46 protein-coding genes and 2 tRNA genes (1 of these 48 running past the window's edge) are annotated in these 50158 nt (G+C 42.1%); 37 read left to right on the top strand and 11 right to left on the bottom strand.

Features of this window, described 5'->3' with window-relative positions; all coding sequences use genetic code 11:
* Positions 1-392 precede the first annotated feature (392 nt).
* The 6 genes from AACQ38_RS13495 (at position 393) to AACQ38_RS13470 (ending at position 7966) form a co-directional block, all read left to right on the top strand.
* Complete coding sequence (locus tag AACQ38_RS13495) at positions 393-1505, top strand: PLP-dependent cysteine synthase family protein (protein WP_242685590.1); 1113 nt, start codon at positions 393-395, stop codon at positions 1503-1505.
* Positions 1495-2685, top strand: coding sequence for an argininosuccinate synthase (gene argG, locus AACQ38_RS13490; RefSeq protein ID WP_165578337.1), 1191 nt, complete (start codon positions 1495-1497; stop codon positions 2683-2685). The genes AACQ38_RS13495 and argG overlap by 11 nt, the downstream gene beginning before the upstream one ends.
* Positions 2682-3485: a dimethylarginine dimethylaminohydrolase family protein gene (locus AACQ38_RS13485; RefSeq protein WP_165578336.1), complete on the top strand. Its 804-nt coding sequence runs from the start codon at positions 2682-2684 to the stop codon at positions 3483-3485. Before argG ends, AACQ38_RS13485 begins: the two co-directional genes overlap by 4 nt.
* A gap of 23 nt (positions 3486-3508) precedes the next feature.
* Positions 3509-5206: a carbamoyltransferase family protein gene (locus AACQ38_RS13480; protein ID WP_011148640.1), complete on the top strand. Its 1698-nt coding sequence runs from the start codon at positions 3509-3511 to the stop codon at positions 5204-5206.
* A gap of 173 nt (positions 5207-5379) precedes the next feature.
* Positions 5380-6645: an MFS transporter gene (locus tag AACQ38_RS13475; RefSeq protein ID WP_240002195.1), complete on the top strand. Its 1266-nt coding sequence runs from the start codon at positions 5380-5382 to the stop codon at positions 6643-6645.
* Between the two features lie 10 nt (positions 6646-6655).
* Positions 6656-7966 carry an ATP-grasp domain-containing protein gene (locus AACQ38_RS13470; RefSeq protein WP_011148638.1) on the top strand — a complete coding sequence of 437 codons (1311 nt, stop codon included), beginning with the start codon at positions 6656-6658 and terminating at the stop codon, positions 7964-7966.
* A gap of 36 nt (positions 7967-8002) precedes the next feature.
* On the opposite strand, the gene AACQ38_RS13465 is transcribed toward AACQ38_RS13470, so the two are convergent.
* On the bottom strand, positions 8003-8719 hold the full coding sequence (locus AACQ38_RS13465; RefSeq protein WP_165578335.1) for a helix-turn-helix domain-containing protein: 717 nt from the start codon (positions 8717-8719) through the stop codon (positions 8003-8005).
* Between the two features lie 270 nt (positions 8720-8989).
* On the opposite strand from AACQ38_RS13465, the gene AACQ38_RS13460 reads away from it, so the two are divergent.
* The 3 genes from AACQ38_RS13460 to cysQ all read left to right on the top strand — a co-directional run bounded on the left by AACQ38_RS13460 (position 8990) and on the right by cysQ (position 11576).
* The gene (locus AACQ38_RS13460) at positions 8990-9610 is read left to right on the top strand and encodes a peptidylprolyl isomerase (RefSeq protein WP_011148636.1); all 621 of its coding nucleotides are present in this window, start codon (positions 8990-8992) and stop codon (positions 9608-9610) included.
* 871 nt (positions 9611-10481) lie between these two features.
* On the top strand, positions 10482-10580 hold the full coding sequence (locus tag AACQ38_RS24110) for a tryptophan 7-halogenase (RefSeq protein WP_369931556.1): 99 nt from the start codon (positions 10482-10484) through the stop codon (positions 10578-10580).
* 252 nt (positions 10581-10832) lie between these two features.
* Entirely contained in the window at positions 10833-11576 is a 744-nt protein-coding gene (cysQ, locus tag AACQ38_RS13455; protein WP_011148635.1) for a 3'(2'),5'-bisphosphate nucleotidase CysQ, read from the top strand.
* Between the two features lie 80 nt (positions 11577-11656).
* Here the strand turns inward: cysQ and AACQ38_RS13450 are convergent, their stop codons facing one another.
* Positions 11657-12211 (bottom strand): YtfJ family protein, encoded by a 555-nt coding sequence (locus AACQ38_RS13450; RefSeq protein WP_011148634.1) that lies wholly within the window; start codon positions 12209-12211, stop codon positions 11657-11659.
* Positions 12212-12501: 290 nt separating this feature from the next.
* On the opposite strand from AACQ38_RS13450, the gene AACQ38_RS13445 reads away from it, so the two are divergent.
* A complete protein-coding gene (locus tag AACQ38_RS13445) occupies positions 12502-12708 on the top strand; it encodes a DUF1107 domain-containing protein (RefSeq protein WP_165578334.1) in 207 nt (68 codons plus the stop codon).
* Positions 12709-12819: 111 nt separating this feature from the next.
* On the opposite strand, the gene AACQ38_RS13440 is transcribed toward AACQ38_RS13445, so the two are convergent.
* Positions 12820-14151, bottom strand: coding sequence for a hemolysin family protein (locus tag AACQ38_RS13440; protein ID WP_011148632.1), 1332 nt, complete (start codon positions 14149-14151; stop codon positions 12820-12822).
* A gap of 154 nt (positions 14152-14305) precedes the next feature.
* A complete protein-coding gene (gene msrA / locus AACQ38_RS13435) occupies positions 14306-14953 on the bottom strand; it encodes a peptide-methionine (S)-S-oxide reductase MsrA (protein ID WP_011148631.1) in 648 nt (215 codons plus the stop codon).
* A 114-nt stretch (positions 14954-15067) separates the two neighbouring features.
* On the opposite strand from msrA, the gene tamA reads away from it, so the two are divergent.
* Genes tamA through AACQ38_RS13420 form a run of 3 tightly spaced genes read left to right on the top strand, consistent with a single transcriptional unit; the run spans position 15068 to position 20930 of the window.
* Positions 15068-16810, top strand: a complete 1743-nt coding sequence (tamA, locus tag AACQ38_RS13430) for an autotransporter assembly complex protein TamA (RefSeq protein ID WP_165578333.1) — start codon at positions 15068-15070, stop codon at positions 16808-16810.
* Positions 16807-20580, top strand: coding sequence for an autotransporter assembly complex protein TamB (gene tamB, locus AACQ38_RS13425; protein ID WP_165578332.1), 3774 nt, complete (start codon positions 16807-16809; stop codon positions 20578-20580). Before tamA ends, tamB begins: the two co-directional genes overlap by 4 nt.
* Positions 20581-20582: 2 nt before the next feature.
* A complete protein-coding gene (locus AACQ38_RS13420) occupies positions 20583-20930 on the top strand; it encodes a gamma-glutamylcyclotransferase family protein (protein ID WP_011148628.1) in 348 nt (115 codons plus the stop codon).
* Positions 20931-21029: 99 nt separating this feature from the next.
* Here the strand turns inward: AACQ38_RS13420 and ppa are convergent, their stop codons facing one another.
* Together ppa and fbp are read right to left on the bottom strand one after the other, a co-directional pair.
* Entirely contained in the window at positions 21030-21560 is a 531-nt protein-coding gene (gene ppa / locus AACQ38_RS13415; protein ID WP_011148627.1) for an inorganic diphosphatase, read from the bottom strand.
* Positions 21561-22177: 617 nt separating this feature from the next.
* Positions 22178-23182, bottom strand: a complete 1005-nt coding sequence (gene fbp / locus AACQ38_RS13410; protein ID WP_011148626.1) for a class 1 fructose-bisphosphatase — start codon at positions 23180-23182, stop codon at positions 22178-22180.
* 165 nt (positions 23183-23347) lie between these two features.
* Here fbp and mpl point away from each other — a divergent pair, with 165 nt between their 5' ends.
* Positions 23348-24718, top strand: a complete 1371-nt coding sequence (mpl, locus tag AACQ38_RS13405; protein WP_165578339.1) for a UDP-N-acetylmuramate:L-alanyl-gamma-D-glutamyl-meso-diaminopimelate ligase — start codon at positions 23348-23350, stop codon at positions 24716-24718.
* Positions 24719-24762: 44 nt separating this feature from the next.
* Here mpl and argR read toward each other — a convergent pair whose 3' ends face one another.
* On the bottom strand, positions 24763-25233 hold the full coding sequence (gene argR / locus AACQ38_RS13400) for a transcriptional regulator ArgR (RefSeq protein ID WP_011148624.1): 471 nt from the start codon (positions 25231-25233) through the stop codon (positions 24763-24765).
* Between the two features lie 454 nt (positions 25234-25687).
* Here argR and mdh point away from each other — a divergent pair, with 454 nt between their 5' ends.
* Positions 25688-26626 (top strand): malate dehydrogenase, encoded by a 939-nt coding sequence (mdh, locus tag AACQ38_RS13395; protein WP_011148623.1) that lies wholly within the window; start codon positions 25688-25690, stop codon positions 26624-26626.
* A gap of 227 nt (positions 26627-26853) precedes the next feature.
* Here mdh and AACQ38_RS13390 read toward each other — a convergent pair whose 3' ends face one another.
* Complete coding sequence (locus tag AACQ38_RS13390) at positions 26854-27120, bottom strand: helix-turn-helix domain-containing protein (RefSeq protein ID WP_011148622.1); 267 nt, start codon at positions 27118-27120, stop codon at positions 26854-26856.
* A 185-nt stretch (positions 27121-27305) separates the two neighbouring features.
* Between AACQ38_RS13390 and AACQ38_RS13385 the strand changes: the two genes are divergently transcribed.
* Together AACQ38_RS13385 and AACQ38_RS13380 are read left to right on the top strand one after the other, a co-directional pair.
* A complete protein-coding gene (locus AACQ38_RS13385) occupies positions 27306-27653 on the top strand; it encodes a DNA-binding protein (protein ID WP_041380419.1) in 348 nt (115 codons plus the stop codon).
* A 76-nt stretch (positions 27654-27729) separates the two neighbouring features.
* Complete coding sequence (locus AACQ38_RS13380) at positions 27730-28110, top strand: DNA-binding protein (protein ID WP_041380418.1); 381 nt, start codon at positions 27730-27732, stop codon at positions 28108-28110.
* Between the two features lie 21 nt (positions 28111-28131).
* On the opposite strand, the gene ispB is transcribed toward AACQ38_RS13380, so the two are convergent.
* Positions 28132-29103 carry an octaprenyl diphosphate synthase gene (ispB, locus tag AACQ38_RS13375; protein ID WP_011148619.1) on the bottom strand — a complete coding sequence of 324 codons (972 nt, stop codon included), beginning with the start codon at positions 29101-29103 and terminating at the stop codon, positions 28132-28134.
* 251 nt (positions 29104-29354) lie between these two features.
* Between ispB and rplU the strand changes: the two genes are divergently transcribed.
* From rplU to cgtA, 4 genes are all read left to right on the top strand, one after another.
* Positions 29355-29663 carry a 50S ribosomal protein L21 gene (rplU, locus tag AACQ38_RS13370; RefSeq protein WP_011148618.1) on the top strand — a complete coding sequence of 103 codons (309 nt, stop codon included), beginning with the start codon at positions 29355-29357 and terminating at the stop codon, positions 29661-29663.
* Between the two features lie 19 nt (positions 29664-29682).
* Positions 29683-29940 carry a 50S ribosomal protein L27 gene (rpmA, locus tag AACQ38_RS13365; protein ID WP_011148617.1) on the top strand — a complete coding sequence of 86 codons (258 nt, stop codon included), beginning with the start codon at positions 29683-29685 and terminating at the stop codon, positions 29938-29940.
* An 82-nt stretch (positions 29941-30022) separates the two neighbouring features.
* On the top strand, positions 30023-30148 hold the full coding sequence (locus AACQ38_RS13360; RefSeq protein WP_255562953.1) for a hypothetical protein: 126 nt from the start codon (positions 30023-30025) through the stop codon (positions 30146-30148).
* 44 nt (positions 30149-30192) lie between these two features.
* The gene (gene cgtA / locus AACQ38_RS13355) at positions 30193-31368 is read left to right on the top strand and encodes an Obg family GTPase CgtA (RefSeq protein ID WP_011148616.1); all 1176 of its coding nucleotides are present in this window, start codon (positions 30193-30195) and stop codon (positions 31366-31368) included.
* Positions 31369-31435: 67 nt separating this feature from the next.
* On the opposite strand, the gene dacB is transcribed toward cgtA, so the two are convergent.
* The gene (gene dacB / locus AACQ38_RS13350; RefSeq protein WP_011148615.1) at positions 31436-32884 is read right to left on the bottom strand and encodes a serine-type D-Ala-D-Ala carboxypeptidase; all 1449 of its coding nucleotides are present in this window, start codon (positions 32882-32884) and stop codon (positions 31436-31438) included.
* 260 nt (positions 32885-33144) lie between these two features.
* Here dacB and greA point away from each other — a divergent pair, with 260 nt between their 5' ends.
* Positions 33145-33621, top strand: coding sequence for a transcription elongation factor GreA (gene greA / locus AACQ38_RS13345; protein WP_011148614.1), 477 nt, complete (start codon positions 33145-33147; stop codon positions 33619-33621).
* A 132-nt stretch (positions 33622-33753) separates the two neighbouring features.
* Here greA and yhbY read toward each other — a convergent pair whose 3' ends face one another.
* On the bottom strand, positions 33754-34047 hold the full coding sequence (yhbY, locus tag AACQ38_RS13340; protein WP_165578331.1) for a ribosome assembly RNA-binding protein YhbY: 294 nt from the start codon (positions 34045-34047) through the stop codon (positions 33754-33756).
* A gap of 140 nt (positions 34048-34187) precedes the next feature.
* Between yhbY and rlmE the strand changes: the two genes are divergently transcribed.
* From rlmE to nlpI, 15 genes are all read left to right on the top strand, one after another.
* Positions 34188-34817, top strand: coding sequence for a 23S rRNA (uridine(2552)-2'-O)-methyltransferase RlmE (gene rlmE / locus AACQ38_RS13335; RefSeq protein WP_165578330.1), 630 nt, complete (start codon positions 34188-34190; stop codon positions 34815-34817).
* A 48-nt stretch (positions 34818-34865) separates the two neighbouring features.
* Positions 34866-36827: an ATP-dependent zinc metalloprotease FtsH gene (gene ftsH, locus AACQ38_RS13330; RefSeq protein ID WP_165578329.1), complete on the top strand. Its 1962-nt coding sequence runs from the start codon at positions 34866-34868 to the stop codon at positions 36825-36827.
* Positions 36828-36909: 82 nt separating this feature from the next.
* Positions 36910-37755, top strand: coding sequence for a dihydropteroate synthase (gene folP, locus AACQ38_RS13325; RefSeq protein WP_011148610.1), 846 nt, complete (start codon positions 36910-36912; stop codon positions 37753-37755).
* On the top strand, positions 37752-39089 hold the full coding sequence (glmM, locus tag AACQ38_RS13320; protein WP_011148609.1) for a phosphoglucosamine mutase: 1338 nt from the start codon (positions 37752-37754) through the stop codon (positions 39087-39089). Before folP ends, glmM begins: the two co-directional genes overlap by 4 nt.
* A gap of 176 nt (positions 39090-39265) precedes the next feature.
* Entirely contained in the window at positions 39266-39604 is a 339-nt protein-coding gene (gene secG, locus AACQ38_RS13315; protein ID WP_165578328.1) for a preprotein translocase subunit SecG, read from the top strand.
* A gap of 56 nt (positions 39605-39660) precedes the next feature.
* Positions 39661-39749: transfer RNA gene (locus tag AACQ38_RS13310), tRNA-Leu, on the top strand.
* A 58-nt stretch (positions 39750-39807) separates the two neighbouring features.
* A tRNA-Met gene (locus AACQ38_RS13305) sits at positions 39808-39884 on the top strand.
* A gap of 211 nt (positions 39885-40095) precedes the next feature.
* The gene (gene rimP, locus AACQ38_RS13300) at positions 40096-40548 is read left to right on the top strand and encodes a ribosome maturation factor RimP (RefSeq protein WP_011148607.1); all 453 of its coding nucleotides are present in this window, start codon (positions 40096-40098) and stop codon (positions 40546-40548) included.
* A 21-nt stretch (positions 40549-40569) separates the two neighbouring features.
* Entirely contained in the window at positions 40570-42078 is a 1509-nt protein-coding gene (nusA, locus tag AACQ38_RS13295) for a transcription termination factor NusA (protein ID WP_011148606.1), read from the top strand.
* A 24-nt stretch (positions 42079-42102) separates the two neighbouring features.
* Positions 42103-44832: a translation initiation factor IF-2 gene (gene infB, locus AACQ38_RS13290; RefSeq protein WP_011148605.1), complete on the top strand. Its 2730-nt coding sequence runs from the start codon at positions 42103-42105 to the stop codon at positions 44830-44832.
* Between the two features lie 65 nt (positions 44833-44897).
* The gene (gene rbfA / locus AACQ38_RS13285; RefSeq protein WP_011148604.1) at positions 44898-45308 is read left to right on the top strand and encodes a 30S ribosome-binding factor RbfA; all 411 of its coding nucleotides are present in this window, start codon (positions 44898-44900) and stop codon (positions 45306-45308) included.
* A complete protein-coding gene (gene truB / locus AACQ38_RS13280; protein WP_165578327.1) occupies positions 45308-46255 on the top strand; it encodes a tRNA pseudouridine(55) synthase TruB in 948 nt (315 codons plus the stop codon). Before rbfA ends, truB begins: the two co-directional genes overlap by 1 nt.
* 122 nt (positions 46256-46377) lie before the next feature.
* A complete protein-coding gene (rpsO, locus tag AACQ38_RS13275) occupies positions 46378-46647 on the top strand; it encodes a 30S ribosomal protein S15 (RefSeq protein ID WP_011148602.1) in 270 nt (89 codons plus the stop codon).
* Between the two features lie 245 nt (positions 46648-46892).
* A complete protein-coding gene (gene pnp, locus AACQ38_RS13270; RefSeq protein ID WP_011148601.1) occupies positions 46893-49022 on the top strand; it encodes a polyribonucleotide nucleotidyltransferase in 2130 nt (709 codons plus the stop codon).
* 256 nt (positions 49023-49278) lie between these two features.
* Positions 49279-50158: the 5' portion of a lipoprotein NlpI gene (gene nlpI / locus AACQ38_RS13265; RefSeq protein ID WP_011148600.1), read on the top strand. 5 nt of this gene lie beyond the right edge of the window; only the first 880 of its 885 coding nucleotides appear in the window; it begins with the start codon at positions 49279-49281; the stop codon falls past the right edge of the window.

The following is a 50158-nucleotide window of genomic DNA, read 5'->3' as shown; positions in this document are numbered from 1 at the left end:
AATCTGGTATCTTTCTGTTTCGGTCAGTTGTGTATAGGCCATAGTGCATTTTCCTTTGGCGAGAAAGATGCCTACTATAGCAACTGACCGCCCTTCTGAAAAATTGCACTTATTAGTCGAATCCGCCACATAAGAATATTTAATAATATCAATATATATCCTTATTATTAAATAATAATATCAAAAATTTATATGGGGTTTTATTGATATAACTGTCAGAGTTGACAGTAGACTTTTAAGTGTAATTTTATAATTATAATTTTTGTTAATTAACCCTTGTGTGAGAACACAAATGAATGCGCTTATTGTTAATAGGTATGAGTTTATTCTCCATAGTTATTGGTAAATTGAATGGTTTCATTAATAAATTAATAGGTATATTAGATGTTTAATTGATTTATTTATTTGTTAATAAAAATACCTTGTCATCATTATATGTTCTTCATATTAACCTAGACATAAGGGATAAAGCTGGTATGAATCTTAGTAAAAACATATTACAAACTATAGGTAATACTCCAGTAGTTATGTTGAATGGTAGATATACTAAAGGTATTAATGTCTTTCTCAAAATGGAGAATATTAACCCCGGTGGGAGTATTAAAGATCGTATTGCAGTTGCTATGTTGGAAAGGGCTGAGGCTCAGGGAGAATTAAGACCGGGAATGGTGGTGATTGAGCCATCATCGGGGAATACGGCAATTGGTCTGGCAATGGCGTGTGCTGTTAAAGGTTATCGATTTATTGCGGTTTTAGATCGCATGGTGCCGGCAGCAAAACGCGATAAAATAAAAGCATTTGGTGCGGAAATTATTTTCCTACCAGAATTTGAAGCGGGAAAAGATACTGTCAAATATCGCATTGATTTAACTAAAGAGATTATAAAAGTCTATCCGAATGCGTTTAGCCCTATGCAATTTGAAAATCAGGTTAATCCTGATGAGCATTATCGTTCCACGGGGCGTGAGTTGTATGAAATCTTTGGCAATAATTTGACAGCTTGTTTTGCGACAGCAGGAAGTTGTGGAACACTGACTGGAATTTCCCGTTATTTGAAAGAGAAAGATCCACAGGTGCGAATTTATGGTGTTGAACCCGTGGGGTCAATTATTTTCGGTGGTGAACCAGGAAAATATCTGGTACAAGGTGCAGGATTAGCGTTTATACCTTCTATTTTGGATCGTACCAATATCGATATTACCTTGAAAGTTGCAGATATTGATGCATTCCGAGTAGCAAGAAAGTTAGCCAGAAATGAAGGTATTTTAATTGGTGGAACGGGAGGTTGTGCGGTAAGCGCAGCATTAAATTGCCTGGATGATTTTAAACCTGGCGATAATATTGTTGTCATTATTCCTGATAGTGGAGAACGTTATATCGACACAATTTATAATGATGCTTGGTTATTTGAAAATAATTTCTCAGAATTAATTGAGGAAAGTAAAACAGAACCTCAATTAGAAGAAATTATTACAAACATGGGGTGCGTATTAAATGAGTTCTGATCGCGTTTTGGTGATTTACTATAATCGCCTCTATAATCCTCTTATCATAAGAAGTCTTAAATCTGAATATAGAGAGGTAATTGCTCTTTATATTGATGAAGGGCAGGTAAGAGATATTGAAGATATTGAATTAGAATGCATGGTTGCAGGTGCTGATAAATTTATCTATAAAGATTATCGAGCGCAATATGCTGAACACTTCCTTAAAAAAGCGATAAAAGCGAATGCTATTTATCAAAATGGTTATTTTCTCAGTGCTGCACTTTCCCGGCCTGCGATTGCTGAGGCAGCAGTTGAAGTTGCCAATGAGCTCAATATTGATTATATTGCTCATCAATTCAGAGGTAATGATCAAGTCAGAATGGATATGAATATAGAAATTCTGAATAAAATACCTATTGCTTCGTTGAGAGATTTTAAATACGACGAAAATATTGTAAATAGTTATGCGATGAAATATGGTATTCCTCAAGAATTTGGTTGTAATAACCCTTATTCTACTAGTGAAAATATATGGGGATTAAGTGTCGAATGTGGTCCGTTGGCAGAACCAGAAGCATTAATTCCTGAAGATGCCAGAGAGAAATTATTTGAGCATGCACTATCAGCCACTGAGCCAATATTTTTGTCATTAGGTTTTGAGAATGGTATACCGATATCGATTGACGGCGAAAAGAAATCATTATATGAAATTATTGAAATATTAAATGAGATTGGTAAAAAACTATCAATTGGTATTTTTGATATTGTTGAAGATGGCATTGTCGGTTTGAAAACACGCGCAATTTATCAATCACCTGCCGCACATATCTTAATTACCGCCCATCGTGATTTAGAATGTTATTGTAGTAATCGTCACGAAAATTGGTTTAAAGAGATAGTTGATAAAAAATGGGTTGAATTAGTTTATTCTGGGCTTTGGTATGATCCCTTATTAACTCATTTAAACCACTTTATTGATAGCATGAATCAACATGTCAATGGTGAGATTAAGCTTGAATTAGGTTATAAATATGCCAATGTTTGTTCCCGTACTTCAAAGACAACTATCTATGATGATAATTTAGCAATATATAATTGTGGGCATTTATATAGTCAAAACGATGCAGAGGGATTTGCAAAAATATTTAATATTCATACTAAGCAAAGTGCTAAATCTAAGATGAGGCAAAAATTATGATTAAAGAATTATTAATGTGTAAACCGGATTTTTATGATATTGAATACGTTATTAATGATTGGATGGACCCTAATAATAGAGTCAATAAAGAATTGGCACAGCAACAATGGGATTTTCTTTATGAACGGTTGACTGAACGTGGTATCACTATTCGCACTATCGAGCCTGTTAATGGTTTGCCTGATATGACTTTCTCAGGTGATTGTGGCATGGTGCATAATAATAAATTCCTTGCGAGTAATTTCCGACACGCTGAACGCCAGGGGGAAAGCCAGCACTATATCGATTATCTGGAAAATCTAGGTTATGAGATACATCGTGTTGATGAAGATATCTATTTTGAAGGGCTTGGAGATGTTATCTATTGGGATAATGACATCATATTTGGTTATGGTCCTCGCTCAGATAAAGAAGCAATAAATACAATTCAGAAAGTTTATCCAGAACTTGAAGTTAAAGGTGAACTGCATATTCAGGATAAGACTTTCTTTCATGTGGCTCTGGCATTCTCGTTTATTGACAAAGATACAGTTATTTACTACCCAGAAGCATTTACTAAAGAGAGCCAGAATTATATTGCTGAAACATTTGAACGCCGGATCTCAATATCAGAACATGATGCTAAGGAATTATTTGTCTGTAATAATATCCCAATAGGTAAAGATATTCTCATGCATGATTGTTCTATAGAGGTTGAACGTCAATTAAATAATTATGGTTATAATGTCATTAAATGCGATATGAGTGAATTCTTAAAGAGTGGTGGTAGTCTGCGTTGCTTAGTATTAAAAGTTAAATAATTATAATGGGAGGATAATAAGTCATGTATATTTTAGGTATAAATTCAGTTTACCATGAATCAGCAGTTTGCTTATTAAAAGATGGAGAAACTATTTTTGCCATTGAAGAAGAGCGTCTCAATAGAAGAAAACACGGAAAACCAGCAAATGTTGATAATCCTGATGAACTGCCATTGGCTTCCATTGAAGTTGCATTAGACTTTGCGGGTATTCGCTTGGAAGATGTGAGTCATATTGGGTTTTCTATTGATCCGATAGAGCGAAGAAAATCAGTCTTTATTGATGAAGTCACCAGTGAAGGCAATTGGGGAAGTGTATCGGGTGAGTCCATTTTTTATCGTAAAACCACTTCAGTACCAGAAATTTTACAATCAATGGGATTCCGTGGTCAATTTCATTGGGTTCCTCATCACACAGCTCATGCGGCATCTGCTTATTTTGTTTCGCCATTTGATAAAGCGTTAACTTTATCACTTGATGGTGTGGGAGAGGATAATACCGCAGGGGTATATCTGGGCGATGGCAATAGTCTGAAAAAAATTAAAACTATTGAATACCCTAATTCAATCGGTTTTATGTGGGAGAAATTGGCAGAATTCCTGGGCTTCTCTGTATACGATGCCTGTAAGGTGATGGGAATGTCTGCTTATGGTAAGCCTGAAGGTTTTATGCCGGCGTTCCAACAACTTGTCAAAATTTATGAGAAAGGTGAGTTTACTATCGATAACACCATTCTCAATTTCCGCAGCCAAGACTTTTCTAAATTAGAATCTTTGTTTGGTATTGAGAAAAGAGTTCCCGGTGGAGAGGTAGCGCAGGAATATTATGATATTGCTGCTTCTCTCCAGCAAATAACTGATGAAATAGTGTTAAATATGGCTCATCATTATTTGCAGGAAACAGCAACGAATAAACTCTGCCTTGCAGGTGGCGTTGCATTGAATTGCATAACGAATAAACGATTATATGAAGAGTTGGATATCGAAGATATCTTTGTTCAGCCTGCTGCACATGATGCCGGGACTGCCACAGGTGCCGCCCTATTTATTTGGCATCATATTCTTGAAAATAATCAGCGCTATCCTCTGACTCATACCTATTGGGGTCTGGAATATAGTGAAGATGATTACCAGCGTAGTTTGAAGGCCCACGGTTTGGACTGGACATATGAAGAGAATATTCATGAAGTTGTCGCAGGCTTGCTGGCTGAAAATAATGTCGTTGGCTGGTTCCAGGGGAGGATGGAATTTGGGCCGCGGGCATTAGGTAATCGTAGTTTGTTGGCTGATCCAAGAAATAAAGATATTCGCGATTTAATGAATCGTAAAGTTAAACATCGTGAAATGTTTAGGCCATTTGCGCCTAGTGTATTGCGTCAACATGTTGCTGATTGGTTCCATGTTCGGAAGGAATTACCGGAAGCTGCAAAATATATGTTGTTAGCGATGGATGCTAAAGTGGATAAAGCATCGAAAATTCCGGCAGTGGTTCACGAAGATGGTACTGCCAGAGTTCAGGTGGTAGATAGTGCATCAAATCCAGATTATGCCCAGTTGATTGAGGCATTTTATCGGAAAACCGGTGTGCCTTTGTTGCTGAACACCTCTTATAATGATAGCGAACCGATTGTTTGTTCACCGGAAGATGCTATTAAAACTTTCATGAAAACTAATATTGATTATTTAGTTTTGGGGAATTATTTGATTAAATCGATTCATTAATTATTGCAGAGTAAACGTCTATCCCAGTAGGTGTAATTGATGAAATCAATTTGGGCATTGCTCAGTTTCAAATTGATAAATACAATAGTTTAATGGGATAGATATACCCTTTATGGATTTCAAGATGGATCGCGACGGCAAGGGAGTGAATCCCCGGGAGCATAGATAACGATGTGACCGGGGTGAGCGAGTGCAGCCAACAAAGAGGCAACTTGAAAGATAACGGGTATAATAAGGTTGAGGTAATATTAATGATACATAAGATCATACTGGCTCGATTTTTTTCTGTTTTTTCAGAGGCATTTGTTATGTTCGCTGTGCCTGTATTAGTATATACCTCAACTAATAGTGCTTCACTTTCATCTTTTGCTTTTGGGCTTGAACGGCTATTCAGAGTGATTTCTCTCCCTATTTCTGGTTGGATGGGGGACAGGATGCATACTTTGGTTATGTTATTCCTGAGTGATATTCTTCGATCATTAGTTTGCTTATTTCTTTTTATCCTTTCATTTATATATTCTGATAATAGCATCGTATATATCATTATTTCTCTCTCATGTGTTTTATCCTTTTTTAGCGGGGCGGGATATGTCAACCTTGAAGGTTTTGTCTCTAAAAACATGAGTGCAATAGAATTACCTTCGGTTAACTCTCGTTTACAATTTGTTGAACAGTTTACCTATATTGCAGCCCCGGCGGTTGTCGGCGTGCTGGTTTATAAATTCAGTGTTTATGCGGTATTTGCATTTGCATTTTTTCCTTTCCTGATTAGTAGCTTGATATGGTTTCAGCTACAAAGGAAAAACAGGATTGAAGAACGCGCTAATAGAGAAGGGTATAATCTGCCGGCCATTTTTAAGTTCTTGATGGAAAATCCACCCTTGTTACGCGTCATTAGCCTGACATTCCTGATGAATGTGATGCAAGGTGCTATTTTGTCAACGGCAGTTTATGTTATCACCAGTGTTTTTTCACAGCCGAAAGGGAGTTATGCTCAGCTTTTGGCTTATGCGGGGCTGGTGAATTGTTGTGTTTTTTTTATTGCGCCAAAATTGTGCCGGATTTTTGATGTACGTATCGTTGGTGTAACGGCTTTTCTGATTGCGTTATGTGGTCTGACACTGTTTGCTACTGGGCCGTTATTTGTGGTTTACACATTAGGTTTCTTACTGGTTATTGGTTCGGAAGGTTGTTTTAATCTTTTTTCCCGCTCTTATCGAGCAAGTCTTATTCCGAAGCAGCGTTTTTCTCAGTATCTTGGTGTGGTGCTGGTTTTGAATCAGTTAGCGACACCTTTAACCAGTTTTATTTGTGCTAATTTACTGAACTATTTTTCCTACAATAGTATTTATCTGATATTCTCTGCATTTGTTTTATTGATGTTTATTATTATTAACCCTTATCGTTCGCTTAAATTTAATCTGCATAATAGTCAATAATGGAGGAAATATGAGTTCGAAAAAATATTTGTTAGTGCTTGATTATCTTCCGGCAAGGCTGAATGAAATCGTCAATATTCGTGACTATATTCGATATAATTACTCCCTTGAGTTGGTGATTATTAGCGATATGTTGTCCGGTGAGGAAAAAAATGTTACACCATTTGTCTATCATATTCCTGTACGAACAGAAAATTATGTTGATGACAATTATGTTGATCGTGTGATGACCGTTCTTGCTGAACTTAATATGACATGTGCTGGTATTCTTCCTTTTATGGATGCGGTATCTGGGTATGCGGCTGTTATCGCGAAGAAATTAAACGTTTATGGTGATGATCCCAAATTAAGTTTCGCAGGTATTGAGAAATATCAATTTCGTCAACAAGAAACTCGAATATTACCGTTGCTTGCGGCACAACATATTAAAACGCCTCGATATACTTTCATTAATGAGATTAAAGAGCTAGAAGAGTTTTATGATTCTGTTCCGTATGGTGTGATTATTAAGCCTAATTGTGGTCGGGCAAATGTAGGCGTGGTAGCGGTTAAAGATAGAAGTAAAATCCCAACGGCTTTTGCTCAATCTGTTGAGCAATCTGGTGGTAATCAAATTCTTGCAGAAGAACTTATTATTTTCGATACAGAATATTCGTACGATGGTATTGGTTGTATGGCATTTTTAACGCAAAAAGTTTCCCAGAAAGGGGAATTTCCTGTTGAAATAGGGCAAATAGTTCCGGCGCAATGTGATGGCAGAAATACGATTGCATTACATAAAGCAGGGCAGGCAATGAATCTGATTTCAGGGCAGACTTTTGGCGCATTCCATAATGAGATTAAGCAAGATAGTAAAACGGGAGAAACTTTTCTGGTTGAAACTAATCGTAGACCCGCGGGTATGCGTATTTGGGATATGGCTAACCGGGTATATGGTATAAGCTTGCAGGAAATTTGGGTTGACCATTTAGTCAAAGGATTTAGTGATCGAATGATATTGCCAGAAGCAAAGGGAAGAGCATTTTTGATTAATTTACTGGCAGGTAAAGACGGCAAAATTAATGATAAATTCGATCAAACAGAAATTAATGAAGTGTTATTAGCATCTGTTGATAATATTTTGAGTAAATTATATTACGAAATTATTGCAATAAAAATTAATTTAGATAAGAATTCACCGGTTTATGAAACACCAAAAAGCAATAATGATTTCTGTGGTTATGTTTGTGTGCATATTAATGATGAGCACGTCAAATGTGAATCCCTGATGAATGAAATTAATGATGCATGGAGGGATATATTGTCTAATTATATTTTATAATTTCGTGTGGTTAGAGCCTTATTTGGGCTCTAATTGTTATATGATTAGATTATATGCTATTGCTTTAGCAACTGCTGCAACTTTATTGGGAACCACTAATTTCTCCATAACATTGTTAATGTGGAAATTAACTGTTCTTGTTGAAATATCCAGTATATCGGCTATTTCAGCAGAAGTTTTTCCCTCACAAGTCCATCTTATGACTTCAACTTCTCTGGTAGAGAGCGTTGGAATAATGATTTTATCCTTTTTATTTTTTAGGTTATTAAATGTTTTTATGCATTCATTTGCCAATATGCCTAATACTCCTGCTTTATTAAGTATTTCATTATGGGAAATAGTGCCTTCTTTTCTGGCAACTGAAAAAATCGACCTTTCTCCATGATAACCTTTAATTTTGATTGAAAGACTATTTTTGACTTCATTTTTATTTGAATTTGATTTTTCAATCGTAAAATCAGTGTCTTTTGATATTTTATCATTACAAACTGACGGAATAGAGAAAGTGTAATCACCATTCATTAATTGGTCGCTGTCATGATTATTATCTTGATTATAATTACTTGCAGTTTCTATATTTAGGTTGGTTATTAGAACATATTTTTTTGTCGTGAATGGATATTTTTCTTCCTGATAAATTGAGTAGAATTCAAAACCCAGATAGTTTATCGCGTTTAATAGCCTCTTTTCTAATTCAGGCATGGTTTTGGACTTTTTAATTTCTGATAAAATTTCATTAAATGATGTGTTCATAAGATTTTCCTCATCATATAATATTTGCAATAAAATTAATTTTATATAAAAAATATTTTATTCATATAATCAATTATAAGTAAAAATTTTAAAAAATTGAATTTTTATATTGTAACCTTTAAGAAATAAATATGCTACTTAGAATTATATCTATTATTAGCGCTTATATATTGGGGCGACATGTATTTTCCTGGTGACATCTTCGGTTTACCCTGCTGCATCGCGCTGTTATGCTTACAGGTCTAATTTAATTTGATCACAGGTATTTTCATGGCAAAACTTTCTTTTGACTCTATCGAAGCACAAGCAAGTTATGGGGTTGGCTTGCAAGTTGGTCAGCAATTACTGGAGTCTGGCCTGCAAGGTCTGGAACCTGAAGCGTTGTTAGCGGGGTTATGCGATGCGCTGGAAAATCATTCTCCAGCGGTGCCGGTCGATATATTGCATCGTGCCTTACGTGAAATGCATGAACGTGCAGATGGTGTGCGTCGTGAACGTCAGCAAGTTATGGCAGAAGAGGGACAGAAATTTCTGGCAGAAAATGCTCAGCGTGACGGTATAAGCACGACAGAATCTGGTTTACAGTTCTCTGTACTAAAACAGGGTGATGGTGCAATTCCTGCCCATACTGACCACGTGCGTGTCCATTACACGGGGCGTCTGATTGATGGCACCGTGTTTGACAGCTCAGTACAGCGTGGTGAACCTGCTGAATTTCCTGTGAATGGGGTGATTGCTGGATGGATTGAAGCATTGACGTTGATGCCTGTCGGTTCTAAATGGGAACTTTATATCCCTTATAATTTGGCTTATGGCGAGCGTGGTGCCGGTGCATCGATTCCCCCATATAGCACTCTGATTTTCGAGGTAGAATTGTTGGATATTCTGTAAGTTTTATCCACAAGTAGGTTTAAAAAAATAGCCGGTATATTCGTCTCAGACTACTGACAAACCCATTTAAAAAATGGGGGTATTTTCAAACCATCGAAAATTTCAGCTAGGATGTTGCCGATGAACTGGCTTTCCCTCAATTTCCTAATTATTTCTTTAAATAAGATCTTTGGCCCACTATCTTCCTAGCTATTCTGTGTCATTGCCACCAGCATTTGGATTCTCTCTAATCTTAACCGTGTTCATAATGCCGTTTTGCATTGGCAAGATTAGGTTTCACTGTCTCCTTTAGCTTGTTAGCACTTATTTACTTTACCTTTGGCTGAGTTTCAGTCTTTCGAGCATTTTTTATTTTTTTAATAACTTTAGTGACAAATAAACAATATTTTGTTTGTTTTTATTATAAAAACAATATTGATTTATTAAATATATTTAAGAATAGCATGGATACTTTATTGTATCAACGATTATGAAAGGTCTGGCGGATTAATAAGCCAGGAAATTATCTTGATATAAAGGAAATGAATACAATTGAAATATCATTATTAATATCCTATTTTTCTCACCGTATTTACCAACCGATGTCTCGGTGATTAAATCGATGGAAACTTTCCATCTGATAAGCTCGTTACGTTATCTAATTGAGAATGAAACTGCCCGAAAATAATTTTTGAATTCTCCTGATGTTAGGAATATGGTCCAGAAAAACGCTTTTATTGCCAAAAGCCTGGTGGAAATGAATGCACTTCTTCTTGAGCTATCACTGAAATGCTCCCGAATACGGCGCTGGGTGTGATGGATGAACCGTGCGAATGTCTGATTGATCACAATGCGGTCAAATATCTTGAAGGTTTAATGCTTGCTTAGATGAATTGTTGGTGGTACAGCGGGTTGGATGACGGCATCATATTGGGCAAAAGTGTTTGGTGAGAACATGAAGATCACAGTGATTGCATCAGATTGTCAATAACTTGAGCAGGTATATCCGGCTGTTTTTATTTTAGGAGTGGTAATAAAATTCTTATCGTTCCAATAAAAAGATCAATTGGTAATATAGTCTATACCCTATGGATTTCAAGATGCATCGCGGCGGCAAGGGAGTGAATCCCCGGGAGCATAGCAAACTATGTGACCGGGAGTGAGCGAGTGCAGCCAACAAAGAGGCAATTTGAAAGATAACGGGTATAAAATGATAACAGATGACTAACCGCAGAGGTGTGTGATGCTAGAACAAATCTGCCAACTGGCTCAGGAAGCTGGTGCGGCTATTATGACAATTTATCAGGATGAACATCCCCTGAAAGTTGATCATAAGCAAGATGATTCACCGGTTACTATGGCTGATATTGTGGCTCATAAAATAATTAAAGCCGGATTATCCCGTATCGCCCCAGAAATTCCACTGTTGTCGGAAGAAGAGCTTCCTACTTGGGAAGAGAGGCGTGATTGGAAGCGCTATTGGTTAGTTGATCCTCTGGATGGTACCAAGGAATTTATTAATCGTAACGGTGAATTTACGGTTAATATCGCCTTGATTGATGAGGGCGTTCCTGTGATGGGCGTTATATATGCTCCTGTGCAGGATACGCTTTATTCCGGGCAAGGGCGGCAGGCATGGAAAAAAGCCTGTGGAGGTCAATGTTTGCCGATTAAGATTCGTGATGCTAATCCACCAATGGTCGTTGTTAGCCGCTCTCATATGGATACAGAATTAGAAGATTATCTCAATCAATTAGGTGAACATCAGACGGTTTCTGTAGGGTCTTCACTAAAGTTCTGTTTGGTGGCGGAAGGAAAAGCGCAACTTTATCCTCGCTTTGGGCCCACTCATATCTGGGATACTGCGGCGGGTCACGCTATAGCCATTGCTGCTGGTGCTCACGTGACGAACTGGAAAGGTCAGACGCTAGATTATACGCCTCGTGAATCATTCCTGAATCCGGGATTTAGAGTAACGATTTTTTAATCATGGCTGTTTTTTAGCGGAGCTGTGGTGATAAGGGCAAACGAAAACATACCTGCAAGTCGTTATCACCACGGATGTTTTTACTGTAGTTCCTTACGAACTAATTCAATGACCTGTTTGATTTCACTACTGTTTAATGCACCTTCTTTGGTAAACTTCGCTGCGCCATTTTTGTCCAGGACAATAATGGCAGAACTTTTAGCTTCCAACTGCCAAGCTTTTTTGGCCACACCGTTGCTGTCAGCGATAAACTGAGACCACGGAAACTCTCTTTTGCTATCTTCAATACTGCTGCGGACAAAGGGTCCAGTACCGAATATGGCATCATTGATATTGATGATGGTGGTTGTTTGGTATTTTTCTTTTGAAAAATCAGCGCGTTTTATTTCTTCTATCAGTGGAGCATTCATCTCTTTAGCTGCACTACGACCTGCAATATGTTGTATGACTCTCACTTTACCAATCAGTTTTCCACTATCCCAATTTTGGTAGCTAAACTTGTTATTGTTGAGTAACAACTCACCTTTATCAGAAACACTGATCGCAGGAACCTGTTGTTCCAGAGTGATGTTGTGGGCGAATGCTAAAGCAGGAGAACAAAGTAGCGCAGCATATAGCATAAAGTTCTTTATCATAATTTTTCCTTTGTAGGTTAGTGTGACAATGCATGGATCTCTAGCATAGCGGGTATTAACTGATTTATCTCTTTAAAGAAGATCAAATTTTTAACATTAAGTAAGAGATAAAGTTACATAGTTATGTATATCTAAATATCTGTCATTTTATGTAAATTCAGTGCATAAAACTAAAAATGGAGGGAACAAAATCGGATAAATTCAGTCTATTATTCTACATAACGGTATGGTGTGTGGAGTTGGCTCACCAAACGTAACCGTAAGAAGTCGCTAGGAGGAAAAAAGCAGAGATGAAAATTTTTCACCGACATAACCCACTGAAAATTGCTCTCTACGTTAAAACTTTATTCCGTGGACGTTTATACATTAAAGACATGGGGGCTTTTGAATTTGACTGCGGCAAAATTTTACCGCCGAAGGTGAGAGATAAGCGCCATTTTAGTGTAATGAGCGAAGTCAATCAGCAAGTGCTACGTTTGCAGGCCGAAATAGGATAGATAACGAAAAAGAATCGGGTTGCATACTGGTGTAATCTGCGCCACAAAATAACAATAAGTGGCGCTTAACATGAGAATACTAAACGGCCTTAGCTCAAGAATAGGCCGTTTTTATTTATCATCACTGATAGGCTGGTTTTGCGTGGGTGCCGTGGTGAGAGTATCAGTAATTTTTGTGACTAATAGCTGATCGATTTTGTAGTTATCAATATCGACAACTTCAAATTTGTAACCAGCAAACTTAACTGAATCAGTACGCTTTGGAATTTTACGCAACCGAAACATCATGAAACCTGCAATGGTTTCATAGTTACTTGAATCAGGAAAATCATCAATATCCAGTACACGCTGTACATCATCAATAGGTGTTCCTCCTTCTACTAACCATGAATTTTCGTCACGGATGATGATCTGCTCTTCTTGTCCTTGGTCGACTAAATCACCCATCAGTGTGGTCATAACATCATTAAGGGTAATCACACCCATTACCAATGCATATTCATTCAGAATAATAGCGAAATCTTCACCCGCCGCTTTAAAACTTTCCAGTGCATCTGAAAGTGTCAAGGTATCTGGAATGATCAGCGCGTTGCGGATCTGGACACCTTTATTGAAGCTTAGGCTTTGACCACTTAGGACACGGTTAAGCAGATCTTTGGAATCCACATAACCGATAACGTGATCAATATCTCTATCACATATCAGGTACTTGGAATGTGGCTGGCTAGAAACCCGCTGTTTGATACTTTCCTCACTTTCATCCTTATCGAAGTAAATGATACTTTCCCTTGAGGTCATGGCAGAAGGCACTGTGCGGGATTCGAGCTCGAACACGTTTTCAATCAGTTCATGCTCTTGTTTACGCAGCACACCCGCAACAGCCCCTGCTTCCACAACCGCAAAAATATCATCGGATGTGATATCTTCATTACGTGCTGTCGGAATTTTAAAGAGCTTAAAGATAAGATCAGACAGGCCATTAAATAGCCAAACTAGTGGGCGAAAAACGGTCAGACAGAAACGCATTGGGTTAACGATTTTCACGGCGACTGCTTCAGGCTTAATCATGCCGATACGTTTTGGTGTCAAGTCAGCGAGCAAAATAAATATACTGGTCACAATGATAAATGAGCAGATAAAGCCCAACTGGTCTGCCCATTCGGGGCGCATAAATTTCATGAAAAACGTTTTCAATGAAGGAGAGAATGCGGATTCACCGACAACACCTGCCAAAATTGCTACTGCATTTAGGCCGATTTGCACCACGGTAAAAAACATTCCCGGTGTTTCTTGTAATTTGAGGACATGAGCTGCGTTGATATTACCTTCATCTGCCATCAGTTTTAGTTTGATTCTCCTAGAGGCAGCAAGAGAGATTTCAGATAACGAAAAAAAGGCGCTTATCGCGCACAATAGAAATACTATTAAGAGACTATTTAGCATAAGGAATCCATGTTCAACCTCCGGTGGTAGGGTAGGTTGTCATTAGAAAAGCACCGGAGGAAACAATAAAAATCATATAAAATAAAAAGTGACGACAAACACTTAGAAAGCTATTGATTAGCGTAGTAATTATAACATTAATTAAATGTAGCGACTAGTTTTCGTTCATTTTGGGTAGGCAAACACCAATACCGCCTAGCCCGCAATACCCCTCAGGATTCTTAAATAGATACTGTTGGTGATAGTCTTCAGCAAAATAGAATGGCCCCGCTTCTGTGATCTCCGTTGTAATAGGGCGATTGTCGCTTTGTTGTTGCATTGCTTTTTGGAAGTGTTCACGGCTGGCTAATGCCAGTTCATGTTGCTGAGGTGACACGGTATAAATCGCGGAGCGATATTGAGAACCAATATCCCCGCCCTGGCGCATCCCTTGAGCAGGATCGTGGTTTTCCCAGAAGAGTTTTAATAAGTTTTCGTAGCTGTTTTTTGCTGGATCGTAAACAATTCTAACAACCTCAGCATGTCCGGTCAGGCCGCTACAAATTTCTTCGTAAGTTGGATTCGCTGTTGTACCGCCGCTATAACCTGCGGAGGTGGTGTAAATATCAGGTTGTTGCCAGAATAGGCGTTCTACGCCCCAGAAGCATCCCATACCAAAATAGGCCACTTCCATATTTTCTGGAACAGGTTCTATCGTATGATCAGTAACAGCATGGTTAGGTGAAACCTTAAGTGGCTCAGTTCTGCCTGGTAATGCACTATGAGGATCAATAGATAGGCTTTTATTAGCTGAAGTTGGCACAATTCACTCCCGTAATTATTAAGTTTTCAGATATTGATAGATTGTATATATTGTAAACTTTACTCAAGATAAATTGATTATAGTTAAATTATTCCGATCAGGTTAGGAGTTCGCGTGTCGAGATACCCCGTTTTATGCTTTCTTTGTGTGTCTATCGTAACTCCCATTGCTCATAGTGCTAATCTTCGTCTGAAAATAGAAGGATTAACAGGTAAGTTGGAAAAAAATGCCCGAATTCATCTCTCCACTATTAGTACTGATGAAGTTGCGCCAGATGGCCGTTTTCGATCTCGTGTAGATAAAGCGATTCGTGAAGGTTTGCGCCCGCTTGGTTATTATGAACCCATTATCGAATTTACCTATCAGGAAAATAGACCGCCAGCTCGCTCGGTATTAACGGCAAAAGTTACCGTAGGCAAACCGGTGAGAATTGCCGATGTTAATGTTGTTTTGGAAGGTGGGGCTAAGACAGATGGAGATTATGCCAAACTTGTTAAAAGCAAAAGCCCAAAGAAAGGAACGATTCTTAATCATGATGAATATGAAAACCTTAAAGGTTCTTTGACCGGGCTCGCTATTAGGAAAGGTTATTTTGACGCGGTTATGAAAAAGAGCCAATTAGGTGTTGCCAAAGAACGACATGAGGCATTCTGGGACTTTGTTTTTAATAGCGGTGAGCGTTATCACTTTGGTCAGGTGCGTTATCGTGGTTCACAGATCCGCGAAGATTATTTGAATCATCTAGTTCCATTCAGCGAAGGGGATTTTTATACCTCTGAACAATTAGCCGAATTGAATCGGCGGTTAGCAGAAACTGGCTGGTTTAATTCAGCAGTAGTCTCACCGGATTTTAATACCGCTAGAAAAAATGGTGACGGAATGCTTCCTCTTGAAGCGGTATTAACACCACGTTCCAAAAACTATGTTGAACTGGGTGGGGGTTATGGATCTGATGTAGGGCCACGGGTAAAGGCGAAATGGACAAAACCGTGGCTTAATTCCCGTGGACACAGCCTTAGCGCCAGCATCAACCTTTCTGCACCTGAACAGGTTATTGATGCTACCTATAAAATGCCGCTGAAGGTGAATCCGTTAGAGCAATATTACGCATTGCAGACGGGTTATAAGCGTAAAGATATCAACGATACCGTATCAGATACCGCGACAGTAAATTTTTCCCGTAATTGGGATCTTTCAACGGGTTGGCAGTATGGGATCAATATGCGTTGGAGTCTCAGCCACTTTACTCAGGCTAATGTTACCAATACGGCAATGTTATTGTACCCAGGGGCGAACGTCAGCCGTATCCGCCAGCGTGGAGGAACGATGCCTTATTGGGGCGATAGCCAGCGCTATTCTATTGATATCTCTGATACCCTTTGGGGCTCTGATGTTGATTTCTTGGTGTTACAGGCGCAAAACGTTTGGATCAGAACTTATTGGGATAATCACCGTTTTGTTGCTCGGGGTAATTTGGGTTGGATAGAAACCAATGCATTCGAGAAGGTTCCACCCGACCTACGTTTTTTCGCTGGTGGTGATCACAGTGTTCGTGGTTACAGATATCAGAAAATCTCGCCTAAAGATAATAAAGGAAAATTGACCGGTGCATCCGCATTGATTGTGGGTTCGCTTGAGTATCAATATAACGTAACAGGTAATTGGTGGAGTGCTGTTTTTGTTGATACCGGTGAAGCCATTAATGACGTTAGAAAGAGCAATTTTAAAACCGGCGTAGGTATTGGTGTGCGTTGGGCTTCTCCGGTCGGACCTATTAAGTTTGACCTTGCCAGACCAATAGGGGATTCAGAATCCCGTAACATCCAGTTTTACATCGGGTTAGGATCTGAATTATGAGATGGATGAAAAAGGTCAGCATTGCTTTTCTGCTGATAGTGACTTTGTTGGTTATTGCTGTTGCTGGATTGGTAGGAACGCAATCTGGCCTGCATTTTATGATTAACAGTGCTGCCCGTTGGGTACCGGGGCTGGATATAACCAGCGTCAGCGGCGGTTGGCGTGATTTGACCCTGAAAGGCGTTAAGTACCAAATGCCCGGTGTTAATGTCAATGTGGATCAACTCCACCTTTCACTGCGTCTTTCCTGTCTGAAAAAGAGTCAATTATGTGTGAATGCATTGACAACGGAAGGCGTAAAAGTTGCGATTAATACTAAACAATTGCCCCCTGCTGGAGAACCGTCGCCAAAGTCAGAACCTTTCACCGAACTGAGGACACCGTATCCAGTCTCACTTGATTTGCTATCCGTTAAAAATGTCACTGTCACCGTAAATGATACGATATTTGCCCTTGATGAATTTAGGACCGCTGCTCACTGGCAGCAAAAAGCATTAACGCTTAAGCCAACGAAAATTAATGGATTGTTGGTGGGATTGCCAAAAACGCCCTCTGAACGACAGAAAATAGCGGAAGCAGGGGGGAAAGCGAAACGAGGGAGTGAACCGGAAAAATCGTTGGCAGAAATTCTGAAAAAATTATTCTCTCAACCGCTATTGGCAACATTACCAGAAGTGCCTATTCCACTGGATATCACTGTTGCAGGGATAAGTGGTAAGCAATTACGGCTGACGGGTGATACCAATATCACAATCAATCAGTTTTTATTGCAACTTAGCAATCAGGGGCAGCAGATTCAGCTCAATAAATTGAATGTTAAAATGCCGGAAGGTTCTTTCGCCATTAATGGTTCCGCAACTCTGGCACAGCAATGGCCGATAAAACTGGTAATAAAAGGTGAGCTAAATCGACAAGAGATCCAAGGACAAAAGGTTACTGTAAAGCTTAATGGCGCTTTACTGGAGCAACTCAGCTTAGGGCTAAATTTGTCTGGTCCTGTCAGTGCTAAACTTGATGCTCAAGCGGAACTGGCTAAGGTAGGTTTACCCGTGTGGGTGACGCTTGAAAGCCAACAACTAAGTTGGCCTTTAACGGGGAAGCCAGAATATCAGCTAGATGGCGTAAAAATGCGCCTTAATGGTAAGGCCAGTGGTTATGATTTGTCATTGCGTTCCGGTATTAACGGTAGTGAAATCCCGCCAGCATTACTTGTATTAGATGCCAAAGGTAATGAAGAACAGTTTAAGTTGACCCGTTTACGCCTGTCTGCTTTGCAGGGAAAGAGTGAACTGGTAGGTGTGGCAGATTGGAGTAAGGCGGTAAGTTGGAATGCGGTGCTGACACTCTCCGGGATCAATACCGCTAAACAGTGGCCGGAATGGCCTGCTAAAATCGATGGGAAAATAGTGACCCGGGGTAGTTTACACGGTGGTAGTTGGCAGCTTCAGATCCCGGAAATTACGCTGGACGGTAACGTAAAACAGAACTTAATAAAAGCCAAAGGTAAGATTTCTGGTAACGCGGCGGGTCAGTGGAATATTCCTCAATTCGAGCTGGCTTTAGGGCGCAATAAAATGAATCTCCAGGGACAATTGTCCAAACAGTGGAAACTGGATGGCGATATCCGTGCACCGAAGTTGGATGGTATATTTCCGGGGCTTGGCGGTGTCGTGAATGGGACGCTGAAACTGCGCGGTAATATACAAGCGCCTCAGCTTTTGGTTGATCTCAATGCTAACGGGTTGAAATGGCAGGATTTGCGCGTTGATCGAGTGAATGTGAAAGGGGATGTACGTTCTGCTGAACAGATCCAAGGGAATCTTGCTGCTAAAGTCAGTGAGTTGAAACAAGCGGATTTGATTGTCCGTAATTTTACGTTGGATGCTAAGGGCAATGAGAAACAGCACGACTTGCAATTGAAGATTGACGGCAAACCGATTGCGGGTCAACTTGCATTGCATGGTAGTTTTGATCGTAAGCAACAGCGATGGAAAGGTAGCATTAACAATACCCGTTTTGACACCCCGGTTGGAGAATGGCGCTTAACTAAAGCGATAACTCTTGATTATCTTAATCAGCAGCAGAAAGTTACTGTGGGCCCTCACTGTTGGCTAAATCCACATGCGCAGTTCTGCGTACCTAAATCCATTGAAGCTGGTGCCAGCGGTAGTGCATCCATCGTTCTTGAACGTTTGGATCTTGCTTTGATTCAGCCATTACTGGCACCTGAAACACATTTGAAAGGTATATTCAGTGGCAATGCCGACGTTAAATGGAGTGCGGAAAGCGGATTGCCTCAGGCCAACGTTAATTTGCGTGGTGATGGGGTGCATGTTAAGCAGATGGTTGATGGCACTGCATTACCGGTAGATTTCCAGACCCTGACACTCAATGCAGGCTTGAAGAATGGCACAGCAGAGTTGAATTGGTTATTTAAGATTATGGGAAATGGCCGATTCAACGGTGGCGTACAAGTTGCTGATCTTGCTGGGAGCCGTAAGCTGTCGGGTAATGTAGATATTCAGGATATTTCACTGGCGTTAATCAAGCCGATTCTTGGGAAAGGTGATAAAGCTGAAGGTCATTTGAATGCTAACCTGCGTCTGGGAGGCAATGTCAGAAATCCATTATTGTTTGGCCGGTTAGACTTGAGTGCACTGCAAGCTTCGGGCCATTGGATCCCATTTGATATTGTTCAAGGGCAAATGGGTGTGAATTTTGATGGAATACGTTCCGTTCTTGATGGTGTTATTAAAACGCCGAAGGGGCAGCTTAACCTAAATGGTGACGCGGACTGGCGTAATGTGGATGCATGGCATGCACGAGTAACGGCTAACGGCGACAAGTTAAGAGTCGTTTTTCCACCAATGGTGAAAATTGATGTTAGCCCTGCTCTGGTGTTTGAGGCCTCTCCTCAGTTGCTGAAATTGGATGGTAGCGTTGGTATTCCTTGGGCGCGTATTACCGTGAAGGAGCTACCAGAATCGACAGTTGAGACTTCATCGGATGAAGTCATATTGAATGAAAATCTTCAGCCATTACAACAGAAAAAAGCATCTATCCCGATTCAAAGTAACTTGACGATTCATATAGGAGATGATGTTCGTCTTAGTGCTTTCGGTCTTAAAGCACAACTTAAAGGCGATCTGATGGTTGTTCAAGATAAACAAGGCATGGGTTTGAATGGTCAAGTTGATATTCTTGATGGCCGTTTCCGTACTTATGGGCAGGATCTGATCGTTCGTAAAGGGCTGATTATGTTCTCAGGTCCACCTGATCAGCCATTACTTAACATTGAGGCTATCCGTAATCCAGATTCTACCGATGGGCAGGTTATTGCAGGGGTAAGGGTGACTGGTTTGGCGGATCAGCCAAAAGTAGAAATTTTTTCAGAGCCTGTTAGATCACAATTGGAAGCACTTTCTTATCTGTTGCGTGGTGAGGGTTTAGAGAATAGTAACTCGGACAACTCACAGATGACGGCAATATTAATAGGTTTGGGGGTTGCACAGAGTGGTCAGTTGGTGGGTAAGATCGGTGAAATATTTGGTGTTTCCGACTTAGCACTGGATACTCAGGGGGTTGGTGATAAATCACAGGTAGTTGTTAGCGGGAAGATTACAAAAGATCTGCAAGTTAAGTATGGTGTTGGTATATTTGATTCACTGGCAACATTAACCTTACGCTATAGATTAATGCCTAGATTGTATCTGGAAGCGGTATCTGGTATTGATCAGACATTGGATTTGCTCTATCAGTTTGAGTTTTAAAAATGCGAATTATTGTTTATGGCAGCTTACGGCGCAAACAGGGCAATCATCATTGGATGACCGATGCTCAATGGTTAGGTGATCATCGGCTGGAAGGCTATGAGCTATATGACCTTGGGCATTATCCTGCGGTTATCCGTGGTGACGGAAGTATTGAATGTGAGGTATATCGAATCAATTCTACTATACTGACAGAATTAGATGATTTGAAAGATAATTCGCGGGAGTATGTAAGGGAATTGATTCAGACACCGTATGGCAATGCATGGATATATCTTTATCAGTTTCCAATAACCGGTTTACGGCGGATAAAAAGCGGTGATTGGTTGAAGCGCCATGTGGAAGAGTAAATAAAAACCCTTTTTTGTCATAAAAAGGGAGTATGGTATTAAAAAACCTCTGCCGGTGATGTTCCCCAGAGGTTTTTTAATTATTTAAATAGAGAAAAGTTATTTCTTAGCGGCACGTTCGAAAGAGGAGATAATTTCTGCTTTAGCAGCTTCGACATTATCCCAACCATCAACTTTAACCCATTTACCTTTTTCCAGATCTTTATAGTGCTCAAAGAAGTGAGTGATCTGAGCGCGTAGTAGTTCTGGTAGATCATTCACATCTTTAATGTGATCATACTCTTTGGTTAGTTTGCTATGTGGAACTGCAACCAGTTTCGCGTCTTCACCTGATTCATCAGTCATTTTCAGAACGCCAACTGGACGGCAACGGATCACAGAGCCGGGTTGTAGTGGGTATGGTGTGGGAACCAGAACATCAACCGGGTCACCATCCAGAGATAAGGTGTTGTTGATGTAACCATAGTTGCATGGATAGAACATCGTGGTAGACATAAAACGGTCTACAAACAGCGCACCGGATTCTTTATCAATTTCATATTTAATCGGATCTGCATTTGCAGGGATCTCAATAATGACATAGATATCTTCAGGCAGTTCTTTTCCTGCTGGTACTAAGTTCAGGCTCATGAAAGTTTCCTTTATTTCAAACCAGAATAGAGTGTGGGGTATTATAGCCAAAACATTTTTTAAAGTACTCTCCATTTTTCTGTGTTGGTAAATGCTGTCTCTGAGTTTGATGATTGCTCCGTGGTGTAGTCACTAACCGATAATACAGGTTGTCACTTAGCTCTCGATAAGGTCCGATTTTCCCGGCTATTTGGGCTGGTATATTAATTTGTTGGATATACTGAAATTTTCAGAATAATTTTTTTCAAAAGTGTAATTTATAGTCTATTGGGATGGAGCTTTTAATAAAGCTGTAGTGGTCTAATAAAACCGTAGAACCTCCAACTGGAGATGAGCGAATTTTTCGTATCTGACAGAAGTGGTGACTACTCCTTGAGCCTGCGCACGATTTTGTGTAGTCACCATTTTGTTGAAGGTGATCTGCTAGGTGGCCACCAATCAGTAATAAAATAACTCATCACTAATACGTCAATCACACAGTGGTATAGTTTACTTCTTCGAGGTGGCTTGGGTTACCCGTTGGTGACCATAAATTTTAAAGAATCATCTAACGAACATAGTTAAAATTAAAAAAGCGACGAAAAATCCCGCCGCTTATCCGTAATTAACCGATGAAATTACTCATCAGGGAACTCAGCCATAAAACTCTCTGCCTTTTCCACCATCGATTTACTACCCACAAAGAAAGGTACGCGTTGGTGCAGTTTGGATGGAGTGATATCCAGAATGCGGTTGGCACCATCACTGGCTTTACCACCCGCTTGTTCGGCCAGGAATGCCATTGGGTTACATTCATACAGTAGGCGTAATTTTCCTGATGGGTGGCTGGCGGTACTTGGGTAAATGTAGATACCACCTTTCAGTAAATTGCGGTGGAAATCAGCAACCAGCGAACCAATATAACGGGTGGTATAAGGGCGCTGAGTTGCTTCATCTTGTTCCTGGCAATATTTGATGTATTTCTTTACCCCCATAGGGAATTTGATGTAATTCCCTTCGTTGATGGAATACATATTGCCATTGGGTGGGAACTGAACTTTCTCATGGGAAAGACAAAATACTCCCAAAGAAGGATCGTAAGTAAAGGCGTGTACCCCACAGCCGGTGGTGTAGACCAGCATAGTTGAAGAACCATAAACAACATAGCCGGCGGCGACTTGACGATGACCTGGTTGCAGGAAATCTTTTTCAGTTACTGGCTGACCAATGGGGGTAATACGGCGGTAGATAGAGAAGATAGTACCGACGGAAACGTTTACATCAATATTTGAAGAGCCATCTAATGGGTCCATCAAAACAACATATTTTGCGTTTTCAGCGCGGTCGCCTTCGAAAATAACGATATCATCTTCTTCTTCAGAAGCGATTCCTGCAACTTCACCGCGTGCTTTCAGTGCTGCTTTGAGTTTTTCATTAGCATACAGATCCAGTTTCATCTGTACTTCGCCTTGGACATTGGACACACCGCTGGTCCCTAAAATATCCACTAAACCGGCTTTGTTGATATCACGGTGAATGATTTTTGCTCCGAGCTTAATAGCAGAAAGCAATGCAGTGAGTTCACCTGTAGCGTGAGAAAAATCTTGCTGCTTTTCGACGATGAATTCGCCTAATGTTTTCATGACGAAAGTCCTGAATGTGATTTGATAGTGGTTTTAGAGTGTCCATTGCACTCTTACGCGGGCAGTTTAGCCAAAGAAAGGGATGATTCATAGGCTATTCCATTTCTTATCTTGCTTTTGATGGTTAGAATAGTGGCTAACTTCATACTATGGAATAGGAAATCAATGCGTATTCATATTCTTGGTATCTGCGGCACTTTTATGGGAGGACTGGCAATTTTGGCTCGTTCTCTTGGTCATGAAGTGACTGGTTCTGATGCCAATGTTTATCCACCAATGAGTACCTTACTGGAAAAACATGGGATTAATCTGATTCAGGGATATGACCCGGCACAGTTGGATTCTGTGCCAGATATGGTCATCATCGGTAATATTATGAGCCGTGGGAATCCTTGTGTAGAAGCTGTGCTGGAGCGTGGGCTCCCTTATACTTCTGGCCCACAATGGCTGCATGATTATGTTTTGCCAGAACGTTGGGTGCTGGCGGTTGCAGGGACGCATGGCAAGACAACAACTGCGGGTATGTTAGCTTGGATTTTGGAAGCCTGTGGTTATAAACCAGGTTTCTTGATCGGTGGTGTTCCGGGGAATTTTGAAACATCAGCTCAGATCGGGGAAAGCCCGTTTTTCGTAATAGAAGCTGATGAATATGACAGTGCTTTTTTTGATAAACGATCTAAGTTTGTGCATTACAGTCCACGTACGCTGATCATGAACAATCTGGAATTCGATCATGGCGATATTTTTGGCGATCTGGCTGCTATTCAGAGACAGTTCCACCATCTTGTCAGGATCGTTCCGGGTAGTGGTAAGATCTGTGTCCCGGATAACGATGTTAACCTGAAACAGGTTTTGTCTATGGGCTGTTGGAGTGAGTTGGAACTAGTGGGTGAAACGGGTAACTGGCAGGCAAAAAAGATCAGTACAGACAGTCGTCATTATCAGGTGTTTTATGGTGGTAAAGTTGTCGGAGAAGTGAACGGGTCGCTGGTGGGTGAACATAATATGCGCAATGGGTTGATTGCAATTGCTGCTGCACATCATGTTGGTGTCCAGCCCGCAGATGCCTGTTGTGCTTTAAGTGAATTTATTAATGCCCGTCGTCGTCTTGAACTACGTGGTGAGGAAAACGGCGTTACTGTTTATGATGATTTTGCTCATCACCCGACAGCAATTCTGGCAACACTCGAAGCCCTGCGTAGTAAGGTTGGGGGAACAGCCCGTATTATTACCGTACTGGAACCGCGTTCAAATACGATGAAAATGGGTGTGAGTAAGAATGAGATCGCACCAGCATTGGGGCGTGCTGATGAAGTATTCTTATTCCAGCCAGCTAATATTAAATGGCACGTATCAGAAATTGCAGATAACTGTGTTCAGCCTGCGTATTGGAGCGCTGATATAGATTCACTGGTGCATATGATTGTTGATAAAGCACAGCAGGGGGATCATATTCTGGTTATGAGTAATGGAGGATTTGGTGATATTCATGAAAAATTACTCTCTAAGTTGAATAAAAAAGCTTATCAATCCTGAGAATAGCTGCGGGAAAATGAATCGCGCCATGTTGGCGCGTTCATTTAAAGCTCTTGTTCGAACAACCCAAGGATGGCTCCACGCAGCTGTTCTGTTGTGGAATCTCTGGTGAGTGTAACGAAAATGGTGTCATCACCTGCGATACTGCCGAGTATACCTTCTGATTTACCAAGAGAATCTAGCAGACGAGCAATAAGTTGAGCAGCACCAGGGCTTGTGCGAATCACAACTATAGGATGGTTGTAATCAACGTCTAATACTAGATTTTTTAGTGGGCTAGTGGCAGTAGGAACACCAAGCTCAGCAGGCAGGCAGTAAACCATCTCCATTTTAGCATTACGGGTGCGAACAGCACCAAATTTAGTCAGCATTCTAGAGACTTTGGATTGGTTAATGTTCTCAAAACCTTCTTCCAGTAAAGCAGTAACAATTTCACCTTGAGAGCTAAATTTTTCTTCTTTCAATAACGCTTTGAAAGCTTTTACTAAGTCTTCCTGTTTAGAGGGAGTGCGCATATTTCACCATATTCAATCAGCTATGAAGCTTGTATTATGCATATAAATGAATTTTTATGCAATAATAATGATTTTATAGCCAATTTGAACCGCGCAAAATTGGTCTTATGTTATATAGAAATTCATAAAATATGAATATGGAAATTTGCTTTTTTAGCCGGTTATCAAGTAAATATATTGTTAATCAAATGATGTTGTTTGGCGTTGTTGTTGGGTGTAAGGTATTTAGCCAATTGTTTCGTAAAATCATAAGGAAATTCTCAAAATAGTGTCCGTTATCTCATTAACAGATAAGCATTTTGCCTAGAATACGGCGACTTTTGCGTCCCACGATTAGAGCGTAAGTCCACAATTTGGTTGTTAACCGATTGTTTTCAAAAAAGTAGTAATCTATGGTTCTTAACTAGATGAATTCACAGCATTTTAAAGTATAAACGATTTAAGGAGTATCAGGATGAAAGTTGCAGTTCTCGGTGCAGCCGGTGGTATTGGTCAGGCTCTTGCTCTTCTACTCAAAACCCAGCTTCCTTCAGGTTCAGAACTTTCTTTATATGATATCGCTCCAGTAACACCTGGGGTGGCTGTTGATCTGAGCCACATTCCAACGGAAGTGAAAATTAAAGGCTTTGCTGGTGAAGATGCAACTCCAGCGTTGGAAGGAGCAAATGTTGTATTGATTTCTGCTGGGGTTGCCCGTAAACCAGGCATGGATCGTTCAGATCTGTTTAATATTAATGCGGGGATCGTTCGTAACCTGGTAGAACAAGTGGCTAAAACTTGCCCGAAATCACTGATTGGGATTATTACTAACCCAGTCAACACAACTGTGGCTATTGCAGCCGAAGTGCTGAAAAAAGCGGGTGTATATGACAAAAACCGCCTGTTTGGTGTTACAACGTTGGATGTTATTCGTTCTAATACTTTTGTTGCTGAATTGAAAGGTAAAAAACCACAGGAAATCGAAGTACCCGTTATCGGTGGTCATTCTGGTGTGACAATCTTACCTCTGTTGTCTCAGATCCCTGGTGTGAACTTTACTGATGGAGAGTTGGCTGCTTTAACTAAGCGTATTCAGAATGCTGGTACTGAAGTTGTTGAGGCTAAGGCAGGTGGAGGATCTGCAACTCTGTCTATGGGGCAAGCTGCGGCTCGTCTGGGCCTCTCTTTGGTCCGTGGCTTACAAGGCGAAAGTGATGTTGTAGAATGCGCTTATGTTGAAGGTGATGGTAAATATGCTCGCTTCTTCGCTCAGCCAGTTCGTTTGGGTAAAAATGGCGTAGAAGAGCGTTTGAACATTGGTGAGTTGAGTGATTTTGAACAGAAAGCACTGGAAGGCATGCTAGATGTATTGAGAAAAGATATAGAATTAGGCGAAAAATTTATTAATAACTAATTAATATATTTTATAAATAAAAAATATATATCTATGAAACGATAAAACCGCTGGTATAGCGAATTACCGGCGGTTTTTGTTCAATTAATATATACCCGTCATCTTTCAAGTTGCCTCTTTGTTAGCTGCACTCACTCACCCTAGTCACATCGTTATCTATGCTCCCGGGGATTCGCTCCCTTGCTGCCGCGATGCATCGTGAGATCCATTAGGGTATAATTCGTTAGCTAATTATTTGTTTGTTCGCGTACTTTCCTTTCTAATAATTCTCCAGTATTTGGATCAAAATAACGACTTGGCCAAATTTCTGAAGGGTGTATTTCCAGATAATTCGCAATTATCCATTCTCCCTTTGGCCACGGACGAGATAGTGCATTCGCCAGGGTTGATGAGCTGAGCCCTGCCCTGCGTGATACCTCAGCTAAGGTTGTTCCCCGCTTGCGTAAAGCTGCAATTATATCGGCAGGATGCCAATCAGATTTCCTTGAAATCATTTTTAATCCTTTTTTTATTAAATTTGATGCTATGTTAGTGGTATAAATAACAGGTATGCATGAGAGCAATAACGAACTTAAACCTGTTATTGAGAAATAAAATAGCATTATTTTTCTAAAAGTATTTCCAAATTTTTTCTTAAAAACTTCTTTTTTGAACTTGGTTACAAAAATAGAGAAACGTGATGAAAAAAGAGTGGTATTCGGCCAAGGAGTTAATCGGCGTGGGTGAGTTACCTGGATCACCACAAGGAGTTAATGCCAGAGCAAAACGAGAGGAGTGGTTACGTCAGAAAAGACAAGGTGTACAAGGTAAAGCAGTCGAGTATCACTACTCCTGTTTCCCGGAAACGACCATTGTAGCATTGGAGCTTCATGAATCATCTTCTGAGTATCAGGTACAGAAGCAAGATCCTTTGTCGATTTGGGTTGGTGCTTTTCATCAGTTATCAGAATCTGAGAAACAGGCTGTGATAGCCATGATTTTACGGGATGGTATCAGAAGTTTTTTAGAAAAACTTTCTGTTATTTAACCCATTTTTGGAAATTGGAAATGCCAACTAACTTGGATTCTTCTTCATTATCCCGGTGCAAAGTGAGAAGAAAAGTATGAAAAAAGAATGGTACTCAGCTAAAGAGCTGGTTGGTATTGCCGGACTTCCTTCTTCGCCACAGGGAATAAATCTGATGGCAAGGCGGGAAGGATGGGAATATAGACGTAAACGGGGTGTTCAGGGCAAGGCTCTTGAATATCATATAAATAGTTTGCCTGAAGATGTACTTAATGTGCTATCCGTAGGGGAAAGCACTATTGATTATACAAACAAACGACAAGACCCATTCTTAATTTGGATTGAGGCTTACTATCAATTAACTAAAGTTGAGCGGGAAAAAATTGTGAAATTTATTCTTCGGGAGGGGCTCGCAAAACTTATTGGTTATATTGATGTAGGTGTTGAAGACGCAGAGAAAAACCTGGAGTCAGATTAACCCCAGGTTTCGTTCTATCGATTAAGAAAGGCGTTGTACGGCGATATGGGCTAACCCCACGAGTGCTTGCTTGTATGGGGAGTTTTCCAGCGCCTGCAAAGCAGCTATTGCTTTATCTGCTTCTTCCTCTGCTCGTTTACGGGTATATTCCAGTGAACCGCACTGTTTCATGGTTGTCAGTACGGTTTCGAGTAAATGACGGCCATTACCCTTTTCAATTGCTTCACGGATAAGTGCTGATTGTTCTGGAGTGCCATGATTCATAGCGTGTAGCAAGGGCAATGTCGGTTTACCTTCGTTAAGATCATCACCAGTGTTTTTGCCTAATGTATCGCTATCAGCATTATAATCCAGCAAATCATCAATTAACTGGAATGCAGTGCCTAAATAACGTCCGTAATTTTGTAAAGCCATTTCTTGCTCTGGGGTGGCGTTAGAAAGAATTGCGGAAGAGTGCGCGGCGACTTCAAACAGCCGGGCTGTTTTACTGTAAATCACCCGCATATAATCATCTTCAGAAATATTTGGATCATTGCAGTTCATCAACTGTAAAACTTCGCCTTCAGCGATAACATTGGTTGCCTCTGACATTAATTTAAGCACTCGCATGGAGTTAAGCGCTGTCATCATCTGGAAAGAGCGTGTGTATATAAAGTCACCAACCAGCACGCTTGCTGCATTACCAAACATGGCATTGGCAGTCGCTTTGCCACGTCGCATGTCTGATTCATCTACTACATCATCATGTAACAGAGTCGCTGTGTGGATAAATTCAATTAATGCAGCAACAGTAATATGCTTATCACCCTGATAACCCAATACTCTGCTAGCCAGGATGGCAATGATTGGGCGAATGCGTTTTCCACCACCACTGATTATGTAGTAGCCCAACTGATTGATAAGAGTAACGTCAGAATTCAACTGACTAAGAATGGTTTCATTTACCGCTGCCATATCATCAGCGGTTAGCTTGATAATGGTTTCTAAATTCATATTTTTTCGGCTATGGGTTTTAATGCAGAGCTGTGTTCATATTAACATTAAAATAGTTATTGCTGTGTCTTGATTGTACTCGAAAAACAGTCTAAATAAATGACAATTCAGCAACTATGTTTTTTTATCATCTGCTCTAATTCTGCTCTTGTCTTCTTAGGCTTTTTTGCGTAGAATTCGCGCCCTATTATGAATATTTATAGCGCGCTCTGGAATGATATTTAAGGGGGCGTGCGGAAAGCGGAGTTTATATGTACGCGGTTTTCCAAAGTGGTGGTAAACAACACCGAGTCAGCGAAGGTCAAACAATTCGCCTGGAAAAGCTGGACATCGCAACGGGTGAAACTGTTGAGTTTGACCAGGTTCTGATGGTCGCTAATGGTGATGACATCAAAATCGGCGCTCCTGTCGTTGAAGGCGTTAAAATCAAAGCTGAAGTGGTTGCCCACGGTCGTGGCGAGAAAATTAAAATCGTTAAGTTTCGTCGTCGTAAACACAGCCGTAAGCAGCAAGGCCACCGTCAGTGGTTCACCGATGTTAAAATCACTGGCATCGCTTAAGATTTAGGAGAGCAGATTAATGGCACACAAAAAGGCTGGCGGCTCAACTCGTAATGGCCGCGATTCTGAAAGCAAACGTCTGGGTGTAAAACGTTTTGGTGGCGAGTCTGTATTAGCAGGCAGCATCATTGTTCGTCAACGTGGCACTAAATTCCATGCTGGCAATAACGTTGGTTGTGGTCGTGACCACACCCTGTTCGCATTAGCTGACGGGAAAGTTAAATTCGAAGTTAAAGGCCCGAAAAACCGCAAATTTATCAGCATCGAAGCTGAATAAGTTTTTCGAGTTATAAACCCTATGGATTTCAAGATGCATCGCGACGGCAAGGGAGCGAATCCCCGGGAGCATAGATAACTATGTGACTGAGGTGAGTGAGTGCAGCCAACAAAGAGGCAACTTGAAAGATAACGGGTATAAACCGAATCAGAAGCCCTGCATGTGTTGCGGGGCTTTTTATATTCTAAAATACGCCATCTCTGGGTAACACGGCCGTCCAGCACTGTAATGGCTATCATACGGAGAAAAAATATGAAATTTGTAGATGAAGCCAGGATACTGGTTGTTGCGGGGGATGGTGGCAATGGTTGTGTCAGCTTCCGCCGTGAAAAATATATTCCGAAAGGTGGGCCAGACGGTGGGGATGGTGGGGATGGTGGGGATGTTTATCTGCTAGCAGATGAAAATCTCAATACACTGATTGACTATCGTTTTGAAAAATCCTTTCGGGCAGAACGTGGACAAAATGGTCAAAGCCGTGATTGTACAGGCAGGCGTGGTCAGGATACCACGATTAAAGTCCCTGTTGGGACGCGTGTCCGTGATGCAGTAACCGGTGAGGTTCTAGGCGATATGATTCGTCATGAACAGCGTTTAATGGTAGCGAAAGGTGGATTCCACGGGCTTGGTAATACTCGTTTTAAATCTTCGGTCAACCGGGCTCCTCGCCAAAGAACGATGGGGACCTCAGGTGAAACCCGTGAATTGATGCTGGAACTGATGCTGTTGGCGGATGTTGGTATGCTAGGGATGCCAAATGCGGGCAAATCCACCTTTATCCGTGCTGTTTCTGCCGCTAAACCAAAAGTTGCAGATTATCCATTTACCACTCTGGTACCAAGCTTGGGTGTAGTAAGGATGGATAACGAACAAAGTTTCGTTGTTGCTGATATCCCAGGGCTCATTAAAGGTGCTTCCGATGGTGCTGGCTTGGGTATTCGCTTCTTGAAACATTTGGAACGTTGTCGGGTATTGCTGCACTTAATCGATATTTGTCCTGTTGATGGATCAGATCCTGTTGAAAATGCCCGGATTATTGTCAACGAGCTACAGCAATACAGTGAAAAATTGGCAGAAAAACCACGCAGGTTGGTGTTCAATAAAGTTGATCTGTTGGAGCCAGAAGAAGCTAGACAGCGTGCCCAAGCTATTGCTGATGAATTGGGTTGGGAAGGCGACTTTTATATGATCTCAGCGATAAATCGTCAGGGTGTTAAAGCGCTTTGCTGGGATATTATGGAGTTTATGAAAACTCAGCCTCGTAATATGAGCAGAACAGAAGGTGAAACTCAGCCTGAGAAAGTTGAATTCATGTGGGATGACTACCATAAGAAGCAATTGGAACAGGTTTCGGAAGTAGACGATGACTGGGATGACGATTGGGACGAAGATGACGATGAAGGCATTGAAGTTATTTACAAACGCTGATTTTTTCACTTTCTCATCATACTTTCTCATCATAATTAAGGGCGCCATCTTTGTGGCGCCAATTTTATCAGTTGTGTTGGTATAAATCTTTGTATAGCCTGCTTTCGAATCGAATCAAAGGGGCCCGACGGTTGCGATGCTCTTTTGGCGGTACGGCGTAAGCAGAAATAAATTGCACGAAAGCAACTTGTTGACCGCTAGCAGTGGTTATAAAGCCAGCTAGGTTATAAACTCCTTGCAGGGCACCGGTTTTAGCCGAAACTTTTCCGTTTACTCCTGCTTCATCCAGCCCTCCCCGGTATCTTAATGTGCCATCATGACCCGCTAATGGCAGCATGGAAATAAAATCTAATTCTTGATCATGCTGAGCAATAAACTGTAATACTTCCATCATGGTTGCTGGAGTAATTAGATTATGGCGGGATAATCCTGAGCCATCTACCATCACGGTATTTCCTAGATCGATACCTGCTTTTTGTTTTAATACCTGCCTTACCGCATCAGAACCTGAACGCCAGGTTCCTGGTATATCAAAGTGTTGTCGGCCTATTGTCCGAAATACGGTATCAGCAATCATATTGTCAGATTTTTTTAGCATGACTTTTAGCAGATCATGTAATGGTGCTGATTGATTTTGAGCCAGAACTTTTCCCGGTTCAGTTGGTAAACTTTGGCGTTTAAGATTACCTGTGATTTCAATTCCTGCAATTTGCAATTCATTTTTGAGAATTGCACCCGCATAGCTGGTACCATTTTGAATCGCGAAAGCCAGTGGCAACGGTTCACTGCGTTGAGTAAGGCATCCGGTAAGAGTAAAACGGTTCAGCTCTCCGGGAACGACGTCCAGTTCGCAGTACTGGCTTTCAGGAGAGCCTTTTGCCAACGTTTTAACTTCGCTGAACATATTTACGGGATAAAAGGATGCTACGCGGATAAATGCAGTATCACCGGGGTGTTCAGCACTATATAGCGAAACTGAAAAACAATTTCGATCTACAATTGCAGCAGCAGGGGGAGCGCTGAAACATTGGGTCATGTCATTCCATACCCAACCGGGAGCTTTATCGTGGCTGGCAAAGGCGGAAACATCTATCAAAAGATCGCCGTCAATTTTTTCCACGCCAGATTGTTTCAGAACTGTGACCATATTGCGAAGTTGTTGACGGGTCAGTGTCGGATCTCCGACAAAACGAGCAATCAAATTCCCTCTCAGGATGCCGTTTGAAATTTTTCCGTGACTTTCCAGTGTGGTGATAAAGCGATAATCTTTACCCAGTTGTAACAATGCTGCAAGAGCTGTGACAACTTTCAGCGTACTGGCTGGTAGAGCCATTTGCTGCCCGTGATAATCAATTAACGGGGTACTGCTGCCCGCTTTTTGAGCGATTAACGCCAGATTAGTACCATCAGGCAGATATTGCGTATATTCCTCAACAGGTGTGGCGTTTGCGTTGGGTATAGTTAAATACAGAGCGGTAACGCAAATTAATCTGCCGGCAATTTTAAAGAAGGACATAAATTTCGCATATGGATGTAGACATACCACAATACTAAGGCGCAAAGTGGGGAAAAGTAAACGATGACCCATCACCAAGTCTACGTTAGAATGATATATTAATATGTAAAATATGATTGTGAACTCTGGGTAGTCCTATGGTTTGCACTATTGTTTATTGTCTGTAAGCCCGCCCGACAAGGTGTGCTCATTGTGCTGTTATCTGAAAACATCAGGATGATGTTGGTTTTTTGCTCAGGAAAGATTTAGAGGATTAATAAATGAAACAGATTCCAATGACGGTACGTGGCGCGGATAAGTTGCGCGAAGAGCTAGATTATCTAAAGAACGTACGTCGTCCAAAAATTATTTCAGACATTGCTGAAGCGCGTGAACATGGTGATCTGAAAGAAAACGCTGAGTATCATGCTGCTCGTGAACAACAAGGTTTCTGCGAAGGCCGTATTCAGGAAATCGAAGCTAAGCTTTCTAATGCACAAGTGATTGATGTCACAAAAATGCCCAAGGGTGGACGTGTTATTTTTGGGACTACAGTTACGGTTTTGAATGTTAATACTGATGAAGAGCAGACTTACCGGATTGTGGGTGATGATGAGGCTGATATTAAAGAAAATTTAATCTCAGTGAATTCACCAATTGCCCGCGGTTTGATAGGTAAAGAAGTTGATGACGTTGTTATTATCAAAACACCAGGCGGTGAAGTTGAATATGAGATCCTGAAAGTTGAATATATTTAACTTCGGGATTGGCCTGTTGCTATTGATTTACGTTAGGTAAAGTTGCATAAGGATCGTGGAAAAGTAAAAAAGGCCGAATATGGCCTTTTTTATCATAATATGCGCACCGCATTTTATATAAATGTGGTTTGATTATTTAGGTAAAATAATTTTGCGTTCTCCCGATTGGCGGTAAAGAACTAGAGTTTTACCGATAACTTGCACATTATATGCACCGGTCTCGCGGACAATTGCATCGGCGATCAAATTTTTGGTTTCACGATCTTCGCCTGCGATTTTGACTTTGATAAGCTCATGGTGTGACAGCGTTTGTTCAATTTCGGCCAACACACCCTCGGTCAGGCCGTTATTACCAATCATGACAACAGGTTTTAGCGGGTGAGCGAGACTTTTCAGGTGTTGTACTTGTTTTTTGTTAAGGGCCATTGTTTTTTTGCTTAGTTAGGATTGAAAACGAGACATTCTACCGCCATCTCATCTCTATCACCATAAATAGTGTGTTGTGGTTTTGATGTACGGAGCAATAGATATCTGGCTCTTTATTCGTTGTATAGTTGGAAAGGACAATGGCCAATAAAAAACGTTCGGCAAGCTCCAGTCGCTGGTTACAAGAACACTTTAGTGATAAATATGTTCTACAAGCACAGAAAAAAGGGCTTCGTTCTCGCGCTTGGTTTAAACTTGATGAAATTCAACAAAGTGACAAAATTTTTAAGCCTGGCATGACCGTTGTCGATTTAGGCGCAGCTCCTGGTGGATGGTCTCAGTACGCAGTGAGTCAAATTAGTGATAATGGGCGAGTGATTGCCTGTGATCTTTTACCGATGGATCCCATTGTTGGCGTCGATTTCCTTCAGGGTGATTTTCGTGATGAACTTGTATTGAAAACATTGCTTGAGCGAGTTGGTGATAACAAAGTCCAGGTCGTCATGTCGGATATGGCACCCAATATGAGCGGAACACCTGCGGTCGATATTCCTCGATCCATGTATCTGGTTGAATTGGCGTTAGATATGTGTCGTGATGTGCTGGCCCCCGAGGGGAGTTTTATTGTCAAAGTGTTTCAGGGAGAGGGCTTTGATGAATACCTGAGGGAAATTCGCTCCCTATTTACGAACGTGAAAGTTCGTAAGCCAGACGCTTCGCGGGCCCGATCGCGTGAAGTATACATTGTAGCGACAGGGCGGAAACTATAGTACCCTGAATGCTATTTGTTAACACAGTTGTAATATGAGGTTAATCCCTTGAGTGACATGGCGAAAAACCTGATTCTCTGGTTAGTTATCGCAGTTGTGCTGATGTCGTTATTCCAGAGTTTTGGTCCCAGCGATTCCAATAGTCGTAGGGTGGATTATTCTACCTTCATCAATGAATTAGCCCAGGATCAGGTGCGCGAAGTTCGTATCACAGGTCGTGAAATTAACGTTAGTAGGAAAGATAACAGCAGATACACCACTTACCTACCAGTACAGGATGAAAAACTGCTAGATACGTTACTGAATAAAAACGTAAAAGTGGTTGGTGAACCCCCAGAGGAACCAAGTCTGCTAACTTCTATTTTCATTTCCTGGTTCCCGATGTTGCTGCTTATTGGGGTCTGGATTTTCTTTATGCGTCAGATGCAGGGTGGTGGCGGTAAAGGGGCAATGTCTTTTGGTAAAAGCAAGGCCCGTATGCTGACAGAAGATCAGATTAAAACCACTTTTGCTGATGTTGCTGGTTGCGACGAAGCGAAAGAAGAAGTTGGTGAACTGGTGGAATATCTGCGCGAGCCAGGCCGCTTCCAGAAGTTGGGTGGAAAAATTCCGAAAGGTATTCTGATGGTTGGGCCTCCGGGTACGGGTAAGACTTTACTGGCAAAAGCAATTGCTGGTGAAGCGAAAGTGCCGTTCTTTACTATCTCTGGTTCTGATTTTGTTGAAATGTTTGTTGGTGTTGGTGCATCCCGTGTTCGTGATATGTTCGAGCAGGCGAAGAAAGCAGCACCTTGTATCATCTTTATTGATGAAATTGATGCGGTGGGCCGTCAGCGTGGCGCTGGTTTGGGTGGCGGTCACGATGAACGTGAGCAGACTCTAAACCAGATGTTGGTTGAGATGGATGGTTTTGAAGGCAACGAAGGTATTATCGTTATTGCCGCGACTAACCGTCCCGACGTACTTGATCCTGCGTTGTTGCGTCCAGGTCGTTTTGACCGTCAGGTTGTTGTTGGTTTGCCAGACGTACGTGGCCGCGAGCAGATTCTGAAAGTTCATATGCGCCGGGTTCCTCTGGATACAGATGTTGATGCTTCTGTCATTGCTCGCGGTACTCCGGGATTCTCTGGTGCTGATTTGGCTAACTTGGTGAATGAAGCTGCTTTGTTTGCTGCCCGTGGTAACAGACGCGTAGTTTCTATGGTTGAATTCGAAAAAGCGAAAGACAAAATCATGATGGGCGCTGAACGCCGCTCTATGGTGATGACGGAAGAGCAGAAAGAATCAACGGCTTATCATGAAGCAGGCCATGCTATTATTGGCCGTCTGGTTCCTGAGCATGATCCTGTTCATAAAGTTACCATTATTCCGCGTGGTCGCGCTTTGGGGGTGACTTTTTTCCTACCGGAAGGCGATCAGATCAGCGCTAGTCGCCAGAAGTTGGAAAGCCAGATTTCAACCTTATATGGAGGTCGTCTAGCGGAAGAGATTATTTATGGTCCAGACAGTGTTTCTACTGGTGCATCTAATGATATCAAAGTGGCGACATCAATTGCCCGTAACATGGTAACGCAGTGGGGTTTCTCGGAAAAACTTGGCCCATTACTCTATGCAGAGGAAGAAGGGGAAGTGTTCCTTGGCCGTTCAGTTGCTAAAGCTAAGCACATGTCTGATGAAACTGCTCGTCTTATTGATCAGGAAGTTAAGGCAATTATCGATCATAACTATCAACGTGCTCGTCAGATTCTGATGGACAACCTTGATATTCTGCATTCGATGAAAGATGCATTGATGAAGTACGAAACTATTGATGCTCCCCAGATTGATGACTTAATGAATCGTACAAATGTTCGTCCACCAGCAGGATGGGAAAGTGATAACGGCAGCAGTAATAACAGTCGCCCAACAGGTAATACACCTCCTCCACAAGCTGCAAAACCAACTGATGATATCAATACATTGGCGCAAGGTGGTGAGCAAGTAGGGCAGTCAGGAAATAAAGATCAGTAATTGTTCTATGGTTTCGTAGTCTGATTGATATTCATGAAACCCCAGGTAAGCCCTGGGGTTTTGACATTGAAGGTAGCCTAACATGAAACTCAGAGCCAGAGACAATGTTCTCGATCTTTCCCGTCCACAAGTAATGGGTATTTTGAATGTGACTCCAGATTCATTTTCTGATGGTGGGGCTCATAATACCCTGAATATGGCCTTACAACATGCTGAGAAGATGATTAATGAAGGCGCTGCGATCATTGATATCGGTGGGGAATCTACCCGTCCGGGAGCTGATGAAGTTAGTGAGCAGGAAGAAGTGGATCGTGTTGTTCCGGTTGTTGAGGCTTTAGCTCAACGATTTAATATCTGGATTTCTGTTGATACTTCGAAAGCATTGGTGATGAGTGAGTCAGCAAAAGCTGGTGCCCATTTGATTAACGATATTCGTGCATTACAAGAGCCTGGTGCTTTGGAAAGCGTAGCTAAATCTGGCTTATCCGTTTGCTTGATGCATATGAAAGGCCAACCACGTACTATGCAGGATGCTCCACATTATGAAAATTTGTTAATAGAAGTGAACCAATTTTTTACTGAGCAAATTGAACGTTGTGCGATGGCAGGGATAACAAAAGATAAACTTGTTCTTGATCCTGGCTTCGGTTTTGGCAAGAACTTGAAGCATAACTATCAGTTACTGGCGCATTTAAATCAATTTCATCAATTTGGTTTACCTGTGCTAGCAGGAATGTCACGTAAATCTATGATAGGTCAGTTGCTTCATGTGCCGCCACAAGAAAGGGTTATCGGTAGTGTAGCTTGCGCAGTTATCGCTGCTATGCAAGGAGCGCAAATTATTCGGGTACATGATGTCAAAGAAACCGTGCAGGCAATGCACATTGTCGGAGCAACACTTTCAGCAAAGGAAGAAAAGAAATTATGAGTAACCGCAAATACTTTGGTACCGATGGTATCCGTGGCAAAGTGGGAGATAGCCCAATTACGCCAGATTTTGTGTTAAAGCTTGGTTGGGCTGCGGGTAAGGTACTGGCTCGTCATGGTTCTCGTAAGATCATTATCGGTAAAGATACCCGTATTTCTGGCTATATGCTGGAATCTTCTTTAGAAGCAGGTTTAGCTGCGGCTGGTTTATCTGCTTCGTTCACTGGTCCTATGCCAACACCTGCTGTTGCTTATCTGACCCGAACTTTCCGTGCTGAAGCTGGAATTGTTATCTCTGCTTCTCATAATCCTTATTATGATAACGGTATTAAATTTTTCTCTATTGATGGTACGAAACTGCCGGATGATGTGGAAGAAGCGATTGAAGCTGAAATGGAAAAGCCACTGACTTGTGTGGAATCCGCAGAGTTGGGGCGTGCAAATCGTATTGTTGATGCTGCTGGTCGTTATATCGAATTCTGTAAAGGTACATTTCCAAGTGAGCAAAGTCTTAATGGATTGAAAATTGTACTTGATTGCGCTAACGGTGCGACTTACCACATTGCTCCAAATGTACTCAGAGAACTAGGGGCTGATGTTGTGACGATTGGCTGTGAACCAAACGGTATCAATATTAATGAAAAGTGTGGTGCTACCGATGTTCGTTTGTTGCAGCAACGTGTTGTAGAAGAGAAAGCAGATGTTGGTTTGGCATTTGATGGTGATGGTGATCGCGTTATTATGGTTGACCATTTGGGACAGAAAGTTGATGGCGACCAGATCCTTTATATTATTGCCCGTGAAGCATTGAGACAAGGACAACTGCGTGGTGGCGTTGTTGGTACGCTGATGAGTAATATGGGGTTGGAGTTAGCATTGAAGCAGCTTGGTATCCCATTTTTGCGTGCTAAAGTGGGTGACCGTTATGTGCTGGAAAAATTGCAGGAAGAAGGTTGGCGTTTAGGGGCCGAAAACTCTGGTCATGTTATCTTACTGGATAAAACAACTACAGGTGACGGCATTGTTGCTGGCCTTCAGATTCTGAGTGCTATGGTACGTAACCATATGAGTTTGCACGATCTGTGTAGTGGTATGAAACTTTTGCCACAGGTACTGGTAAATGTTCGTTTCTCCGGTTCACACGATCCACTTAAATCGGAAAATGTAATTAATATTACTAAATCTGTTGAAACTGAATTAAATGGTCGTGGACGGGTATTATTACGTAAATCTGGTACTGAGCCATTGATTCGTGTCATGGTAGAAGGTGAAGATGATGTGCAAGTCACGGCCTTGGCTCATCGTATTGCTGATGCGGTGAAACATGCGGGCTAATTTGTTGTTTTTTTCCTCAAGTGATTCTGATTATTGAAATTAACCTTGCGTATCAGATGTGGTTTGGTTAGTATTCAGACCCACTCGGTCAGGTGATTAGCCTGTTTGAGTGGGTGATGCGGTATAAGGTAGCCACGTAAACCGTGGTAAACCCCACGAGGACATAGGTACGACATATGTATGGAGCTCTTTTAGTTGTTTTCTTGCTAGTTGCTATCGGGCTAATTGCCTTGGTTATGCTACAGCAGGGTAAAGGTGCTGATATGGGTGCTTCCTTTGGTGCGGGTGCCTCTGCGACGCTGTTTGGTTCATCGGGCTCTGGTAACTTTATGACTCGTATGACTGCGCTTTTCGCCACTCTGTTTTTCATTATTAGTTTGGTGCTTGGCAATATGACCAGTAACCAGACTGGTACAAGCAGTAAGTGGGAAAACATTGGCGAGCCTGCTAAAGTCGAGAAGTCAACGGAGATTCCGACGGCACCAGCAGCACCAAATAGTGATATTCCTCAGTAATCGTCACAGGAAAGAATTAAGATGAGGCTGTTTAATCAGTGATAGCTTCATGTAGTGCCGAGGTGGTGAAATTGGTAGACACGCTACCTTGAGGTGGTAGTGCCCACACTAGGGCTTACGGGTTCAAGTCCCGTCCTCGGTACCATTATTCGGATAGCTTGCGTTTTTGCAGCTATCGGCGTAATATTTGCCACGTTTTCGAACGCGGGATGGAGCAGCATGGTAGCTCGTCGGGCTCATAACCCGAAGGTCGTCGGTTCAAATCCGGCTCCCGCAACCACTTCTTAAATTGAGATGCACCTTTTTGAGCGAAATGATTCAGCAATATTTGAAATATTGATTCTGATTTAAAGGGGCATGAAGTGAGTGGTTGAAGCCACTGGCAGCAAATAGGGTCCAGTTGCATAAAGCCCCGAATTTCGGGGTTTTTTGTTATTTGACAACAGAACTACTGGGCTAATTAGCCCTTTTTTTATGTCTTGGGGGTGGGCTTGTCCACATTAGAGCAAAAATTAACAGCGATGATTTCAGCACCAGTTGAAGCTTTAGGCTTTGAGTTAGTCGGCTTGGAGTTTATTCGTGCACGTGTTTCTACACTGCGGATTTATATTGATAGTGAGAATGGTATCACTGTTGATGATTGTGCTGATGTTAGCCACCAGGTCAGTGCGGTATTGGATGTCGAAGATCCTATCTCAGTGCTTTATAACCTGGAAATTTCTTCACCTGGCTTAGAACGCCCATTGTTCACGACTGAACATTACCAGCGTTTTATTGGTGAGGAAGTCAGTCTGGTTTTACGTATAGCAATGCAAAACCGTCGGAAATGGCTGGGTATTATTAAAACTGTCGACGGCGAAATGATCACGGTTACGGTGGATGGAAAAGATGAAGTGTTCGCACTGAGCAACATCCAGAAAGCGAACCTGGTACCCCACTTTTAAAGTTCGGATGAGGCAACTAGGATGAATAAAGAAATTCTGGCTGTTGTGGAAGCGGTTTCCAACGAAAAATCCCTTCCACGCGAAAAGATCTTCGAGGCGCTGGAAACAGCATTGGCCACAGCCACCAAGAAAAAATATGAACAAGATATCGATGTTCGTGTCAGCATTGACCGTAAATCTGGTGATTTTGACACTTTCCGTCGTTGGTTAGTTGTTGAAGAAGTGACTCAGCCGACTCGTGAAATTACGCTAGAAGCGGCTAGATTTGAAGAGCCTGAAATCGATTTGGGTAGCTATACCGAAGATCAAATTGAATCAGTAACGTTTGATCGTATTACAACGCAAACCGCTAAACAGGTTATTGTACAAAAAGTACGTGAGGCTGAGCGCGCTATGGTTGTTGATCAGTTCCGCGAACAGCAAGGTGAGATCATCACCAGTGTGGTTAAGAAAGTCAATCGTGAGAATATCACTCTTGATTTAGGCAATAATGCTGAGGCCGTTATCCTTCGCGAAGATATGTTACCAAGGGAAAATTTTCGCCCAGGTGACCGCGTGCGTGGTGTACTGTATGATGTTCGCCCTGAAGCACGAGGTGCGCAACTGTTTGTCAGTCGTTCCCGCCCGGAAATGCTGGTTGAACTGTTCCGTATTGAGGTTCCGGAAATTGGTGAGGAGCTGATTGAAATTAAAGCTGCTGCCCGCGATCCGGGATCTCGCGCTAAGATTGCAGTAAAAACGAATGACAAGCGTATCGATCCGGTAGGTGCTTGCGTTGGCATGCGTGGCGCGCGAGTACAGGCTGTTTCCAGTGAACTGGGCGGCGAACGAATCGATATCGTACTGTGGGATGATAATCCTGCTCAGTTTGTCATTAATGCTATGGCTCCGGCTGATGTTGCATCTATTGTTGTCGACGAAGACAAGTGTACGATGGATGTTGCCGTTGAAAGCAACAACTTAGCGCAGGCTATTGGCCGTAATGGTCAAAATGTGCGCCTGGCTGCGCAGTTGTTGAAAAAACATCGTGGTGATGACAAATGGGAATTAAATGTCATGACTGCTGAAGAGTTACAAGCAAAACATCAGGCAGAAGCTCATGCTTCTATTGATACATTCACTAAGCATCTCGATATTGATGAAGAATTTGCTACTGTTCTAGTCGAAGAAGGGTTCTCAACTCTGGAAGAATTGGCCTATGTACCAATTAAGGAACTTCTAGAAATTGAAGGCCTTGATGAGGAAACTATCGAAGTCCTGCGTGAACGTGCGAAAGCTGCTTTAACTACTCTGGAACTGGCTCAGAAAGAAAGCCTCAGTGATAAACAACCAACTGAAGAGTTGTTAAATCTGACTGGTATGAATCGTACTCTGGCATTTGACCTGGCTGCCCGTGGCATCTGTACGCTGGAAGATCTTGCCGAGCAGGGTATCGACGACCTATCTGATATTGAAGGTTTGAATGATGAGAAAACAGGCGAGCTCATCATGGCTGCCCGAAATATCTGTTGGTTTGGCGATGATGCGTAATAAACCGTAGCAGGAAGGAACAGCATGACAGATGTAACCGTAAAATCACTGGCAGAAGAGATACAGACTTCGGTTGATCGCTTGGTGCAGCAATTTGCTGATGCAGGGATTAAAAAAACCGAAACTGATTTTGTCTCCCAGAAAGAAAAAGAAGCTTTACTGGCGCATTTGAACCGCGAGCAAGGTGGTTCAGCTGGTAAACCCGATAAATTGACATTGCAGCGTAAGACACGTAGTACGCTGAATGTTTCAGGCACCGATGGTAAAAGCAAACCGGTAGCCGTTGAGGTCCGCAAAAAGCGTACATATGTGAACCGTGATGCAGTTGAACAGGCTAAAGCGGAAGAGCAGGCGAAGCGTGAAGCGGAAGAGCAAGCACGGCGCGAAGCAGAAGAAAAAGCGCAACGCGAAGCCGAAGCAGCAGCGAAGAAACTCGTTGAAGAGCAGGCTAAACGTGAGGCAGAAGAAAAGGCCAAACGTGAAGCAGCTGAAAAAGCTAAGCGCCAGGCAGCGGAAAGTGAAAAAGTGACCAATCAACATACCGAACATAAACAGAAACCAGCACAGACTGATAAAACAATTCAAAGTGAAAAAGCACGCCGTGAAGCAGAAGCTGCCGATCTTAAGCGTAAAGCAGAAGAAGAGATGCGTCGTAAGGTAGAGGAAGAAGCTAAACGCGTTGCTGAGGAAGCTCGTCGTATGGCTGAAGAGAATCAGGATAAGTGGTCAAGTGATTCAGATTCCATTGATAGCGACGATTATCATGTCACTACCTCCCGTCATGCCCGTGCAGCAGAAGACGAAAATGATGCTAAAGTTGAAGGTGATCGTCGTGCCCGCGGTCGTAGTGGTAAGGCTACTCGCCAGAAGAAAAATAATAAACATTCTGAATCTAAAGCAGATCGTGAAGAAGCCCGTGCAGTTGGTCGTACAAAAGGCAAGCAACGTAAAACCAGTACATTGCAACAAAGTTTCAATAAGCCTGTAGCTGCTGTTAACCGTGATGTTGTGATAGGTGAAACTATTACTGTTGCTGAATTGGCGAATAAAATGGCTGTCAAAGGTTCTCAGGTCATCAAAGCCATGATGAAAATGGGTGCAATGGCAACCATTAATCAGGTGATCGATCAGGAAACTGCACAGCTGGTTGCTGAAGAAATGGGCCATAAAGTTATCCTGCGTCGTGAGAATGAGCTGGAAGAAGCGCTGATGAGTGACCGCGATACAGGTGAAGCTGTTGCTGAACCGCGTGCGCCGGTTGTGACCATCATGGGTCACGTTGACCACGGTAAAACTTCTCTGCTGGATTATATTCGTTCTACGAAAGTTGCTTCTGGTGAGGCGGGTGGTATTACCCAGCATATCGGTGCTTACCATGTTGAAACTGACAGTGGCATGATTACTTTCTTGGATACCCCAGGGCATGCGGCATTTACTTCAATGCGTGCACGTGGTGCAAAAGCTACTGACATCGTAGTCCTGGTTGTTGCTGCTGATGATGGAGTGATGCCTCAGACTATCGAAGCTATTCAGCATGCAAAAGCAGCGAGTGTGCCTGTAGTTGTTGCGGTTAACAAGATCGACAAACCAGAAGCTGATCCGGATCGCGTGAAGAGTGAGCTTTCTCAGCACGGTGTTCAGCCTGAAGAGTGGGGTGGTGAAACTCAGTTTATCAATGTATCCGCTAAAGCGGGTATTGGTATTGATGAATTGCTGGACGCAATCTTACTTCAAGCTGAAGTTCTTGAACTAAAAGCAGTCCGTTCTGGTATGGCAAGCGGCGTTGTTATCGAATCATTCTTGGATAAAGGCCGTGGCCCGGTTGCGACAGTGCTGGTTCAGGAAGGTACTTTGAACAAAGGTGATATAGTACTTTGTGGCTTTGAATATGGACGAGTTCGTGCAATGCGTGACGAGCTAGGTCGTGAAGTGTTCTCCGCGGGGCCATCTATTCCAGTGGAAATCCTTGGCCTATCCAACGTACCTGCGGCTGGTGATGAAGCAACTGTTGTACGTGATGAGAAGAAAGCTCGTGAAGTTGCTCTGTATCGTCAGGGTAAATTCCGTGAGGTCAAACTGGCTCGCCAGCAGAAATCTAAACTGGAAAACATGTTTGCTAACATGGAAGAAGGTGAAGTTTCTGAATTGAATATTGTTCTGAAATCTGACGTTCAGGGATCATGTGAAGCGATCCGCGAAGCATTGGAACAATTGTCTACTGATGAAGTGAAAGTGAAAATCATCGGCTCTGGCGTAGGTGGTATTACTGAAACTGATGCAACACTGGCTGCTGCTTCTAATGCAATTATTCTGGGCTTCAATGTTCGCGCCGATGCTTCTGCACGCCGGGTTGTTGAAAATGAAAGTTTGGATCTGCGTTATTACTCTGTTATCTATAGCCTGATTGATGAGGTTAAACAGGCAATGAGTGGTATGCTGGCACCTGAATATAAACAGCAGATCATGGGACTAGCAGAAGTTCGCGATGTGTTTAAATCACCGAAATTTGGTGCGATTGCGGGTTGTATGGTGACCGAAGGTACTATTAAACGTAATAATCCAATTCGCGTGTTGCGTGATAACGTAGTGATTTATGAAGGTGAATTGGAATCCCTTCGCCGCTTTAAAGATGACGTTAACGAAGTCCGTAATGGCATGGAATGTGGTATCGGTGTTAAGAACTACAACGATGTTCGTGTTGGTGACATGATCGAAGTATTTGAAATTATTGAAGTTAAACGATCTATCGCTTAATTCCTACCACTGGTTAATTTCATTATTGGGGGGCTTTTGCCCCCCAAATGTCAGGAGATATAACAATGGCAAGAGAATTCAGCCGTACTCAGCGCGTTGCACAGGAAATGCAAAAAGAGATTGCCATCATTTTACAGCGAGAAGTGAAAGATCCCCGAATTGGTATGGCAACTGTTTCTGGCGTTGAAGTTTCTCGTGATTTGGCTTATGCCAAAGTATTCGTCACCTTTCTGAATGTGTTGACTGAAGAACATGATTCTGATGTGGTAAAGAATGGTATTAAGGCATTGAATGAAGCTTCTGGTTTTATTCGCTCTCTGCTAGGTAAAGCAATGCGTTTGCGTGTCGTACCGGAACTGACTTTCTCCTACGATAATTCCTTGGTAGAGGGGATGAGGATGTCCAATCTGGTTACTAATGTTGTAAAGAATGATGAACAGCGCCGGGCTTCTACGGATCACAAAGAGGAGAAGTAATGGGGCGTCATCGTCGCGGTCGTGATATACATGGTGTGTTGTTACTGGATAAGCCGCAGGATATTTCTTCTAATGATGCGTTACAAAAAGTAAAACGTATTTTCAACGCTAGCAAAGCTGGTCACACTGGCGCGTTGGATCCACTGGCAACCGGTATGCTACCGGTTTGCCTTGGTGAAGCGACGAAGTTTTCCCAGTTCTTACTTGATTCTGACAAGCGTTATCGAGTGATAGCTCGTCTTGGTCAGCGAACTGACACATCAGATTCACACGGGCAAATCATCAGTGAAAGGGCAATCCAGCTAAGTCAGGTTCAACTTGATGCAGCTTTGGATAAATTCCGTGGTGATACCATGCAAATTCCTTCCATGTATTCTGCACTGAAATATCAGGGAAAACCATTGTATGAGTATGCTCGTCAGGGTATTGAGGTAGAACGCGAAGCACGGCCAATTACAGTCTATGAATTACAGTTTATCTGTTGGAAAAATGATGAACTGGAATTGGAAATACACTGTTCGAAAGGCACTTATATTCGCACTATTATTGATGACTTAGGTGAATTATTAGGCTGTGGTGCTCACGTTATTTATTTAAGGCGTTTACAGGTAGCGAATTATCCAAATGATCGCATGGTGACACTTGAGCAATTATATGAATTACAAAAGCAGGCCAAAGATCAAGAAATACCTGTGGGCGAATTAATTGATTCATTACTATTACCAATGGATAGTGCAATTGCTCATTTCCCAGAGGTTAATTTGATTCCAGTAGTTGCGGCTTATTTTAAACAAGGTCAGGCGGTGCGCAGTGCCAAATCCCCAGCTTTAGTTGAAAGTATGGTACGTGTGACTGAAGGTGATGAACGGAAATTCATTGGCATTGCTGTTATCAATGATGATGGGCTTGTTGCTCCCCGCCGTTTAGTTGTCGAAAGCCGGGATTAAGGTATTTTGGGTTATCTTGCGCTTAACTTATTTGCAGCGTAGAATGGCGCAGTTATATGTTGGGTGGCTGAATTAGAGATCGGCACCTGTAATTTTATTTTATATGTTTTTGGAGTTGTAATATGTCTCTAAGTACTGAAGCAAAAGCGCAAATTATTGCTGAATTTGGTCGTGATGTGAATGACAGTGGCTCTAGTGAAGTACAGATTGCTTTGCTAACTGCACAGATTAACCACTTGCAAGGCCATTTTTCAGAGCACAAAAAAGATCACCACAGCCGTCGTGGTCTGCTGCGCATGGTTTCTCAGCGTCGTAAACTTCTGGACTATCTGAAGCGTAAAAATGTAACAAGTTACACTGCGCTGATTGGGCGTCTTGGCCTGCGTCGCTAATCAAGCAAGTTTCAGTGGAAAGGGGCCATATAGGGCCCCTTTTCTTCTGAGAAGCCATCATAGATAACAGCACAAAAATGCTGGTGGTGGTTTTTGTTTAGGCTCTTCAGTTACAGAGGTTCGCGCGGCTAATGAGAGTGCTTAAGGGAGTAAGACCTGTCGTTAGTCGCGAGGATGTGGCATGGAGAGATCATTCATTGTTGTCTGCTGAATATAAAAGGCAATGTTAACGAAAGGATATTATTTTGCTTAATCCGATTGTTCGTAAATTTCAATATGGCCAACATACCGTTGCTATCGAAACAGGTATGATGGCACGCCAGGCCACAGCTGCTGTCATGGTCAATATGGATGACACGGCTGTATTTGTCACTGTTGTTGGTCAAAAGAAAGTAAAAGAAGGTCAGGATTTCTTTCCTCTGACTGTTAACTATCAGGAGCGTACTTATGCTGCTGGTCGTGTTCCTGGCAGTTTCTTTCGTCGTGAAGGTCGTCCAGGTGAAGGAGAAACGTTAGTCGCTCGTTTGATTGATCGTCCTCTGCGTCCTCTGTTCCCGGACGGTTTCCTGAACGAGGTGCAGATTGTAGCAACAGTTGTTTCTGTTAACCCGCAAGTTAATCCAGATATTGTTGCAATGATCGGTGCTTCTGCTGTGCTGGCACTATCTGGTATCCCGTTCAATGGTCCAATTGGTGCTGCTCGCGTTGGTTATATTAATGATCAGTATGTGCTGAACCCAACCAGTGATGAGCTAAAAAATAGCCGTTTAGATCTGGTGGTTTCAGGTACTGCTGGTGCTGTTCTGATGGTTGAGTCTGAAGCAGACATTCTAACTGAAGAGCAAATGTTAGGTGCGGTAGTATTCGGTCATGAACAACAACAGGTGGTTATTGATAACATTAATGCGTTGGCTGCGGAAGCAGGCAAAGAAAAATGGAATTGGGTGCCAGAATCTGTTAATCAAGCGTTGCATGACCGTGTAGCTGGATTGGCAGAAGACCGTTTGGGTGATGCTTATCGTATCACTGAAAAACAGGAGCGTTATGCTCAGGTTGATGCTATCAAAGAGGAAGTTACGGCAGCACTGCTGGAACAGGATGAAGCTTTAGAGGAAGCTGAAATCCATGAAATTCTGGGTAGCTTAGAGAAAAAAGTTGTTCGTAGCCGCGTCTTGCGTGGTGAACCACGTATTGATGGTCGTGAAAAAGATATGGTGCGTGCATTGGATGTACGTACTGGTGTTCTGCCTCGAACTCATGGCTCTGCGCTGTTTACCCGTGGTGAAACTCAGGCTTTGGTTACTGCGACTTTGGGTACAGAACGTGATGCACAGATCATTGACGAGTTGATGGGTGAGCGCACAGATCGTTTCCTACTGCACTACAACTTCCCGCCATATTCTGTTGGTGAAACAGGTATGATGGGTTCACCAAAACGTCGTGAAATTGGTCATGGTCGTTTGGCCAAACGTGGTGTGGCGGCAGTTATGCCAAAAGCTAACGAATTCCCATATACCGTTCGGGTCGTTTCTGAAATCACGGAATCAAACGGCTCGTCTTCAATGGCATCTGTTTGTGGTGCATCTCTTGCGTTGATGGATGCAGGTGTGCCGATTAAAGCTGCTGTTGCTGGTATTGCAATGGGATTAGTGAAAGAAGACGATAATTTTGTTGTTCTGTCTGACATCTTGGGTGATGAAGATCATTTGGGAGACATGGACTTTAAAGTAGCGGGTAGCTGTGAAGGTATCAGCGCGCTGCAAATGGACATCAAAATTGAAGGCATTACCCGTGAAATTATGCAAATTGCTCTGAATCAGGCAAAAGGTGCGCGTTTGCATATCCTGAGTGTAATGGAACAGGCAATTAATAGCCCACGTAATGATATTTCTGAATTTGCACCACGTATTCACACTATTAAGATCAATCCTGATAAGATCAAAGATGTTATCGGTAAAGGTGGTTCAGTTATCCGTGCACTGACAGAAGAAACCGGTACCACCATTGAAATTGAAGATGATGGCACAGTGAAAATTGCTGCAACTGATGGTGAAAAAGCAAAACATGCCATCAGTCGCATTGAAGAAATAACTGCTGAGATCGAAGTAGCTCGCATTTACACTGGTAAAGTAACCCGTATCGTTGATTTTGGCGCGTTTGTTGCTATCGGTGGTGGTAAAGAAGGTCTGGTACATATTTCTCAGATTGCTGATAAGCGTGTTGAGAAAGTGGCTGACTATTTGCAGGTTGGTCAGGAAGTCTCAGTTAAAGTTCTGGAAATTGATCGCCAGGGTCGTGTTCGTCTGAGTATTAAAGAAGCGACAGTCGGAGTAATTGTCGAGGATACACCAGTGGCACCACAATCAGCAGAATAAATTTGATGTATATACCCTATGGATTTCAAGATGCATCGCGACGGTAAGGGAGTGAGTCCTCGGGAGCATAGATAACATAGATAACTATGTGACCGGGGTGAGTGAGTACAGCCAACAAAGAGGCAACTTGAAAGATAACGGGTATAAACGGCGTTTGTAAAAAAGCGCCGTTTATAGACTCAGGGCAGGAGGCCCAATAAATGCAATATGGGTGATAGGGCATTCTTAATCAATGTCTGACTTTCGGGAGTAGGAAATGAATCTTTTTCTGCGCTGGTGTTATGCTGTAGCAATACTTCTTTTGGCAGGATGCAGCAGCAAGGATTGGCGTAAAAACGAAGTTTTTGCTATTCCGTTACAACCTTCATTGCAACAAGAAGTCATTCTGGCTCGCATGGAACAGATTCTTGCGAGTCGGTCATTGACAGAAGATGAGTACGCGCAGCTTTTATATGAGAGAGGTGTGCTGTATGATAGTCTCGGGCTGAGGGCTTTGGCACGGAATGATTTTTCTGTTGCCTTATCTATTCGGCCTAATATTCCAGAGATTTTTAATTATCTGGGAATTTACTTCACACAGGCTAGCAATTTTGATGCTGCCTATGAAGCGTTTGATTCTGTATTAGAGCTTGATCCAACTTACAATTACGCGCGTCTTAACCGTGGCATCGCGTTGTATTACGGTGGTCGGTATAAGTTAGCGCAGGATGATCTGCAGGCGTTTTATCAAGACGATCCAAATGATCCTTTCCGTTCGTTGTGGTTGTACCTGGTGGAAAAAGAATTTTATCCTAAAGGGGCGATGTTGAACTTGTCGCAACACTACGAAAAAGCGAACCGGGGGCAATGGGGCTGGAATATAGTTGAATTCTATTTAGGCAAAATTAGTGAATATACATTGATGAATCGCTTGAAAGAGAATGCAACGGATAACACTTCGCTCGCTGAGCATCTCAGTGAAACTGACTTCTATTTAGGTAAACATTACCTAAGTCTGGGGGACAAGGATAGCGCATCTGCGTTATTCAAGCTGACGGTAGCTAACAACGCACATAACTTTGTTGAGCACCGCTATGCATTGTTGGAATTGGCGCTGTTAGGCCAGGAACAAGATGACCTATCAGAATCGGACCAGC

Origin of the sequence: Photorhabdus sp. RW14-46, from assembly GCF_963887965.1 — a bacterium.
Lineage (GTDB): Bacteria > Pseudomonadota > Gammaproteobacteria > Enterobacterales > Enterobacteriaceae > Photorhabdus > Photorhabdus laumondii.
The sequence above is the reverse complement of the archived record's forward strand: the minus strand, read 5'-3'. Positions and strand labels throughout refer to the sequence as shown.

What these genes read in the sequence shown, in the direction of transcription:
- argG (WP_165578337.1), top strand. Translation starts at nt 1,495, where the DNA reads ATGAGTTCTGATCGCGTTTTGGTGATTTACTATAATCGCCTCTATAAT.
- AACQ38_RS13485 (WP_165578336.1), top strand. Translation starts at nt 2,682, where the DNA reads ATGATTAAAGAATTATTAATGTGTAAACCGGATTTTTATGATATTGAA.
- AACQ38_RS13480 (WP_011148640.1), top strand. Translation starts at nt 3,509, where the DNA reads ATGTATATTTTAGGTATAAATTCAGTTTACCATGAATCAGCAGTTTGC.
- AACQ38_RS13470 (WP_011148638.1), top strand. Translation starts at nt 6,656, where the DNA reads ATGAGTTCGAAAAAATATTTGTTAGTGCTTGATTATCTTCCGGCAAGG.
- AACQ38_RS13465 (WP_165578335.1), bottom strand. Translation starts at nt 8,719, where the DNA reads ATGAACACATCATTTAATGAAATTTTATCAGAAATTAAAAAGTCCAAA.
- AACQ38_RS13460 (WP_011148636.1), top strand. Translation starts at nt 8,990, where the DNA reads ATGGCAAAACTTTCTTTTGACTCTATCGAAGCACAAGCAAGTTATGGG.
- cysQ (WP_011148635.1), top strand. Translation starts at nt 10,833, where the DNA reads ATGCTAGAACAAATCTGCCAACTGGCTCAGGAAGCTGGTGCGGCTATT.
- AACQ38_RS13450 (WP_011148634.1), bottom strand. Translation starts at nt 12,211, where the DNA reads ATGATAAAGAACTTTATGCTATATGCTGCGCTACTTTGTTCTCCTGCT.
- AACQ38_RS13445 (WP_165578334.1), top strand. Translation starts at nt 12,502, where the DNA reads ATGAAAATTTTTCACCGACATAACCCACTGAAAATTGCTCTCTACGTT.
- AACQ38_RS13440 (WP_011148632.1), bottom strand. Translation starts at nt 14,151, where the DNA reads ATGCTAAATAGTCTCTTAATAGTATTTCTATTGTGCGCGATAAGCGCC.
- tamB (WP_165578332.1), top strand. Translation starts at nt 16,807, where the DNA reads ATGAGATGGATGAAAAAGGTCAGCATTGCTTTTCTGCTGATAGTGACT.
- AACQ38_RS13420 (WP_011148628.1), top strand. Translation starts at nt 20,583, where the DNA reads ATGCGAATTATTGTTTATGGCAGCTTACGGCGCAAACAGGGCAATCAT.
- ppa (WP_011148627.1), bottom strand. Translation starts at nt 21,560, where the DNA reads ATGAGCCTGAACTTAGTACCAGCAGGAAAAGAACTGCCTGAAGATATC.
- fbp (WP_011148626.1), bottom strand. Translation starts at nt 23,182, where the DNA reads ATGAAAACATTAGGCGAATTCATCGTCGAAAAGCAGCAAGATTTTTCT.
- mpl (WP_165578339.1), top strand. Translation starts at nt 23,348, where the DNA reads ATGCGTATTCATATTCTTGGTATCTGCGGCACTTTTATGGGAGGACTG.
- argR (WP_011148624.1), bottom strand. Translation starts at nt 25,233, where the DNA reads ATGCGCACTCCCTCTAAACAGGAAGACTTAGTAAAAGCTTTCAAAGCG.
- mdh (WP_011148623.1), top strand. Translation starts at nt 25,688, where the DNA reads ATGAAAGTTGCAGTTCTCGGTGCAGCCGGTGGTATTGGTCAGGCTCTT.
- AACQ38_RS13390 (WP_011148622.1), bottom strand. Translation starts at nt 27,120, where the DNA reads ATGATTTCAAGGAAATCTGATTGGCATCCTGCCGATATAATTGCAGCT.
- AACQ38_RS13385 (WP_041380419.1), top strand. Translation starts at nt 27,306, where the DNA reads ATGAAAAAAGAGTGGTATTCGGCCAAGGAGTTAATCGGCGTGGGTGAG.
- AACQ38_RS13380 (WP_041380418.1), top strand. Translation starts at nt 27,730, where the DNA reads ATGAAAAAAGAATGGTACTCAGCTAAAGAGCTGGTTGGTATTGCCGGA.
- ispB (WP_011148619.1), bottom strand. Translation starts at nt 29,103, where the DNA reads ATGAATTTAGAAACCATTATCAAGCTAACCGCTGATGATATGGCAGCG.
- rplU (WP_011148618.1), top strand. Translation starts at nt 29,355, where the DNA reads ATGTACGCGGTTTTCCAAAGTGGTGGTAAACAACACCGAGTCAGCGAA.
- rpmA (WP_011148617.1), top strand. Translation starts at nt 29,683, where the DNA reads ATGGCACACAAAAAGGCTGGCGGCTCAACTCGTAATGGCCGCGATTCT.
- cgtA (WP_011148616.1), top strand. Translation starts at nt 30,193, where the DNA reads ATGAAATTTGTAGATGAAGCCAGGATACTGGTTGTTGCGGGGGATGGT.
- dacB (WP_011148615.1), bottom strand. Translation starts at nt 32,884, where the DNA reads ATGTCCTTCTTTAAAATTGCCGGCAGATTAATTTGCGTTACCGCTCTG.
- greA (WP_011148614.1), top strand. Translation starts at nt 33,145, where the DNA reads ATGAAACAGATTCCAATGACGGTACGTGGCGCGGATAAGTTGCGCGAA.
- yhbY (WP_165578331.1), bottom strand. Translation starts at nt 34,047, where the DNA reads ATGGCCCTTAACAAAAAACAAGTACAACACCTGAAAAGTCTCGCTCAC.
- rlmE (WP_165578330.1), top strand. Translation starts at nt 34,188, where the DNA reads ATGGCCAATAAAAAACGTTCGGCAAGCTCCAGTCGCTGGTTACAAGAA.
- folP (WP_011148610.1), top strand. Translation starts at nt 36,910, where the DNA reads ATGAAACTCAGAGCCAGAGACAATGTTCTCGATCTTTCCCGTCCACAA.
- glmM (WP_011148609.1), top strand. Translation starts at nt 37,752, where the DNA reads ATGAGTAACCGCAAATACTTTGGTACCGATGGTATCCGTGGCAAAGTG.
- secG (WP_165578328.1), top strand. Translation starts at nt 39,266, where the DNA reads ATGTATGGAGCTCTTTTAGTTGTTTTCTTGCTAGTTGCTATCGGGCTA.
- nusA (WP_011148606.1), top strand. Translation starts at nt 40,570, where the DNA reads ATGAATAAAGAAATTCTGGCTGTTGTGGAAGCGGTTTCCAACGAAAAA.
- infB (WP_011148605.1), top strand. Translation starts at nt 42,103, where the DNA reads ATGACAGATGTAACCGTAAAATCACTGGCAGAAGAGATACAGACTTCG.
- rbfA (WP_011148604.1), top strand. Translation starts at nt 44,898, where the DNA reads ATGGCAAGAGAATTCAGCCGTACTCAGCGCGTTGCACAGGAAATGCAA.
- truB (WP_165578327.1), top strand. Translation starts at nt 45,308, where the DNA reads ATGGGGCGTCATCGTCGCGGTCGTGATATACATGGTGTGTTGTTACTG.
- rpsO (WP_011148602.1), top strand. Translation starts at nt 46,378, where the DNA reads ATGTCTCTAAGTACTGAAGCAAAAGCGCAAATTATTGCTGAATTTGGT.